Origin of the sequence: Pseudomonas sp. LABIM340 (genome assembly GCF_040017195.2) — a bacterium.
Classification (GTDB): domain Bacteria; phylum Pseudomonadota; class Gammaproteobacteria; order Pseudomonadales; family Pseudomonadaceae; genus Pseudomonas.
Map to the genome: position 1 here is coordinate 5,015,352 of NZ_CM200227.1, position 54,519 is coordinate 5,069,870.

Below are 54,519 nucleotides of genomic sequence, written 5' to 3' on the forward strand. Positions count from 1 at the left end.
GTAAAGCTCGCAGAGATCGAGACTGTCCTTGGAGCGCAGCTTGGGCAGTTCGCCCTGGGTCTTGAGCAGCGCCGGGCAGTCGGCGGCCTGCGCGGCCATCGGCAGCAGCAGGGTCAGGGCGAGCAGGGAAAGACGTGGGCGCATCGTGGGAATCCTCCGGTGATCAGGCCACGCTACCCCGCGAGCCGGGCATCAGCAACTGCCCATTCCGAGCTGCATCAGCGCCAGCCCGCCACGCTGCCAGCCCCACCAGGCGAGACCGGCCAGCGCCAGGCCGAGGCCCAGCACCAGTGCGACCACCACCGGGCGCTTCACGCGGCCCCCAGTGCCGGGCGCTCGACCGGGCGCTCGCGCACCGGCCAGTTGAGCAGGCCGGCCAGCAGGCTGAGGAGGATGGACACCTGCCAGACCAGATCGTAGTTGCCGGTGTGGTCATACACGTAGCCACCCAGCCAGCCGCCGAGGAAGGCGCCGATCTGGTGGAACAGGAAGGTGATGCCGCCGAGCATCGACAGGTTGCGCACGCCGAATAGCGTGGCGACCGTGCCGTTGGTGAGCGGCACGGTGGACAGCCACAGCAACCCCATGGCAATGCCGAAGGCGTAGGCCGTCCAGACACTCAGCGGCGCCCAGATGAAGGCGACGATCACCACCGCGCGCAGCAGGTACAGGCCGGTGAGCAGCCGGGGCTTGCTCATCCGCCCGCCGAGCCAGCCGGCGAAGTAGGTGCCGAATACGTTGAACAATCCCACCAGCGCCAGCACCGTGGTACCGACGGTGGCGGGCAGGTGGCGGTCCACCAGATAGGCCGGCAGGTGCACGCCGATGAACACCACCTGGAAGCCGCAGACGAAGAAGCCCAGGGACAGCAGCCAGAACCCGGAATGCCCGGCCGCCTCACGCAGCGCCTCGCCGAGTGTCTGCTCGTGGCCCTGCATGGGCAGCGGCTTGTCGCGCATCAGCGCCGCCAGCGGGACGATGAAGGCCACCAGCAGGCCCAGCGCCAGCAAGGCGGCGGACCAGCCCAGCCAGCCGATCAGCCCGAGGGTGCCCGGCAGCATGATGAACTGGCCGAAGGAACCGGCGGCGGCCGAGATGCCCATGGCCATGCTGCGGCGCTCCAGCGGCACCGCGCGGCCGACTGCGCCGAGGATCACCGAGAACGACGTGCCCGACAGGCCGATGCCGATCAGCAGACCCGCACTCATGGAAAGGCTGAAGGCCGAGTCGGAATAGCCCATCAGCACCAGGCCGACGGCGTAGAGGATGCCGCCCACCAGCACGGTGCGCATGGCGCCGAAGCGGTCGGCGATGGCCCCGGTGAACGGCTGGGCGATGCCCCAGATCAGGTTCTGCAGGGCGATGGCGAAGGCGAAGGTCTCGCGCCCCCAGCCGAATTCGGCGCTCATCGGTGCGAGGAACAGGCCGAAGCCATGGCGGATGCCCAGGGACAGGGCGAGGATCAGGGCGCCGGATAGCAGTATCCAGAACCCTGTGCGCGACAGCTTCGACATCAGTTGCTCCTGCACGGGTATATACCCGCTTTTGTTCGTTCTTCTAAACAGCACGCAGGCCGCCGCTAGCTCTCCAGCGCGGCCAGTTCATCCAGCAAGGCTTCCAGCTGACGGCGCTTTTCATCGCCCAGGTGCGCCGCCACATCCTGCTGCGCCGCATCCCAGGCATCGCGACCACGCACGATGCGCTCGAGCCCGGCTGGCGTCAGCGCCACGATACGGTTGCGCAGGTCCTCGCCCTCTTCCAGCTTCACCAGGCCATCGGCCTCCAGCGGCTTGAGGTTGCGCCCCAGCGTACTGCGGTCCAGGCCCATGGCATCAGCCAGCTCGGAGATGCTCGGCTGCTCCAGCCGCGACAGGTGCCGCAGCAGGGAGAATTGCGCAGTGGTCAGCCCGACGTCCTTCAGGGCATCGTCGTAGACGCGGGTCACGGCACGGGCCGAGCGGCGCAGCTTGGTGCAGAGGCATTGGGTCGTCAGCATGGATACGTGTATATACCCGCAACTCTTGCTCGGTCAATGGCCGGCGCGACCGATTGTCCCTTCTGATCGATTGCACCATCTGACCAATTGTCCCAACTGGCCTATTGTCCCAACTGCCAGTGCGAGGCGTTGTCGCAGCCAAGGGCATCCTGCGGAGCCGGCCGTATAACTGCGCCATCCAGCCCCGCGCTTTCGACGGGGCGCATCACGGTCCGAGGTCCCCGATGCCCGTCTACAAAGCCCCGCTGCGCGACACCCGCTTCCTGCTCAACGAAGTCTTCGATTTCCCCAGCCACTACCAGAACCTGGTCAACGGCGGCGAAGCCACACCGGACATGGTCGACGCCATCCTCGGCGAATGCGCCAAGCTCTGCGAGGAAGTGATCGCCCCGCTCTACCACAGCGGCGACGAGGAAGGCTGCCACCTGGAGAACGGCGAAGTACGCACGCCCGCGGGCTTCAAGGAAGCCTACGACGCCTATGTCGCTGGCGGCTGGCAGGGCCTGTCGCACCCGGTGGAGTATGGCGGCCAGGGCCTGCCGATGAGCCTGGGCGCGCTCAAGCAGGAAATGCTGGGCACCGCCAACTGGCCGTTCTCGATGTACCCTGGGCTATCGCTGGGCGCGATGAACACCGTGATGCAGCACGGCACCGAGGAACAGAAACACACCTACCTCACCCCGCTCACCGAAGGCCGCTGGGGCGGCACCATGTGCCTGACCGAGCCACAGTGCGGCACCGACCTGGGCCAGGTGAAGACCCGCGCGGAAACCAACGCCGACGGCAGCTACGCGATCACCGGCACCAAGATCTTCATCTCCTCCGGCGAGCACGACCTCACCGAGAACATCGTGCACATCGTCCTCGCGCGACTGCCCGATGCGCCCAAGGGCACACGCGGCATCTCGCTGTTCATCGTGCCGAAATTTCTACCATCCCAGAGCAGCGGCTCAGGCGGCAGCCTCGGCCCGCGCAACGGCGTGACCTGCGGCGCGCTGGAAAAGAAGATGGGCATCAAGGCCTCGGCGACCTGCGTGATGAACTTCGACGGCGCCACCGGCTACCTGATCGGCGAACCGAACAACGGGCTGGAGTGCATGTTCACCTTCATGAACAGCGCGCGCATCGGCACCGCCATCCAGGGCGTCGCCACCGCCGAACTGGCCTACCAGGGCGCACTGGCCTATGCCCGTGAGCGCCGTTCCATGCGTGCCCTCTCCGGCACCAAGGAGCCGGGCGAGATCGCCGACAGCCTGATGCACCACGGCGACGTGCGCCGCATGCTGCTGACCCAGAAGGCCGTGGCCGAGGGCGGCCGCGCGCTGATCTACCTGGCCACCCAGTACGCCGACAAGATGATCCAGGGCCTGCTGACCAACGACAACGCCGAGTATGACCGCTGGGACGACAAGCTCGGTTTCCTCACGCCGATCCTCAAGGGCTGCCTGACCGAACTGGGCCTGGAGAGCGCCAACCTCGGCATGCAGGTGTTCGGCGGCCACGGCTACATCAAGGAACACGGCATGGAGCAGATCGTCCGCGATGCGCGCATCGCCACGCTCTACGAGGGCACCACCGGCATCCAGGCGCTGGACCTGCTCGGCCGCAAGGTGCTGCTGATGACACAGGGCAAGGCCGTGCGCGACTTCACCCGGCAGGTGGCGAAGTTTGCCGTCGAACTGCTCAAGCAGGAGCCGGCCATGCGCGGCCGCGCGCTCACGCTGCTCAAGCTCTGCGCGCAGTGGAACCTGCTGACCATTCGCATCGCCCTGACCGCCCGCAAGCAGCGCGACCTGGTGAGCACCGCCAGCCACGACTACCTGATGTTCTCCGGCTACGCCGCGCTGGCGTACTCCTGGGCACTGCAGGAAGCCGCCGCGCGCAAGCGCCTGCGCCAGGGCGGCAGCGAGTCGAGTGACTTCTACAAGGCCAAGATCGCCACCAGCGACTTCTACTTCGCCCGCCTGCTGCCGCGTGCCAAGGGCCATGCGGCGGCGATGGCGAAGCCGGTGCAGTCGATCATGGGGCTGAAGACGGAGCATTTCGCCTTCGATTGACGCACGCGTTTTTTGTAGGAGCGAGCTTGCTCGCGAACAATCTCGCCGGACACGCAGGCGTTATGCGGTTCGCGAGCAATAACGATGGCGTCCCCCTCGCTCCTGCAGGATTGCTCCGGCGGCGCAGGGTATCGAGAACGTAGGATGGGTGGAGCTTGCGATACCCATGCTGTCGGTGCATGAGCATTGATGGGTATCGCTACGCTCCACACCATCCTACAAGGATGTCCAGGCCAGACTCGCGGCAAGGCGAGATCAGAGCGCCAGCGCCACCAGCACGGCGCACTCGATCATCTCCAGCATCGCCCCGGCGGTATCCCCGGTGGTACCGCCCAGGCGGGCGATGAAGCGGCTGCGCAACCAGACGAACACCACCAGCGCGACCACCAGCGCCAGCAGGCCGGTAAGCCCCGCCAGCACCATCAACGCGGCGTTGGCCGCCAGCATCCACGGCATTACGCCGCGCGGCAGGTGATCGGCCAGCGCCTGGCCCAGCCCGCCCTTGCGCGCATAGTCGGTGGTGTAGAACAGCAGCGGCAGCGCGCAGCGCCCCAGCCAGGGCGCCAGCAGCAAACCCCAGTGCTGGTGATTGCCGAGAATCGCGGTGATCGCCGCAAACTTCAGCAGCAGCAAGAGCACCAGTGCGACCACCGCCGCGGGGCCGCAGCGCGGGTCCTTCATGATCGCCAGGGTACGTTCGCGATCACCCAGGCCGCCAATCCAGGCGTCGGCCGAATCGGCCAAACCGTCCAGGTGCAGAGCGCCGCTGAAGGCCACCCATACCAGCAGGATCAGCGCCGCCTGCAACAGCAGGTGCACGCCACTGAGCAGCTCGCCCATGGCGAACAGCACGGCGCCGATCAGCAGACCCACCAGCGGGTAATACAAGGTGGCGCGGCCGAACTGTTCGGGCGTCGGCATGTGCCACAGGCGCACCGGCAGGCGAGTGAGGAACTGCAACGCCACGAGCGGCAGCAGCCAGTCGCTGAGGTGGGCGGCGTGCGCGTCTGCCCCGCTCTGCTCGGCGGGCTCGGGTGCCTCTTGCTCGCGATCCCGGTGCGGGTCGTTCATCAATTGCTTGCCTTGTGGATGCGCCAGCCGTCGCCGTCGCGGGTCACGTCCAGCACCATGCATTCGCCGTGGGCCACCACCACTTCCAGCAGGCGTCTTGCCGACAGGCCGCTGGCCAGCGCGCCGAGCAGGCGCATCACACCGCCGTGGGTGACGACCAGCACGGACGATCCGGCGTGGGCTTGGTAGAGGCCCTCCAGCGCCGCGAAGACGCGGGATTCGAAGTCGCCCATGGCCTCGCCACCGGGCGGCGGGAAGGCGTATGGATCGTTCCAGAACTGCTCCAGCGCCGCAGCATCGCTCTCCATCAGCTTAGCTGGCGAAAGGCCTTCCCACTGGCCGAAATCCAGCTCCTGCAGGCCCGGCTCGAAGCCCAGCGGCAAGCCATGGCGCGCCGCCAGCTCCTCGGCGAAAGCCGCGCAACGCTGCAAAGGCGAGCTGACCAGTGCCGACCAGCGGCACTCATCGCCCAGCGCGCCGCGCATCTGCGCCCAGCCGGTTGCGGTCAGCGCATCGTCCAGGCGGCCGCGAAAGCCTCCGCCGAGCTCGGTCTCGCCGTGACGCAACAACTCCAGACGCAGCGTCATGCGGGACGGTCCGACACCGAGGCCTCGGCAAAGGTCGCCATGCCGCTATGCAGCCGGCACGCCTGACGCAGCAGCGGCACTGCCAGCGCCGCGCCGCTGCCCTCACCCAGGCGCAGGCCGAGGTCCAGCAAGGGCTGCGCGTCGAGCGCGGCCAGCACGCGATTGTGCCCCGGCTCGGCGCCAGCGTGAGCAAACAGCAGCCAGTCCCGGCAACCGGGATTGAGGTGCGTGGCGCACAGCGCGGCGGTGGTGCAGATGAAGCCGTCCACCAGCACCGGGATGCCCTTCTGCGCACAGGCGAGATAAGCGCCCACCAGCGCTGCGATCTCGAAACCGCCGAGACGGCACAGGGCCTCGAAGGGCTCGTCGCAGTGGGCGCGGTGCAGCGCCAGCGCGCGGTCGATCACCTCGACCTTGCGCGCAACGCCCCGCGAATCCAGCCCGGTACCGGGGCCGACCAGCACCTGCGCCGGTTCGTCCAGCAGGGCGCAGGCCAGAGCCGCCGCCGAGCTGGTATTGCCGATGCCCATTTCGCCACCGATGAACAGCTCCGCACCGGCCTGCTGGGCGCGGCGCACGGACTCGCGGCCGGACTCCAGGGCGATCAGGCACTGGGCGGCGGTCATCGCCGGTTCCCTGGTGAAGTTCGCGGTGCCGGCACCGACCATCACATGCAGCACACCCGGCAGCGGCTCCAGCGGCGTGGCAGTACCGAGGTCGATCACCTCCAGGCGCGCGTCGAGGTCACGGGCCAGCACGCTGATCGCCGCACCGCCGCGCACGAAGTTGCGCAGCATCTCGACGGTCACCGCCTGCGGGTAGGCCGACACGCCTTCGGCGACCACACCGTGGTCACCGGCGAACAGGGCGATCCAGATGTGTTCCAGCGTTGGCCGCTCGCGGCCCTGCAGGCCGGCCAGGCGGATGGTTTCCTCTTCCAGCCGGCCCAGCGCGCCGCGCGGCTTGGTCAGCTGGTCCTGGCGCACGGCGGCCTTGTCCTGCGCCACGCGGTCGATCGGCTGGGTACCTTGCAGCCACCATTGCAAACTCATAACGCTTCCCCCTTCAACACCATGGGCAGGCCGGCGACGGTGAACACCACGCGCTCGCTGACCTCGGCCAGGGACTGGTGCAGCCAGCCGGCCTCGTCGACATATCGGCGGCTGAGCTCGCCCATCGGCACCACGCCCAGCCCGGTTTCGTTGCTGACCAGAATGATGCGTCCGGGCAGTTGCGGCAGCGTTTCCAGCAACGCGTCGATCTCGCCGCGCAGGCGCCAGCCGTCTTCATGGAGCAGCAGATTGGTGACCCACAGGGTCAGGCAGTCCACCAGCACGCACTGCTGCGGCGCCGCCAGGCGCTCCAGCGTGTCGGCCAGGGCCAGCGGCTCTTCCACCAGCCCCCAGTGTTCGGGGCGACGCTCGCGGTGCTGGAGAATGCGTGTGGACATCTCACCGTCGCCGGCCTGGGCCGTGGCGACGTAGGTGACCGGCAGGCCGCTTTCCGCCGCCAGGCGTTCGGCCAGGCGGCTCTTGCCCGAACGGGCGCCGCCGAGGATCAGTTCAAGCATGGGTTCTCCACTTGTAGGAGCAAGCAAGCTCGCTCCTACGAAAAGCAGGCGTAGGGCGGATAACGTCACAGGCGTTATCCGCCGAAACATTGGCAAGCAGAAACCGCGGATAACCGAGAACGCTGACCAGCCCTACAGTCCGCACAGCTGTCTCAGTTTCTCGGTATCCAGATGCGCCTCGACCTGATCGGCCAGGCGCTCGATGTCGCGTTCGCGCAGGGCGTGGTAATCGATGCTCTGCACCTCGCGCAGCCCGGCCCAGCGCAGCAGCGCCGAGCTGGATGCGCTGGTCTCGAACAGCCCGTGCAGATAAGTCCCCATCACCTGCCCGTCGGTGCTCAACGCGCCGTCACTGCGGCCATCGCTCAGGCGCACGGCCGGTTTCGTCAGCGCCGGGCCTTCGCTGACGCCGGCATGAATCTCGTAACCACTCACCGCAGCCTCTTCCAGCGCCAGCTGGCCGCGGACGTTGCGCAGTTGCTTCTCCGGCTCCAGCACAGTGCGGAAGTCCAGCAGGCCGAGGCCGTCGCTCTCCCCCGCCGAGCCCTCCAGCCCGTGCGGATCGGCCAGGCTACGGCCGAGCATCTGCAAGCCGCCGCAGATGCCCAGCAGCTTGCCGCCGTAGCGCAGGTGACGGCGGATCGCCGCTTCCCAACCCTGGGCACGGAGGAAGGCCAGGTCCGGCCGCACGCTCTTGGAGCCGGGCAGGATGATCAGGTCCGCCGGCGGGATCGGCTGGCCGGGGCCCACGAAAGTCAGCTCCACCTGCGGGTGCAGGCGCAGAGGGTCGAAGTCGGTGTGGTTGCTGATGCGCGGCAGCACCGGTACGACCACGCGCAGGCGCTCGCCGGTCTTGGCGGCTTGGCGGGTATCGATGGCGTCCTCGGCTTCCAGGTGGAAGTCCATCAGGTACGGCAGCACGCCGAGTACCGGTACGCCGGTGCGTTCTTCCAGCCAGTCGAGGCCGTTCTGCAGCAACGCGATGTCACCGCGAAAACGGTTGATGACGAAGCCTTTTACCCGCGCCCGCTCGCTCTCGGAGAGCAGCTCCAGGGTGCCGACCAGATGGGCGAACACGCCGCCGCGATCGATGTCGGCAATCAGGATCACCGGGCAGTCCACCGCCTCGGCGAAGCCCATGTTGGCGATATCGTTGGCGCGCAGGTTGATCTCCGCCGGCGACCCCGCGCCCTCCACCATCACCACCGGGTACTGCGAGCTGAGACGCTGGTGGGATTCGAGCACCGCCTGCATCGCCACGCGCTTGTAGTCGTGGTAGGCCACGGCGTTCATGCTGGTCACCGCGCGGCCCTGGATGATCACCTGGGCGCCGGTGTCGCTGTTGGGCTTGAGCAGCACCGGGTTCATGTCGGTGTGCGGCGCCAGGTGGCAGGCCTGCGCCTGAACCGCCTGGGCGCGACCGATCTCGCCGCCGTCGGCGGTCACCGCGCTGTTCAGCGCCATGTTCTGCGGTTTGAACGGCACCACGGCCACGTCCTGTCGGCGCAGCCAGCGGCACAGCGCGGTCACCAGCGTGCTCTTGCCGGCGTCCGAGGTCGTGCCCTGCACCATCAGCGTACTCAACGCAGGCTCTCCATCTGGTTGAAGGTGCGCAGGCCGTGCTCCAGGCGCTCCCAGCCCTTCTCGTCCGGCGGCAGGCCGAAGCGCAGGCTGGCGGGCGTCTCGAACAGGCGCACGAGGATGCCCTGGCGCGCCAGGTGATCGCGCAGCGCGTGGGCGCGCATGGAGACCACCCACTGGAACAAGGCCGTGCCGCCCTGCGGGGCGAAACCGTGCTCGCCGAGCAACCCGGCCAGATGCCGGCTCGCCTCATGCAGATCGCGGCGGCGCTGGATCTGCTCCTGGAACTCGCCCAGCACGGCCTGTGCGACCCAGCGTGTCGGGCCGTTCACCGACCAGGGACCGAGCAGTTTCGCCAGGCTTTCCAGCAGGCGCGGTTCGGCGAAGGCGAAGCCCAGCCGGGCCCCGGCGAGGCCGAAAAACTTGCCGAAGGAGCGCAGCACGATCAAACCCGGACGGCTTGCGCAGCTGGGCGCCAGGCTGTGCTCGGGCGTGCAGTCCATGAAGGCTTCGTCCACCACCAGCCAGCCGCCGCGTTCCTGCAGGCGCGCATGCCATTCCAGCAGCACGCCGGCCTCTATGCGCCGACCGGTAGGGTTGTTCGGGTTGACCACCACCAGCACGTCGAAGCGCTCCAGGTGATGAGGGACCTCCTGGTCGCTGACCTCGCGCAGGATGTGCCCGGCAGCGCGCCAGGACTCGGCGTGCTCGGCATAACAGGGTGAGACCACGCCGACCTTGCCCGGCCGGCGCAGTCGCGGCAGCAACTGGATCGCCGCCTGGCTGCCGGGCAGCGGCAGCAGCTTCTCGGCGCCGTAGTAGCGGCGCGCGGCCGCCTCCAGGCCGTCGCTGTCTTCGGGCAGGCGCATCCAGGCGGCTGCCGGCACGTTGGGCAAAGCCCAGGGCCAGGGCGAAATGCCGGTGGACAGGTCCAGCCATTCGGCGAGCGGAATGCCGTACTGCTGCGCCGCTTTGCGCAACCGGCCGCCATGTTCGAGCATCAGAGCACTCCCAGGATGAGGATGACCGCCAGCCACAGCAGCACGCCCTGGCGCACCAGAGCCAGCGCGCGCCAGATATCGGTGGCGGTCGGCGCCGGGCCTTCGCCCAGCCGCGGGCGTTCGTGGAGTTCGCCGTGGTAGCGGGCGCAGCCGCCGAGTGACACGCCCAGCGCGCCCGCGCCGGTCGCCATCACCGGGCCGGCGTTGGGGCTGTCCCACTGCGGTGCCTGCGTGCGCCAGCAGCGCAGGGCGAGACGGGTGTGACCGAGCAGCGCGTAAGTGAAGGCCACCAGGCGCGCCGGAAGGTAGTTGAGCACATCGTCGATCTTTGCCGCAGCCCAGCCGAAGCGTTCGAAGCGCGCGTTGCGGTAGCCCCACATGGCGTCGAGGGTGTTGCTCAGGCGATAGAGCACCACACCCGGTGCGCCGGCCACGGCAAACCAGAACAACGCGGCGTAGACCGCATCGCTGCCGTTCTCCAGCACCGATTCGGTGGCGGCGCGGGCCACGGCGGTGTCGTCCAGCTCGGCGGTTTCGCGGCTGACCATGTAACCCACGCGCAGGCGCGCTTCGTTCAGGTCTCCGGAGCGCAGCGCCAGTGCCACCGGCTCGGCATGCTCACCCAGGCTGCGCAGGCCCAGTGCGGCGTACAACGCAAGCGCCTGCACGACCCAGCCGACATAGGGCAGCAGGCTGAGCAGCAGCGCGATCAGGGTCAGCGGGATGACGGCGATGATCCAGGCGGTGACGCCGTGGCTGCGCCAGCCGAGGCCGGGGGTGTCGCTCCCGGAAACCTCGGAGTGGGGGGAAGCACCCTCTCCCCCGCCCTCTCCCTGAAGGGAGAGGGCGCTGTCCGAGCAGGCCGACACCGAAGTTTCAACTTGCACCATACGGTCCCCTCTCCCTTCAGGGAGAGGGGGCTCTTCAGCGCAATCGGCCACTCGCGAACGATTGAAGCGCCGCTCCAGCCGATCCGCCAGACGCCCGAAGGCCACCAGCGGATGCCAGCGTTTCGGCTCGCCGAACAGGGCATCCAGCACCACGCCGAGGACGCTCAGCAGGGCCAGGCTCATGGCTGTTCTCCCCAGTGGTTCTCGTACAGCAATTCGCTGAGTGCGCGCGGTTGGCGCCAGCCTTCCAGGGCCAGCATCGGCGCGGGGTAGAACTCGCTGACCGGACCGAGACAGAGCACCGCCACCGCTTCGGCTCCCGCCGGCAGGCCAAGCAGTCCACCCAGCGCGGCGGGGTCGAACAGCGATACCCAGCCCATGCCCAGGCCTTCCGCGCGCGAGGCCAGCCAGAGGTTCTGGATGGCGCAGGACAGCGAGGCCAGGTCCATGTTCGGCAAGGTGCGGCGGCCGAAGACGTGCGCCTCGCGGCCATCCATCAGCGCGGCCACCAGTACTTCGGCGCAGTCGAGCACGCCCTCGACCTTGAGCCGCATGAACTCGTCGGAGCGCTCGCCCAGCGCCTCGGCGGTGCGCACGCGCTCTTCTTCCACCAATCCGTGGATCGACTGGCGAAGCTCCCGCGAGGTGACGCGGATGAACCGCCACGGCTGCATCAGTCCGACGCTGGGCGCCTGGTGCGCCGCTTCGAGCAGGCGTGCGAGCAGTGCGGGCGCCACCTCGCCGCCGCTGAAATGACGCATGTCGCGGCGCTCGGCGATGGCGCGGTAGAGCGCGGTGCGCTCCTCAAGGCTGTAGGCGTGCTCGGTCATGGTCTCAGCAGCGCTGCTGCGGCGTCCGGGTCGGACGGCAGGTAGAAGTGGATGTAGGAGGCGGTGAGCCGGCCACGGCGGAACACCGCTTCGGCCACCGGTTTGTCGTTGGGGCAGACGCCTCGGGCCAGCGGCTCTTCGCTGCCGTCCAGCAACGAGTGGTGGAAGGTGTGCCCGCGCAGGGTGCCTTCGGGCAGCGTCACCGCCTGCAGCGCCAGCGCGGCAAGGCGCTTCTGCATGCGCGCCTCGCCCGGCAGCAGGCCAAGCAGTGGCGCGCGCTCGCCAGCCACGTCGGTCAGTGCGTCGAGCAGATAGAGCATGCCGCCACACTCGGCGAGGATCGGCTTGCCCATCTCGTGGTGCGCGTGGATGGCCTGGGCCATGGCGCGGTTCCCGGCCAGCGCCTGCAGGTGCAATTCCGGGTAGCCGCCGGGCAGATAGAGGCTGTCCACTTCCGGCAGCGCCTGGTCCCGCAGCGGCGAGAAGAACACCAGTTCGGCGCCCAGCGCGCGCAGCAGGTCGAGGTTGGCCTGATAGAGGAAGGCGAAGGCGTTGTCCCGCGCCACGCCGATGCGCACGCCATCGAGGCGGGAGAACTCGCGGCGCGGCTCGGGTGCGGCAAAGCTCACCGGCAGGGGCAGCTCGGTACTGGCGCTGGCCGCCAGGGCATCGGCGGCGGCGTCCAGGCGGGCGTCGAGGTCAGCCAGCTCGTCGGCCTGCACCAGGCCGAGGTGTCGGCTGGGCAGCTCCACTTCGGTATCGCGCGGCAGCGCGCCATACCAGCGAATCCACTCCGGCAGGCTGTCGCGCACCAGGTCGCGGTGACGCTGGCTGCCGATACGGTTGGCGAGCACGCCGGAGAACGGCAGGTCGCTCTGGTAGGTTGCCATGCCAACGGCCATGGCGCCGAAGGTCTGCGCCATGGACTGGCCGTTGATCACCGCCATCACCGGCACATTGAAGCGCCGCGCCAGGTCGGCCGCAGACGGCGAGCCGTCGAACAGACCCATCACACCTTCGATAAGGATCAGATCGGCCTCGCCGGCCGCCTCCCAGAGCAGGCGGCGACTCTCTTCCTCGCCAACCATCCACAGGTCCACCTGGTAGACCGGCGCGTCACTGGCGCGGGCAAGGATCATCGGGTCGAGGAAATCCGGGCCGCACTTGAATACCCGCACCTTGCGCCCAAGGCGCGTGTGCAGGCGCGCCAGGGCGGCGGTCACGGTGGTCTTGCCCTGCCCGGAAGCCGGGGCGGCAATCAGCAGTGCGGGGCATTGGCGCGAGGTCATACGACGCGCTCCGCCACAACGGGATGCATTAGAACTCCACCCCTTTCTGCGCCTTGATGCCGGCCTTGAAGGCATGTTTCACCAGGCCCATCTCGGTCACGGTGTCGGCGGCCTCGAGCATCGCCGGCTGCGCGCCGCGGCCGGTGGCGACCACATGCTGCATGGGTGGACGCGCGGCGATGTCGGCCAGCACGGTGTCCAGCTCCAGGTAGCCGTGCTTGAGGGCGATGTTCACCTCGTCCAGCACCACCAGGCCGACCTCGGGGTCGGCCAGCAGCTGGCGCGCCACGTCCCAGGCAAACTGCGCCTTGGCGATGTCGCGCTGGCGGTCCTGGGTTTCCCAGGTGAAGCCTTCGCCCATCACGTGGAAGCTGACCTCTTCGGGGAAGCGGCGGAAGAACGCCTCTTCGCCCGTGGTCGCGGCGCCCTTGATGAACTGCACCACGCCTACCTTCATGCCATGGCCAAGCGCGCGGGCGACCATGCCGAAGGCCGAGCTGCTCTTGCCTTTGCCGTTGCCGCTGTTGACCAGGAACACGCCGCGCTCACCCTGGGCCTGGGCGATCTTCTCGTCGACCACCGCCTTCTTGCGCTGCATGCGCGAGCGATGGCGCTCGTCCTTTTCCGGGGATTCAGTCATGGGAAATTGCTCCTGAAAGGGATTGCACAGGCGTCAGGCTGCCGGCCGGGTGGCAGCGAACGAGGAATGGAATGGGCAGAGACGAACCGCCGGCGCGCGTCGGCGCCAGACGATAGAGGCCGCCCAGCGCAAAGGCTGTCGACCTGGGGAATAGGGATTTCACCTGAAGGATTCTCCGCCGCTCTCACCCGCGCGGCACTGACCAGTCGGGGCAGGCGGAGGACGGCAACGCGCGGCGCGCAGCGCCGACGTCGGCAGCGCCTCCCGCGATGCCATGCGATGCAGCAGGCCGGTCTCCGGGCTTGCGAGTGACGCCGTGAGGCTGTCGATGAACCGCGCCTTCCCATGCCGTGGCACAGTGGCTGTCTGCGGTTCGAAGCTCGCTTACCGTTGCGGGGGCAGCGCCGGAATGGTCGATTGCGCATCGATTTCACCGGCTTCCCTGTTTCACTCGCGGCTTGCGCCGAGAGCACCTGAAGCAGGCGCGCAGCTTAGTGGCTGGCGGCCTGGGGCGTCAATTGAACAGGATGTCGCCGGGCTTGTCCCAGCACCAGGCAGCCGCTCTACAATGCGACACACCTGTCCAATCATGGCACTGTGTAACTCCGCTAGAATGCGAACCATGACGATGACCGCCCAGCCCGGCCAGCTTCAGCTCGACACCTCCGCCAGCCCACCGCTGATGTACGTCAGCGGCGACTGGACGCTCGCGCATTTCTCCGCGCTGGAGGCCCAGGTAGCCGCCCAGCGCCAAGCCGAGTCCCCCGCCGCGCTGGATTTTGCCGGCCTCGGCGCGCTGGACACCGCCGGTGCCGCGCTGCTCGCCGAGATCATCGGCGGCGCGCGCATGAGCCAGCTGGAACAGATCGCCCGCAATCTCCCCGCCGAACGCCAGGCACTGCTGCGCGCCGTTGGCAGCGCCATCACTCAGTGCCGCCTGGACGAAAAATCGCCGGAGCCGGGCAACGCGCTGGTCGATGTGCTGGAGCGCATCGGCATCGCCACCCTGACCTTCCGCGAACATCTGGTGGGCCTGCTCGGCTTCATCGGCCTGACCCTGCAGACACTGCTGCGCAATCTGTTCCGCCCGCGGCGCTGGCGGCTCACCTCGCTGGCCGCGCACATGGAAGAAACCGGGCTGGACGCCGTGCCCATCGTCGCCCTGCTGACCTTCATGGTCGGTGCGGTGGTGGCCTTCCTGGGCGCCACCGTGCTGCAGAAATTCGGCGCACAGATCTACACCGTCGACCTGGTGGGCTTCTCCTTCCTGCGCGAATTCGGCGTGCTGCTCACCGCGATCCTGCTTGCCGGCCGCACCGCCAGCGCCTTCACCGCGCAAATCGGCTCGATGAAGGCCAACCAGGAAATCGACGCCATCCAGGCCCTGGGCCTCGACCCGGTGGAACTGCTGGTGTTGCCGCGCGTCCTGGCCCTGCTGCTGACCCTGCCGATGCTGACCTTCCTGGCGATGATCTCCGGCATCTTCGGCGGCGGCGTGGTCTGTGCCCTGGCCCTGGATATCTCGCCGCGCATGTTCCTCTACATGCTGCAGAACGACATCGCTGTGCAGCACTTCCTGGTGGGCATCGTCAAAGCCCCGGTGTTCGCCTTCATCATCGCCGTGATCGGCTGCCTGGAAGGCTTCCGTGTCAGCGGCAGCGCACAGTCGGTGGGCGAGCACACGACCTCCAGCGTGGTCCAGTCGATCTTCGTGGTGATCCTGCTGGATGCGGTCTTCGCGCTGTTCTTCATGGAGATGGGCTGGTGAGCGAACCGATCATCGTCGTCCGCGACCTCGCCAACCGCTTCGGCACCCACGCCGTGCACGAGCACCTGGACCTCGACGTGATGAAGGGCGAGATCCTCGGCGTGGTCGGCGGTTCGGGCACCGGCAAGTCGGTACTGCTGCGCAGCATCATCGGCCTGCGCCAGCCCAGCGAAGGCAGCGTGCATGTGTTCGGGCAGAACCTGCCGGCGCTGTCCACGCTCGAGCGTTCGAAGCTGGAAAGGCGCTTCGGCGTGCTGTTCCAGAACGGCGCGCTGTTCTCCTCGCTGACCGTGAGCGAGAACATCTGCCTGCCGCTGATCGAGCATGCCGGGCTGTCCCGCGCCGATGCGCAGTTCATGGCCAAGGTGAAGATTTCCCTTGCCGGCCTGCCGCCGGATGCCGGCGGCAAATACCCGGCCGAGCTCTCCGGCGGCATGGTCAAGCGCGCCGCCCTGGCCCGCGCCCTGGCGCTGGACCCGGACATCCTGTTCCTCGACGAACCCACCGCCGGCCTCGACCCCATTGGCGCGGCGGCTTTCGACCAACTCATCCTGACCCTGCGCGACGCCTTCGGCCTCACGGTGTTCCTGGTCACCCACGACCTGGACACCCTCTACACCATCTGCGACCGCGTCGCCGTGCTGTCGCAGAAGCGCGTGCTGGTGGTGGGGCCGCTGGACCAGGTCGCCCGGACCGACGACGCCTGGGTGCAGGAATACTTCCACGGCCCGCGCGGCCGTGCTGCGCTGCAGGCCACCGAACACCTGCGGGAGGAAAGCTGAATGGAAACCCGTGCCCATCACGTGCTGATCGGCCTGTTCACCCTCGTCGTGTCGATCGGCGCGCTGCTCTTCGCCCTGTGGCTGGCGCAGTCGAGCAACGACCAGAAGTACAAGATCTACGACGTGATCTTCAACGAGGCGGTAACCGGCCTGTCCGAGGGCGGCACCGTGCAGTACAGCGGCATCCGCGTGGGTGACGTGGTGTCCCTGCGCCTGGACCCGAACGACCCGCGCAAGGTCCGCGCCCGCATCCGCGTCTACGACAGCACGCCGATCCGCGAGGACACGCGCGCCAAGCTGGCCCTCACCGGCGTCACCGGCCAGGCCATCATCCAGCTTTCCAGTGCCGCCCAGGACAGCCCGCCGCTGGCCAGCAAGGACGGCGAAGTGCCGGTGATCAAGACCATCCCCTCGCCCTTCGCCAAACTGCTGGCCAACGGCGAGGACATCGCAACCAACATCAACAACCTGATCAACAACGTGAACCGCATGTTCTCCCAGGAGAACGTCGATCGCATCAGCCGCACCCTGGACCACATCGACCAGGCCACCGGCGTGGTCGCCGAGCAGCGCGACGACATCCGCCAGACCTTCAAGGAACTGGCCGCCGCCAGCGAGCAGGCGCGCATCACCCTGGCCAACGCCAGCCAGTTGCTCGAACGCGCCAACCAGACCCTGGGCGGCAAAGGCCAGGACATCCTCGACGACACCCAGAAGACCCTCGCCTCCCTGCGTACCAGCAGCGAGCGCGTAGAACAACTGCTGGGCAGCAACTACGACTCGGTGAATGGCGGCCTCAATGGCCTGGGCGAAATCGGCCCGGCGATCCGCGAACTGCGCTCCACCCTGGAAGACCTGCGCGGCGTCACCCGCCGCCTGCAGGAGAACCCCACCGGCTACCTGCTCGGCCGCGAGCGCAACAAGGAGTTCCAGCCATGACCGCCCTTCCCCGCCTGCTCGGCGTCGCCGCCCTGGTCAGCCTGCTGGGCGCCTGCTCGATCCTCCCGGAAGCGGAGAGCCCGGACTTCTACCTGCTGCCAGCGGCCCAGCAGCCGGCGCGCAGCACTGCCGCAGTGAACTGGTCATTGCGCATCAGCGCCCCCAACGCCAGCCTGGCGCTGGACAGCAACCGCATCGCCGTAGTCCCGCAGGGCAACCAGCTGAGCAGCTACCAGGGCGCGCGCTGGAGCAACCGCGCACCGGGCCTGCTGCGTGACCGCCTGCTCGACGCCTTCACCGCCAACGGCAGCGTGCGCGCCCTGAGCAGCGACGAAACCAGCCTGCAGGCCGACCTCGACCTGACGGGCGAGCTGCGCGCCTTCCAGAGCGAGTACCAGAACGGCAAGCCGGTGATCCACATCCGCTATGACGCGCGTCTGGTGCGCACGCTCGGCCAGCGTATCGTCGCCTCGCGCACCTTCGAGGTCCGCCAGTCGGTGGACGGCAAGCAGGTGCCCGAAGTGGTCAGCGCCTTCGGCAAGGCAGCCGACCAGCTTTCCGCGCAGGTAGTGGAGTGGACGTTGCAGCAGGGGCAGCAGCAGAAGTTCACGCCGCCTTCCCCTTAAGAGGACTCAGCGACAGTGGTAGGGGCTTTCGCCTTCCAGCTCCTGATCCGTTTCCACGTCCTTGATGGTGACGATGGCCTTCGGATAGACCGAGCAGAGTGAGTTGCGCACCGTATAGATGCCGCTGCCATGGGCGAGGAACTTGCCCTTGCTCAGGGCCTTGCCGGACTCGTCACGGGCGCTGACTTCGTAATTGCCGGTCATGGTGATGCAGCCGGCGAGCGCCAGCAGGGAAAGGACGGGAACGAGGACTTTCATGGATTCTCCTTGGACGCGAGGCGCTCCTTCTGCCAGGGCATAGGGCGCGGGTGTCGATCCGTGACGGGTTCGCGAGTGCGGGAAGGCCAGCCAGCATGGCAAGGCCGATGCGGATACGACCGATGCCGGCCGCCGCAGTTCAGCCAGCGCCCCCGCAAGAGCGCCGGCCGACGGTGTTTCAGACGAGAGGTTGCCTCAGCGCTTGCCCATCGAGCGGCGCGAGCCACGCGGATGCGGCGGGCGGTACTCGGCCTGGTCGTGAGGCTTGCGGTGCTGGTAGGCGGTTTTCGCCTGCTGCTGCGCAGCCAGTGCGGCCTTGGCCAGCTCGGCCAGGGAGAGTTTGGGTTGTTCCTGCGCGTTGTCGGCGCTTTCGTCGCGGGGCGGCTGCTGAGAGGACGTCATGGGTAGACCGGTTCTGAAAGGTTTGAATCGGCGCACATGATAGCCGAAGTCGCCCTCTGCCGGCTGCCCGCCCGCACGAACGGCGCGGGCAGGGCCTTCAAGCGGCACGCAAAGCCATCAGCTCGGCGGGAACAGCGTGTCCGGGCGGGTTACGTACTCGGTCGCCTCGGCTTCGGTCATCACCCAGATCTGGCTGATTCGACTGTCCAGTCCCATCTTGATGCCGACGAACTTGCCGGCGATCTTCGGCAGCATGCCGTAGACCATGAAGCGGTTGTCCTCATCACGGATGCGGATGCTGACCGACAGCGGGTAGCTGATGGTCTTCTGGTACAGCCCGATGGTGATCACCTGGCGCAGCAGGCTCGGCTTCGGCCGCTTGAGGGTGATCACCGGATAAACCGCACTGTCGACGAACCCCACCATCATCCCCGAGGGAATCACCCGGTCGGCCAGCGCCGGGCTGCTCAGCCCCAGCATCAGGGCCAGTGCGCCGAGCAGCTGAAGCGTCCAGCGTTGCAGCGAAGCGCGTGAAAGTACTGCTGATGTCATCGGATTTCCCGCCCTGGTTTTCCTGTTTTCGTTATCGCCCGGTTATGGATTCCGGATCTGAGCGTGGAGCGTAGCGGTTCGCCGCGCCGCTGTCCGCACATTGATTCACAGCCTCCGGAGATTCCCCCGGCGAGCGGGCGGATCGTCGCGCGACATTCCCGTGCAGGTCGGCGTCACGCGGCCGCCAGCCACATTGCGGCCGCCCCGCGCGCGCTCTATCGTGACGCATCCCGCCGTCACTCCGAGAACCCGCCATGAGCTCCCTGCGCGAAGCCCTCGCCCGCTTTTCCCGTCTCGACCTGGCCGGTGGCCCGACACCACTGGACAAGCTGGAGCGGCTCTCCGCACAGCTGGGCCGCGAGCTGTACGTGAAGCGCGACGACACCACGCCTTTCGCCCTGGGTGGCAACAAGGTCCGTAAACTGGAATTTCTCGCCGCCGATGCCCTGAAGACCGGCGCCGACACGCTGGTCACCGCCGGGGCGATCCAGTCCAACCATGTGCGCCAGACCGCCGCCGTCGCGGCGAAGCTCGGTCTGCGCTGCGTGGCGCTGCTGGAAAACCCCATCGGCACTGATGACCGCAACTACCTGAGCAACGGCAACCGCCTGCTGCTGGACCTGTTCGGCAGCGAAGTCGAACTCGTGCCCAACCTCGACACCGCGGACGAGTTGCTGGCGCAGACCGGCGAACACTTGCGCCGCGAAGGCCGCAAGCCCTACATCGTGCCCATTGGTGGATCGAATGCGCTGGGCGCCCTGGGTTATGTGCGCGCCGGGCTGGAACTGGCGGAGCAGATTCACGGCAGTGGCCAGGAGTTTTCCGCCGTGGTGCTCGCCTCCGGCAGCGCCGGCACCCATGCGGGCCTGGCGATCGCCCTGGCCGATGCCCTGCCGGAACTGGACGTCATCGGCGTAACCGTCTCGCGGACCGACGCGGCTCAACGGCCAAAAGTCGAAGGGCTGGTCGAGCGCACGCTGGAACTGCTCGGCCACGACGCACAGGCCCTGCCGAAAGTGCAACTGTGGGACGAGTACTTCGCCCCGCGCTACGGCGAACCCAATGCTGGCACGCTGGAGGCGGTGCGACTGCTCGCGAGCCAGGAAGGCCTGCTGCTGGACCCGGTGTACACCGGCAAGGCCATGGCCGGATTGCTCGACGGCATCCGCCGCGATCGCTTCGTGAAACCCGGGCCTATCCTGTTCTTGCACACCGGTGGTTCACCGGCGCTGTTCGCCTACCATTCGGCGAATTGACCTACCTAATAATCAGAACTAGGTATGTAATTTTTTATTATTTTATTGCATAACGATTCTGCCCATATAGTCGCCACGCGTTGACTAACCTGCTTAAAACACCAAAAACGGGGACCACCATGACCTTCTCCGCACTGCGACGTCATTTCCTGCTTGCCAGCCTGACCCTCACCCTCGGCGCCAGCCTCTTCGGCCAGGCCCAGGCCGCCGACGACCTGCTCGCCCAGATCAAGTCCAAGGGTGAAGTCCGCGTCGGTCTCGAGGGCACCTACCCACCTTTCAGCTTCCAGGACGAGAACGGCAAACTCGCCGGCTTCGAAGTGGACTTCTCTCACCTGATCGCCAAGGAACTGGGCGTCACCGCCAAGCTCCAGCCGACCAAGTGGGACGGCATCCTCGCCGCGCTGGAATCCAAGCGCCTGGACCTGGTGATCAACCAGGTGACCATCTCCGAAGAGCGCAAGAAGAAGTACGACTTCTCCGACGCCTACACCGTTTCCGGCATCCAGGCGCTGGTGCGCAAGGGTGACGAAGGCAAGTACGACGCGCCGGAGAAACTGGCAGGCGTGAAAGTCGGCGTGGGACTGGGCACCAACTACGAACAGTGGCTGCGCGAACACGTCCCGCAAGCTGACGTGCGTACCTACGAAGACGATCCGACCAAGTTCCAGGACCTGCGCAGCGGTCGCATCGACGTGATCCTGGTAGACCGTCTGGCCGCCTTCGACATGGTCAACAAGACCAAGGGCGCCATGGCACTGACCGGCGCTCCCTTCGCCCGCCAGGAAGCCGGTATCGCCGTGCGCAAGGGCAACCCGGAGCTGCTCGCGGCACTGAACAAGGCCATCGAGAAATTCAGGGCCGACGGCACGCTGAAAAAACTCTCGGAGAAGTGGTTCCAGGCTGACGTCACCCAATGATCGAAGAAAGCCTGCAGCTTGCGCTGGATTCCGCGCCCTTCCTGCTGAAGGGCGCGGTCTTCACGGTAGTCCTCAGCGTAGGCGGCATGTTCTTCGGACTGCTGCTCGGATTCGTTCTGGCGCTGATGCGCCTGTACGGTTTCACTCCCGTGCGCTGGATCGCGCGTATCTACGTGTCGTTCTTCCGCGGCACTCCGTTGCTGGTCCAGCTCTTCATGATCTATTACGGCCTGCCCCAGGCCGGTATCGAACTCGACCCGCTGCCGGCGGCGCTGATCGGCTTCTCGCTGAACATGGCCGCCTATGTCTGCGAAATCCTCCGCGCCGCCATCGGCTCCATCGACAAGGGCCAGTGGGAAGCCGCCGCCAGCATCGGCATGACCCGCGCCGAAACCCTGCGCCGGGTGATCCTGCCGCAGGCCGCGCGCACCGCCCTCCCGCCGCTGGGCAACAGCTTCATTTCGCTGGTCAAGGACACCGCCCTGGCCGCCACCATCCAGGTCCCGGAACTGTTCCGCCAGGCCCAGTTGATCACCGCGCGCACCTTCGAGGTCTTCACCATGTACCTCGCCGCCGCGCTCATCTACTGGATCCTCGCGAGCATCCTGTCGCACCTGCAGAACCGCCTGGAAGACCGGGTCAACCGCCATGACCAGGAGCACGACGCATGATCGAAGTCCGCCAGCTGACCAAGCAGTTCCGCGGCCAGGAGGTGCTCAAGGGCATCGACCTGACCGTCGAGGCCGGCGAAGTGGTCGCGATCATCGGCCCCAGCGGCTCGGGCAAGACCACCCTGCTGCGCTGCCTGAACCTGCTGGAAACGCCCAACGGCGGGACTATTCAGGTCGGCGACATCCTCATCGACGCCTCCCGGCCGCTCAGCAGCCAGCAGGGGTTGATCCGCAAGCTGCGCCAGCACGTCGGCTTCGTCTTCCAGAACTTCAACCTGTTCCCCCACCGCACCGCGCTGGAGAACGTGGTGGAAGGCCCGATCATCGTGAAGAAGGAACCCCGCGCCCAGGCCATCGAGCGCGCCCGCCAGTTACTGGCCAAAGTCGGTCTGGCCGGCAAGGAGGACTCGTACCCCAAGCGTCTCTCCGGTGGCCAGCAGCAACGTGTTGCCATCGCCCGCGCGCTGGCCATGCAACCGGACGTGATCCTCTTCGACGAGCCCACCTCGGCACTGGACCCGGAACTGGTCGGTGAGGTCCTGGCGACCATCCGCGGCCTGGCCCAGGAAAAGCGCACCATGGTCATCGTCACCCACGAGATGAGCTTCGCCCGCGACGTCGCGAACCGGGCGATCTTCATCGACAAGGGCGTGATCATCGAACAGGGCGACGCCAAGGCGCTGTTCGCTCACCCGAAAGAAGAGCGCACCCGCCAGTTCCTCAGCAAATTCCTCGACCAGGGCGAAAAAAGCGCAGCCGAATAGAATCGAATTAATCGATTAATATCTGCCGATATTTGCGCTTTTTTATCGATCACGTGCGAGAGAAAATAGTCCCATGAACCGCGCGGACTGGCCCACCGGCCAGCCGCGCCCCACGAGGACTAAGTCATGATCGAACGCAGACCCTTCCAGCAACTCGGCGGCGCCAACCACGGCTGGCTCAACGCCAAGCACCACTTCTCCTTCGCCGAGTACTACGACGCCGAGCGTATGGACTGGGGCAACCTCCGCGTCTGGAACGATGACGAAATCGCCGCCGGTACCGGCTTCCCGCCGCACCCGCACCGCGAGATGGAAATCATCACCTACGTCCGCCAGGGTGCGATCACCCACCAGGACAGCCTGGGCAACAAGGGCCGTACCGAAGCAGGCGACGTGCAGGTGATGAGCGCAGGCTCGGGCATCGTGCACTCCGAGTACAATCTGGAGAAGGATGTCACCAAGATCTTCCAGATCTGGATCATCCCCTCGGTACGCGGCGGCACGCCGTCCTGGGGCGCCAAGCCCTTCCCGAAGGGCGACCGCGCCGGGCGCTTCGTGACCCTGGCCAGCGGCTATGAGAACGACACCGACGCCCTGCGCATCCGCGCCGAAGGCCGCATGGTGGCCGCCACCCTGAAGGCCGGCCAGACCGCCGAGTACGAACTGGGCAATGGTCGCCGCGCCTACCTGGTACCGGCAACCGGCAAGGTCGAGGTCAATGGCGTCGAACTGCTGGCCCGCGACGGTGCCGCCATCGCCGACGAGGTTGTGGTGAAGGTCACTGCGCTGGAAGACAGCGAAGTGATCCTGGTCGACGTTGCCTGATTCAGGCACTTGAAACGAAAAAGGCACGCCAACTGGCGTGCCTTTTTCTGCCTGGGATTCAGCGCTTGCGGCAGAGGCTCATGCCATCGCCAATCGGTACCAGCGAGTAATCCACGCGCTCATCCGTCTTCAACGCCAGGTTGAGCTGCTGGATCGCCCGCGTGTCCGCGCTTTCCGGATTCGCCTCCAGCACCCGCCCGCTCCACAGCACATTGTCGAAAACTACCAGGCCGCCTTCGCGCAGCAGGGTCAGGGCGTGCTCCAGGTAGGCCGGATAGTTGGCCTTGTCGGCATCGATGAATACCAGGTCAAAGCTGCCCTGCTGGTCACCGCCTACCAGAGCCTCCAGCGTGGCCAGCGCCGGCCCGAGGCGCAGTTCGATGCGCGTATCCACGCCGGCGTCATGCCAGCAGCCTCGGGCGATGTCGTTGTACTCACCAGGCAGATCGCAGCAAAGGATATGGCCGCCCTCTGACAAAGCCTCGGCCATGCACAGGGCGCTATAGCCAGTAAAGGTGCCGATCTCGAGAATGCGTTTTGCGCCGGTCAGCCTGACCAGCAGGGCAAGGAATTGCCCTTGTTCCGGGGCGACCTGCCAGCGGGACATCGGCAGCCTGGCAGTCTCGGCGCGCAGCCGTGCCTTGACCGGCGAATCGCGCAGGGAGACGTCGAGAAGGTACTGGTAGAGAGAGTCGTCCAGGTTCAGCGTGCGGGTGGTCATGGGCCCTCCTGAGGATCAGGGATGGAGGGCGAGACTCTGTACGGCGAGGACGCGCTTGGCTTCCAGGAAGGCTTTCTGCCAATAAGCGCTGTCGAGGCTGTCCAGGCGAACGGTCCCGCCCGTTCTGGGCGCATGAACGAAGCGCCCTTCCCCGACATAGATACCCGCATGACTAACGCCACGTCCACCGCTGGTGGCGAAGAACACCAGGTCGCCGCTCTGCAGGGACTCGCGGCCGACGGTGGGTGCGCGCAGGGTGATCATCTCGCGGGTGGAGCGCGGCAGCATCAGGCCGGTGGCATCGCGGTAGACGTAGCCGATCAGGCCGCTGCAATCGAATCCGCCGTCGGGCGTGTTGCCGCCCCAGCGATAGGGAGTACCGACCAAGCCAATGGCACGGATCAGGACATCGTCAGCAGCCTGGGTGTTGTAGACGGGAGCAGCAGGCACGTTCACCACGGGAGGTGGCGACGGCGGAGTGCGACTGGCGCAGGCGGCCAGCGAGGCGAGAGCAGCGAGGAGAATGATGCGCTGAGTAACGAGCATGTGATGGCATCCCGTCAAGGAGTGCCATCACTTTGTACCAACAGTGACTTGAGCGCAATACTTAAAGTAAAACTTTAAGTTTAGCGAGTCACCGTCTTCGGCTCGTAGCCGGGCTCGAGTACGCGCTTGGCTTCCATGTAGCTCAGGCGCCAGTAGCTCTCGTCCAGGCTGTCCACCCGCACACCACCGCCACGGCGGCTGGCGGAGTGGATGAACTGTCCGTCACCGATGTAGATGCCGGCATGGCTGACCCGACCGCGACCACGGTTGTTGAAGAAGATCAGGTCGCCCGGCTGCAGGTCTTCTTTCGAGACCAGCGGGACGTCCATGTTGATCATCTCACGCGTGGAGCGCGGCAGGCTGATGCCTGCTTCTTCGCGGAACAGATAGCCCACGAAGCCGCTGCAGTCGAAGCCGGTCCGCTCCGATTTCCCACCAAAGCGGTACGGAGTACCGATCAGCGAGAACGCGCGGTCCAGAATGTCGGATACATGGGCAGTCGAACTGCCGTTATCGTTTTTGGCCCCCTCGTCCTGCGACTCATTCATCAGCGCTATGTTGTGCTGATTGACCTGGAACGCTGCTCGAGTGGCAGGCACTGAAGCGACCTGGTTCGGCTGCGATTCCGGCGAATGGCTGGCGCAAGCTGCCAGCAGCAGAACGAAACTCATGGGCACGAGGGGTGCTAAGCGTTTAAGCATGGGCACGACCGTGTCTCATTAGCTCCATTTATTAGCGGGCTAATTTGCCCGCTCAATGGGGGCAATGCAAGTTTTTTATCGAGGAATGTGACTTAGCAGGCGCGGCATAATGTCTAAGGCTCGACCAACCATTCTTTCTTCGACCACTGAACTGAGGTCGGTCAGCCCCGGATTTACCTCGGCGGTGAAGCCCCCCGCGTCCCGCGTGCGCAGCACCGGCTCGATGATATAGGGGAAGCTCGCAGTAGTCCCTACCAGCAGAACGGCATCGAAGCCCTTGCGCAATTGCGCATAGAGCGTGTCGATCGCCTCCTCCGGCAGCATCTCTTCGAACAGCACCACCGGCGGGCGCAATACGCCTGCGCAGCGCGCGCATTTCGGCGGCAGCGGGCCATCGAGATGCTCGGCCAGTTCGGTGCTTTCCAGCCCGCACGACTGGCAGTACAGCGGCGCCAGCTCGCCATGGATCTCGATCAGCCGCTCCGACGGCGAGCCAGCGCGACGGTGGAAGCCATCGATGTTCTGCGTCAGCACCCAGCATTCCGGCTTGAGCCGTTGCAGTTCCGCGATGGCGTCGTGGCCGGCGTTGGGCTGTGCATTCAGGCAGGCCTTGCCCAGTTCGGCCAGGTATTTCCAGCACAGCGCCGGGTCCTTCTGCAGCATCGGACCGGAGATCGCCACTTCGATGGGTATCCCTTCCGCCGTGCGGCCGTTGTAAAGACCGCCCAAGCCACGATAGGTCGGCATGCCCGAATCGGCGGAGAGCCCGGCACCGGTGATCACCAGGATGCGTTCGGCGCGAGCCAGTGCCGCGCCAGTGCGTTCGATGACCGAGTCCATGCGCCCTCCTCTGCGGCCGGGCCGCGCGTCAGTGGTTGACCGTGTACGACAGCATCATCGAGATATGGCACAGCGGCCGGCCACTTTGTTCCTGCCAGGTGTTGAACGCAGTTTGAACCAGCGCCAGGTCCTTCAGGCTGGTCGGCGTCTTGTCGACGATTTCCTGGGCCTTGAGAGCGGCGACCACATCATCGCTGAGAACGAAGGTGTCCTTGCCGGCCATGCGCAGGAATCTCGGCGCAGACATGCCACCCAGCTGATTGCCCCGCTTAGCCAGCAGCTTCCACAGGCCAACGATATCGCTGGAGGGCCAGTCGGCCAGCAGTTTGCCGAAGCTGCCGTATTCGCGGGCGATATCGAGGACGAACTGGGCGTTGCGCGGCACGCTCTTGAGCTTGCCCAGGTGGCGGATCAGCCGGGTGTCCTGCATCAGGTTTTCCAGGCGCTCGCCGCCCATCAGCACGACCTTCTCCGGGTCGAAGCCGAAGAAGACTTCCTCAAAGGCCGGCCACTTGGCGTCCACCAGGCTGTGCTTGAGGCCCGCACGGAAGATGCGCAGGCTGATCAGCGACAGGTAGCGATCATCACTGACCGCCGCCAGCTCGGCCGGGGACTTGGCCTGTGGCAGGCGGGCTTCCAGCGCCTCGACCGAGCCGAAGCGGTTCAGACAGTATTCGTACAGCCACGGGTAATCGCGCATCGGGCGTCCTTGCGAGGTCTTACAGGTTCATCACGTCGAGGAAGCGCGGTGTGGCAGTCTCGTCGATGCGCAGGCTGTTGAAGTCGAACAGGTTGCGGTCGGCCAGTTGCGACGGCACCACGTTCTGCAGGGCGCGGAACATGATCTCGGTGCGGCCCGGGGACTTGCGCTCCCAGTCCAGCAGCATTTCCTTGACCACCTGGCGCTGCAGGTTTTCCTGCGAGCCGCACAGGTTGCACGGGATGATCGGGAATTCCTTGAGCACCGAGTAGGCCTCGATGTCCTTCTCGTTGCAGTACGCCAGCGGGCGGATCACCACGTTGCGGCCGTCATCGGACAGCAGCTTGGGCGGCATCGCCTTGAGGGTGCCGCCGTAGAACATATTAAGGAAGAAGGTTTCCAGGATGTCGTCCCGGTGGTGCCCCAGAGCCATCTTGGTCGCGCCGATCTCGTCGGCGTAGGTATAGAGGGTGCCACGGCGCAGGCGCGAGCACAGCGAGCAGGTGGTCTTGCCCTCCGGGATCTTCTCCTTCACCACCGAGTAGGTGTCCTTCTCGATGATGTGGTACTGCACGCCGATGGACTCCAGGTACGCCGGCAGTATGTGCTCGGGGAAGCCCGGCTGCTTCTGGTCCATGTTCACCGCGACGATCTCGAACTGGATCGGCGCCACCTTCTGCAGGTACAGCAGGATGTCCAGCAGGGTGTAGCTGTCCTTGCCGCCGGACAGGCAGACCATCACCTTGTCGCCGTCCTCGATCATGTTGAAGTCGGTGACCGCTTCGCCAACCTGGCGGCGCAGGCGTTTCTGCAGTTTGTTCTGGTTGACCGAAAGGGTGCTGGCCATGGTGCTCTGGAATCCGAAGGGCAAGACGAAAAGCCGGTCATTTTACGCGCAAAGCGACGCGTACCCCAGCCCCTCTATCGGCCTACTGCTAATCTGACAGCATGACGCCCGATCTCGAACCTTCCCTAGACCTGACGGACCAGCTCCTGCAGTTGCTGCGGGAAGCACCTGAAGGAATTTCCGAATTCCAGCTGATCCAGCAGTTGAAGGCTCGGCATTCCACCCATGTGCCCAACCTGCCGCTGACCGATAAGCTGGTGCTGTTCCGCACCCACTTTCTGGTGTTCAACGCGCTGTATCGCCTGCGCGACCGACTCTGGGAGGAGAACGCGGCGCACCTGGAGATCGGTCCGCTGCAGATTCGGCTCTCTCCTTATATGAGCGGCGTGCAGGCACTCGGCGAGCAGGATGCGCTGTGCGCCTACTACCTCGATGAGAAACACCTGAAGGAAACCACAGAGCACGATGTGGAGAAGTTGCTGAAAAGCTTCTGGACGCGCATGCAGGGCAATGAGGAAAAGGCCGCTGCGCTGGCCCTGTTCGAGCTGGAAGACGGCCCGGTGGACTACGCGCTGATCAAGCTGCGCTACCGCCAGCTGGTCAGCCAGCACCACCCCGATCGGGGCGGGAGCACCACCCGCCTGCAGTCGATCAACAAGGCCATGGAAATTCTGGAGCGCTACTACAGCCGCCCCTAACCTGCCTCACTAGCGGCCTCCTGTAGCGGTTCGCTCTCCCGCCAAGCACATTGGGATCGCGCCCCGAAACCTGGGTCGACCTTAGTCAATGATCTCCTTGGGAAAGCGTTCCAGCATATCGCGACAATGCTCCACTGCCCGCTTCTGCCGCGAAACAATGTGGCGTATGCGGTTCAGGCGACGCAATTGCCGTGCGCTCAATTTCCCCGTAGACGAAATGGTGGCTTGCATATGCCGCATCTCCAGCAGCCACAGGTGGCAACGGAACTCCTGGAAAAACCAGAGTGGTTTTGGAATCCCCAGCGAACTTAACGCCGGCCCAACGATGCTCAAGGGCAAGATAAATAGAAATATCGTGAACATTCCGTTGGCCAACTGGAAAGGTAGATATTTGTACAGGAATGGCAGCCCATTCTTGTAATAGGCTTCCGCCACCTCGTGTAGCGGAACCTGAGTGCCCTTCACAGAAGGGAATGACTCCCCCGTCGCAGCCGACGCCGCACCACCATGGACCTGTTTCATGGCCAGCAGAATATGATGCAGGATGCCAGGATCCATGCCTTTCTTGACGACCACGGTTACCGCCTCGGCCGGCACTTCAATATCATTTCTGGGAATCCCGGCATGAAGATCAAAATAGCCTCTGGGAATTTTAACGACCTTCATGGTTCGCCTCTCTGCAAGTTGCTGCGCAATGGCCTCACCATATTTCAGATCCAGCAACTCTATGCCGGGCGAATGGGCCAACTCCCTGACAAGCGGCTGATCCAGAGGCTGTAGCAAAACGCCAGCATCCACCTGCCCGTCCAGCAAAGCCTGGGACGTTGCCTTCAAGTTGTAGGGAAGCAACTGCACGTTCCGCTCATCCAGGCCATGAATGGCAAGCAGGTTTTCCGCCATCTGGCGCGTCCCACTTCCTGGAGGACTCGCTGCAATGCGCTTACCTTTCAGATCGCCGGGGCTATGGATGTTCCCGAGCTCCTTGCGGTAGAACACGAAAACTGGCTCGTAGATAATGACTCCCAATGCCCGGGTGTTCGGATAATTCAGCGCATCGACTTCCTGTGCGATGAATCCGAGGTCCACATTTCAGCGCTCGTCGTTCACAAGATCGATCAGCGACAAAGTGTTCTGTTCGGATCTTATCTTGACTTTGAATCCCTTGGACTCCAGGTAGGTCCGATAGGCTTCGGCCGTGCTATAAAAGAAGCCTTCCACCGGTCCGGCAGCAATGACGATGGTGGTATTGGGATAACTTAGAAAGGTGTATAGCGCGCCCCCCAGTGTGATCATAAGAACTCCGGGAATACCCAGAATGAAACACAGGAACTTCGTGAAATGGATGCGCTGGCGCGGTAGATTCATGTGGATATGCCCGATAGAACTTATGCAAACCACAGACAACGCGACGAGCCTACCGATAATGCAGTAGTGCACGCCCACATATGAATGGGGTATATGCCGGTCAATGTATGGAAGGCCGGCATGCTAGCGAGCATGCACAACGATAGATAACCAGACATTTCCGGATCACCGGGTACAAGCTCTTATCGCGCAATACGCCTCCACCTTGCGAGCCAGGTGAAAAATGCAGCGCGCGGCAGCAAAGGCCGACAATCGACCAGCAGAGGGGCAGCCCGCTCGAAGCAGTCAATCGGGCCCATGGAAATGCTGGAGCGCTATTACAGCCGCCCGTGAAACTTCCATTTGCTCTAACCCCACGGACGACGTGGCCTGCAGCCATTCCTATACTGCGACTTAAGGTCGCATAGGTCGGCCGGGCACCGGATGACGCTGGCTACGCGTATTCGGCGCCTCGCTGGGGGGCGACCTTCTATAAGAAGAGGAGAATGCTGACATGATCCATCATGTGTGGGGGCTCTTCACCCATCCCGATCAGGAATGGCAGGACATCCGTGGCGAAGAAGAATCCATCAGCCACATGTACCTGACCCACGTCCTGATCCTCGCTGCCATCCCGGTCATTTCCGCCTACATCGGCACCACGCAGGTCGGCTGGGTTCTAGGCAATGCGGGACCGGTCAAGCTGACGGCTGCCAGTGCGATCCAGCTGACCATCATGACCTACATCGCCATGCTCGCCGGCGTCGCCATCATGGGCGCTTTCATTCACTGGATGGCACGTACCTACGACGCATCGCCATCGCTGACCCAATGCATAGTATTCGCCGCGTACACCGCTACCCCGCTGTTCATCGGCGGCCTGGCGGCGCTCTATCCGCACCTGTGGCTGGGCATGATCATCGGCACCGCCGCGATCTGCTACACCGTCTACCTGCTCTACGTCGGCATCCCGACCTTCATGAACATTCACAAGGATGAAGGGTTCCTGTTCTCCAGCTCGGTGCTGGCGGTGGGACTGGTGGTGCTGGTGGCGATGATGGCCCTGTCGGTCATCCTCTGGGGCAGCGGCGTTGGCCCGGAATACACCTGATAGCACGACATGAACGAAAACCGGGCCCCAGCGGCCCGGTTTTCTTTTGCGTGCTTGCCTGAAACTCGCCCGGCTTGCCTGAACCTGCACCCCGGACGAGTGGCCGCGAGAAATCCTCCACCCGCGCCCCGACTGCGGCATAATCTGCCCCCGTCGGAGAACCACTGTATGTCTGAACAGCTCAACGCTCGCGTCGAAGCCTGCTACCAGCAGGCCGAAGCCTTCTTCCAGCGGCGCTTTCCCCGCCCGGAAGTCAGCTTCCGGCTACGCGGCCAGAAGGCCGGCGTCGCCCACCTGGATGAAAACCTGCTGCGCTTCAACCCGCAGTTGTACCGGGAAAACCACGAACATTTCCTGCAGCAGACCGTGGCCCATGAAGTGGCCCACCTGATCGCCCACCAGATGTTCGGCCCGCGCATTCGCCCGCATGGCGAGGAGTGGCAGCTGATCATGCGCGGCATCTACGGCCTGCCGCCCGATCGCTGCCATACCTACGAGATCAAGCGCCGCCGCTCCACCCGCTACCTGTATCGCTGCCATTGCGGCGAGGGCAATGAATTCCCCTTCTCCGCCCAGCGCCACAACCTGGTCGCCCAGGGCCGCCGCTACTACTGCCGGCGTTGCCGCGCGACGCTGATCTTCACCGGCGAAACCCGCCGCGAGTGATGCGACTCAGGCGATAACCTTCGCCGCCTTGAGTGCTGCGACCTGCTCGTCGGTGTAACCCAGTTCCGCCATCACATCTGCCGTGTGCGCCCCCAAGGCAGCGCCGATATGGCGCGGCTCGGGCAGGCCGGAGGAGAAACGGATCGGGCACGCCACCTGCCGCTGTTCGCCGCCCTTGCCGTTGGGCACCCGGGTGACCACGCCGCGCTCGATCAATTGCGGATGCTCCACCGCCTCGGCCAGCGACAGCATCGGCTCGACGCAGGCGTCCAGTGCGGCGAAGCGCTCCTGCCACTGGGCGAAATCCTGCTTCTCGAACTCGATGGCGATCTCGCGCTTGAGTGCCTGCTGCTCTTCCGGCTTGAGCGAAAGCCCGCGCGCAGCCAGCTCCGGGCGGCCGATGGCGGCACAGAACTGCTGCATGAACTGCGGCTCCAGACTGCCCACCGAGAACCAGCGGCCATCGCGGGTGCGGTAATAGTCGTAGAAGCTGCCACCGTTGAGTGCGAGGCCTTCCATCTCCGGCTCCACGCCCGCCGCGAGATAGCCCGCGCCAGCCATGCCATGCAGGCTGAAGGCGCAGTCGGTCATGCTCACATCGACCTGCTGCCCCTCCCCCGTCTGCTGCCGGTGGATGACCGCCGCGAGCAAGCCCATCACGCCGTGCAGCGACCCGCCGCCGATGTCCGCCAGTTGCACGCCCAGCGGCAGCGGGCCGCTCTCGCGGCGGCCGGTGTAGCTGGCAACGCCGGCCAGGGCCAGGTAGTTGATGTCATGCCCGGCGCGGTCGCGCAGCGGCCCGGTCTGGCCGTAGCCGGTGATCGACACGTAGATCAGCTTCGGGTTGATCGCCTTGAGCGCCTCGTAGCCCACGCCCAGCTTGTCCATCACGCCGGGGCGGAACTGCTCCAGCACGATGTCGTATTCCTGCACCAGTTGCTTCACCACCTCCACCGCCTCGGCCTGCTTCAGGTCCAGCGCGATGCAGCGCTTGTTGCGGTTGAGGTAGGCGTGACTGGCGGAGGTGCCATCCACATGGGGCGGCAGCACACGCACCAGGTCCATGCGCGTGGGGGATTCCACGCGCAGCACCTGGGCGCCCATGTCGGCCAGCAGCAGCGAGGCAAACGGCCCCGGCAGCAGGGTGGAAAAATCGAGGATCTTCAGTGAGGCGAGCGGGCCGTTCATGGACACTCCTGTTTCGCTCAATCGATGCGTGGGCGCCGCGCCTCAGAGCTTCATGCCGCGGCTGATGATCTCTTTCATGATCTCCGAAGTACCGGCGAAGATGCGCTGGATCCGTGCGTTCGCGTACATCTTGCAGATCGGATACTCCCACATGTAACCCCAGCCGCCGTGCAGTTGCACGCCTTCGTCGACCACCTTGCACAGCAGCTCGGTGGTGAACAGCTTGGCCTCGGCAGCCACTTCGGGGGTGAGTTTCTTCTGGTTGTGGTCCATCACGCAGCGGTCGGTGAAGACCTGCGCCACGTCGATCTGCGTGCGCATCTCGGCGAGCTTGAAGCGGGTGTTCTGGAAGTGCGCCACCGGGCGGTCGAAGGCCTTGCGCTCCTTCACGTAGTCGACAGTCGCGTTCAGCGCCGCCTCCGCGCCGGCCACCGCGCCGCAGGCGTTGGTCAGGCGCTCCTGGGCCAGCATGCTCATCAGGTAGAAGAAGCCGCCCTTGGCATCCCCCAGCAGGTTTTCCTTCGGCACTTTCACGTTGTTGAAGAACAGCTCGGCGGTGTCCTGGCTCTTCATGCCCAGCTTCTTCAGGTTGCGCCCGCGCTCGAAGCCTTCCATGCCACGCTCGACCACGAACAGGCCCATGGCGTGCTTGTTCGCCGGGTCGGTCTTGGCCGCGACTATCACCAGGTCCGCCAGCAGGCCGTTGGAGATGAACACCTTGGAACCGTTGAGGACGAAGTGGTCGCCCTTGTCCACCGCCGTGGTGCGCATGCCGGCTAGGTCAGAACCGGCCGACGGCTCCGTCATCGCCACCGCCAGGATGCTTTCGCCACGGATAATCCCCGGCAGCCAGCGAGCCTTCTGCTCGGCGTTGCCGTACTCGGCGATGTACGGTCCGCACAGCGCCGAGTGCAGCGGGATCATGAAGCCCGGCTCGTTGATGGCGGCCAGTTCCTCACACATGATCTGTTCGTAGCGAAAATCCTTCAGAGCGGTTCCGCCGTACTCCTCTTCCGCCCAGGGCAGCAGGAAGCCCATCTCCCCCGCCTTGCGCCAGACACTGCGGTCCACCACACCGGCTTCCTCCCATTCCTCCTGGTGAGGCACCACTTCCTTGTTGAGGAAGGATCGGAACGCATCGCGGAACAGGTTGTGCTCGGTCTCGAAGTGATTGCGCAGCATGGTCGACTCCCGGTGGGTTGAGTGCCCGCAGGGTAGGTGCTGGCCGCGCGCGGCCTCAATGACGCGAGCGCTCAGGGTCGATTGACGCAATCGCCCAGCAGATGCGAGTGTGAAACTTCCCAAAGCTGCACCGGAGAGCGCCCGCATGCAGATTCGCCCTTTCCAGGCGCAGGACATCCCGCCGTACGAAAGCTGGTTCGACGATCCGCTGCTCTATGCGCAACTGGGCCCGATGGATCGCTATTGGCTGGAACAGGTGCTGAAGGACGCGGACAAGGCCCAGTACAGCATTCTGCGTGGCGGCCTGCTGGTCGCGGTGGTGGGGGTTTGCCTGCCCACCCCGGCGCATCCGTACTATTTCGTCACCGATCTTGCCGTGCGCCCTGAGTTGCGCGGTTCGGGCATCGGGCGCGCGGTGATGACGCTGGTGATGAGCCGAGCGGAACTGCAGAGCAGCCCCTTGTGGCGGGCCAGCGTGAGGCCGGACAACCCGGCAGCGCTGGCTTTCCTGATCAAGCTGGGCTGGACGCGACTGGAAATGGGCAATCCGTTCGATGAGCTGCTGGAATTCGAGTTTCGCCGGCAGCCGGCACGCCCCGGTTTCCGCTAAGGCACAAAGCGCAGGAGCGAGCTTGCTCGCGAACGAAGTTTCAAGCTGCTCCGGCGTGCAGCAGGTTCGCGAGCAATAACGATGGTGTCCCTCTCGCTCCTGCAGAACGGCTTTCCGACTCCCATAAAAAAACCCCGCCGAAGCGGGGTTCACACAAAGGAGTCAAACGGTAGAGCTGTAGTTCTTAGAACACGTACTGCAGACGGGTTACGACACCGTTGCCGTCGTCGTCGCCGTTGGCGTTGCGGATGCCGTCGGTGCTGACGTGAACGTAGTCCAGGGAGACCTTCACGGCTTCGTTGGCGTACCAGTTCACACCGATGGTGTTGGTGCTGGCCTTGGTGTCGCCCACGTCGCGGGTGGCGGTAGCCACGACCACGTTCGGGTCATCAACCTTGATGTGGTCGTAACGGTAGAAGACTTCCCAGGCACCGATTTCCTTGTTGGACGGCTTGATGGTGTCGAACTTGGCGCCATCGAGCTTGTACACGCGGGATTCACCGGTGATGGTGTAGGCCAGCTGGCCGTAGTAGCCGTCAGCCTTGATGTCTTCGTAAGCGTCGGCATCAGCCTTCAGCTTGCGCTTCAGGTATTCAGCCTGAGCGGAGAACGGGCCGATGGCGTAGGCGAATTCAGCACCCCAGGTGGAGTCGTCCTTGTAGGAACCGGCCGGGCTCAGGGTGGCGCCGCCGAAGGTAGCGCGGTTGCCGTTGTCGCCAGCGTCGTTACCGCCGTTGGTGGCAATACCACGCATGCCCAGACGCGGACGGATGCGGGAGTCGAAGGCGGTGTCATCCAGGTCACGGTAGGCGTAGTCCACGCCAACGTGCAGGACGTTGCCGTCAGTGTTCAGCGGCGCGAACACGCCACGGAAGTTGAACTGCTTGACGCTGTCGCCGTCGGTGTCGTCGGCGTCCTTGGCGTAAACGCCAGCGTCCAGGTAAGCCATGTTGGCGACGACGCCGCCAACCTGGGCGCCCATGCCGTCCTGGTGGGTGTTGATCCAGTCAGCCAGTTCGTAGGCAGTGGTACGCTCGGTGGCGGTGACCCACTTGGAGCTGGTGGCTTTTTCCAGACCGAAGTCCGGGTCGAAGCGGCCGAACTTCAGGGTAACCGGGCTGAAGCCGGTGTAGCTGAAGGAAGCCTCGTCGAAGTAACCGTTGTCAGCGTTACCGGAGTTGTGGGACATGTCGTAGTTGATCTGGTATTTCCAGTCTTTGTAGACAGTGCCGCCCAGTTCCAGGTAGGCGCGGCGGAAGTAGGCGCCGTCACCGTTGTTGCCGTTCTTGGTGTAGAAACCATCGAAGCGGCTGTAATCCGCTTGCAGACGGCCACCGAGCTTGAAGCTGAATTCCTTGTCGGTGGTGCCGACTTCAAGACCACCTTTGGTCTTGATTACGATATCGGCGCCATCGGTGGTGACTGTGCCTGCGAAAGCCTGGGCGGAAACGGCCAGTGCCAGGGCAGTGGCGGCGTAACCGGCGAAGTGCTTACGGATCATCGAAGATTCCCCTTAATGGTATTTGCGTTGAACACGCCGAGTGCCTGGCTGCTGCGCGCCCCCCAAGGACTCGCACAGGCCGTTCTGGCGGCCCCCGTTTGTGTTGCTGGGAATCTTGGCGAGGGGTTATTTCAGATCGGTTGCTCGTAGATAAAACTTTTATTACAAAGGAACTTTTGATTTCCTTATGGCATAAAGGTCCTAGGCCATGTCCCACTAGGCCTTCAGGCATTTCTGAAGTCCGCTTTGCCGGTATGCTGTCGCCTTCCCTGGAAGACCTTCCCCGCTCAGGCTTTCCCATGCACGAACTGCAACCCCTGATCCAGCAGCACGGCCTCACCCTGCTGTTCTTCAACGTCCTGCTCGAGCAGTTGGGCCTGCCGATCCCGGCCTACCCGGCGCTGATCGTCGCCGGCGCCCTGGCGCTGCAAGGCAGCGGCGTACCGCTGGGCCAGGCACTGGCAGTGGCCGTGTGCGCCTGCCTGATCGCCGACCTGATCTGGTTCTGCGCCGGGCGGCGCTATGGCGGCTTCATGCTGCGCAGCGTCTGCAAGGTCTCGCTGTCGCCGGACAGCTGCATTCGCCAGAGCCAGAGCCTTTACCTGCGCGTTGGTCCACGCGCACTGCTGATCTCGCGCTTCCTCCCCGGCGCCAGCGCGCTGACCACCACCATGGCCGGCATGACGCGCACGCCGCTGCCGCGCTTCCTCGCCTACGACTGCGCCGGAGCGGCGCTCTGGGCCGGCTCCGCGCTGCTGCTCGGGAGCATCTTCAGCAGCGCGGTGGACCGCATCCTCGACTGGCTCACCGAGTACGCCAGCGTTGGTGTCACAGCACTGCTGGGCGCCTTTGCGCTGTTCATCGCCTGCAAGCTCTGGCAGCGCTTCAGCCTGCTCAAGCGCACCGCGCGGATTCCGCGCATCAGCGTCGACGAACTGCGGGCGCGCCTGGACGCTGGCGAGCCGCCGCTGATTCTCGATGTGCGTGCACAGTTCGATGACGAGGCGATTCCCGGCTCCATCGCCTTCAGCCTGGACGGCGCGCTGGACGAGCTGCGTGGCAGCCTGGAGGACAAGGACGTGGTGATCTACTGCGCCTGCCCCCACGAGCTTTCCGCGGCGATGCTGGCGGAGCGGCTGCAGGCCTTCGGACACCCGCGCACCTGGGCGCTATCGGGTGGGCTGGATGCGTGGCGGGCGCAAAGTCTGGGCTGAGGATTTTTCTGTGAGAGCGCCCTGCGGGCGCGATCGCGGGCATGGCCCGCTCCTACAGGGATCGGCATCACACGGACGTATTCAGCAAGCGCTTTGTAGGATGGCGTGGAGCGAAGCGATACCCATCAATCAACAAGCACGGCCGCAGGAACGTCGGTACAGGCTCAGCGCCGCGCGTTGTCGCGGCGCAGTTCGGCGAGGTGGTCGGCCAGGCGTTCCGAGTCAGGACGCGGCGGCTCCGGCAACAGGCGCAGAGTGGCCTGGGCCAGGCGCATCTGCCGAAGGTAGCGCCGGCAGTTGCGGCACAGCAGCAGGTGCCGGCGCAGTGCGAGCTTCTCGCGCCAGCCCAGCTGTTCGTCCAGCAGGTCGCTGGAGCGCGTCACCAGTTCCTTGCAGGTCAGCATTCCCCGGTCTCCTCGAAGTGCTCCACGGTGGCGAACACCTTCAGTCGCGCACGGTGCAGCAGCACCCGGACATTGGAGAGCGAAACCTCCAGCAGATTACAGATCTCTTCCAACTCCAGCCCCTGGCGCTCGCGCAGCAGCAACACGCTGCGTTGCAGTTCGGAGAGGCTCAGCAGGGTCTTCTCCAGGCACTGACGCAGTTCATCCTCGGCCAGCAGGGCTTCGGGCGAGTCCTCGTGCCAGGCCAGCGGCGCCGGGCTCCAGTGGCCGTCGGCGGCGAAACGAGTTTCGTCGAGGCTGCCATGGGGCGCAGGCAGGTCGTCCAGCGAAACGTCGCGGCGGACCTTGCGCAGGCGGGATTTGGCGGTATTGGCGGTGATGGTCAGCAGCCAGGTCTTGAGGCTGGAGCGCCCCTGGAAGCCGTCCAGGTTACGCACGGCGGCGAGCCAGGCATCCTGCACCACTTCATCGGCATGGGCTGCGCCGACGATGGCAATGGCCACGGCGCGCATCGCGCCCTGGTAGGTGGCTACCAGGGTACGGAAGGCCTGCTGGTCACCGGCCAGCAGGCGCGACAACAGCTCGCTGTCGTCGGCGGGCACGATCAGCGCTTGCGCAGGATCACGCTGCCGATGGAGTAGCCGGCGCCAAAGGAGCTCAGCACGCCGATGGAGCCGGCGGGCAGGTCGTCCTGGTACTTGTGGAAGGCGATGACCGAACCGGCGGAGCTGGTGTTGGCGTAGGTATCGAGGATCACCGGCGCTTCGTGGGCCTCGGCATCGCGGCCGATCAGCTTGCGGGTGATCAGCAGGTTCATGTTCAGGTTGGCCTGGTGCAGCCAGTAGCGCTTCACGTCGCTGACCGGGATGTCGTTCTGCGCCAGGTGCTCGCCGATCAGCTCGGCCACCATCGGGCAGACGTCCTTGAACACTTTGCGGCCTTCCTGCACGAACAGCTTGTCGCGGCTGCCGATGCCCTCTTCCGCCGCGCGGTTGAGGAAGCCGAAGTTGTTGCGGATGTTGTTGGAGAACTGGGTCAGCAGCTTGGTGCTGACCACGTCGAACTGGTGCTCGCTGGTGGCCTGGTCGGCACGCTCGATGACCACGGCGGTGGCCGCGTCACCGAAGATGAAGTGGCTGTCGCGGTCGCGGAAGTTCAGGTGGCCGGTGCAGATTTCCGGGTTGACCATGAGGATCGCGCGGGCCTGGCCCAGTTGCACGCTGTTCACCGCGGCCTGGATACCGAAGGTGGCCGAGGAGCAGGCGACGTTCATGTCGTAACCGAAGCCCTGGATGCCGAGGGCAGCCTGCACTTCGATGGCCACAGCCGGGTAGGCGCGCTGCAGGTTGGAACAGGCGACGATCACGCCGTCGATGTCTTCGGGGGTGCGGCCGGCACGCTGCAGGGCCTGCTTGGCAGCGGCAGTCGCCATCTCGCAGAGGATGCCCCAGTCTTCGTTGGAGCGCTCCGGAATGCGAGGCGCCATGCGCTGCGGATCGAGGATGCCTTCCTTGTTCACCACGAAGCGGCTCTTGATACCAGAAGCCTTTTCGATGAACGCCGAGCTGGACTCGGACAGTGCCTCGACCTCGCCCCTGGCGATGGCTTCGGCATTCTGCTCGTTGTGACTGCGGACGTAGCTGTTGAAGGATTCCACCAGTTCATCGTTGGAGATGCTGAACGGCGGGGTATACAGGCCGGTTCCGCTGATCACGACTTTATGCACGGTCAATCCTCTTCTCAATCTGCGCCGCCGGGCCGGGCGGCAAGGTTAGGCATCAAGGTGCCCGCCCATTGGCCGGCACTGGATATTCGTCGCTCCGCGTCCTGGCGCGAAGGCTTAGGGATGGCGATCCCCGCAACAGGGCAGTGTGCCACTCCCACCGACGGTGGGCACCTTTGCCCGCCCGGCGGTTTGCGGTTTCACCCCAGGTGCAACCGCTGATCGCTGATTATGCTGCAATTTTCGCCGAAAAGTCGCCGTGCGAGGGCGGCATTTGCGCAAGATCATGGACATAAATCACGCCACGCCTGCCCTGGAGCAACGGATTGAAATTTTCCACCGGCACCATAGGCACAGTGTTGGCGCGCCCAGGCGCACCAGTCCTTATCCTTCAGTGCATTCCCGACTTTGCCAAGGAGACTTCAGGATGAGTGCCGCGAACCGTCCGGAAATGGACGAACAGACCCTGGAATTCGCCAATCAGGTGATCGATCTTGCCCGCCAGGGCGATACCCCGCGCCTGACGGAACTGCTGCAGCAGGGCCTGCCGGCCAACCTGCGCAATCACAAGGGCGACAGCCTGCTGATGCTGGCCAGCTATTACGGCCACCACGACACCGTTGGCGTGCTGCTCGACCACGGCGCCGACCCGGACCTGCGCAACAACGCCGGGCAGACGCCGCTGGCCGGGGCCGCCTTCAAGGGCGATTTGGAGATGGTTCGCCTGCTGCTCAGCCGGGGCGCACAGGTCGAAGGGGCCTCGCCCGACGGCAAGACCGCGCTGATGATGGCAGCCATGTTCAATCGCCCAGAGATCGTCCGCTGCCTGCTGGAGCACGGCGCCGACCGCGAGGCCCGTGACGCCAGCGGCCTGACGGCGCTGGCCGCGGCGAAGATGATGGGCGCGGCCGACACCCTGGCGCTGCTCGAAGCCGCCTGAGTCAGTCGATGCGCACGTGCTCGGCGAGGAAGTCGAGCACCGCGCGCACCCGCGCCGGCAGGTGACCCGGCTTGCCCAGGTAGAGCGCGTGCATCGGTTTGCGGTCGCCAGGATTGAAGTCCTCCAGCACCGCCACCAGCCGTCCGGCAGCGATATCCTCGCGCACCTGGAATTCCGCCAGACGCGCCAGCCCCAGCCCGGCCAGCGCCAGGTGGCGCACGCTGTCGCCGTCGCTGGCCAGCAGGTTGCCGCTGGGCTCGGGGGCATCCGCCGGCTTGTCCAGGAATGGCCAGTCCGGCTCGACGCGCCGGTAGCTGAAACCCACGCAGTTGTGCTCGCCCAGCTCGCGCGGATGCTGCGGCGCACCATGCCGCGCCAGATACTCGGGCGCGGCGACTATCTTGTGCCCGGACTCTCCCAGCGAGCGCGCCACCAGCCGCGAGTCCCGCAGAGGGCCGCTGCGCACGGCGACGTCGGCGCGCACTTCCAGCAGATCCACCACTTCATCGGTCAGCTGCAGGTCGAGACTGACGCCTGGGTAGCGCTCGAAGAACAGCGGCAGCGCCGGGATGAGGAACTGCCGGCCCACCGGCAGGTTGCAACTGATGCGCACCCTGCCCTGCGGCTCGGCACTGGCCGAAGCCTCGCGCTCGGCTTCGTCCAGATCGGCGAGGATGCGCAGACTGCGTTCGTAGAAGGCCGCCCCCTCGGCCGTGAGTTGCTGGCGTCGGGTGGAACGGTTGAACAGCCGCGCGCCGAGGCGATCCTCCAGGCGCGCCACCAGCTTGCTCACTGCCGAGGGCGTCATTCCGCATTGCTGCGCGGCGGCGGTAAAACCGCCGGTTTCCACCACGCGGATGAACACTTCCATTTCGCCGAAGCGGTTGACGTCAGGGCGGGCCATGTTGAATTCAATTCACAGGTGATTTGCTTAAAGGCAGTCTATATCAGCAATCTACACAGCGATAACGTGGCGCCCATTCTACGAATCATCCGGGAGAGCCCACGTGCCCATTGCCTTGTATGCCTTGACCGCCGGTGCCTTTGGCATCGGCGTTACCGAATTCGTGATCATGGGATTGCTGCTGGAGGTCGGCCATGACTTCGGCGTGTCCATCTCCGCCGCCGGCCTGCTGATTTCCGGCTACGCGCTGGGCGTAGTGCTCGGCGCCCCGCTGCTCACCGCCCTTACCGCACGCTGGCCGCAACGCCGCACCCTGCTCGGGCTGATGGTGATCTTCACCCTCGGCAACCTCGCCTGTTCCCTGGCGCCGGATTACGCCACACTGATGGCGGCGCGGGTGCTGACCTCCTTCGCCCATGGCACCTTTTTCGGAGTCGGTTCGGTGGTCGCCACCAGCCTGGTGCCAGCCGAACGCCGCGCCTCGGCCATCGCGCTGATGTTCACCGGTCTCACCGTCGCCACCATCCTCGGCGTGCCGCTGGGCACCTGGCTCGGTCAGCTCTATGGCTGGCGTGCGGCCTTCTGGGTGGTGACCGGCATTGGCGTGCTGGCCCTGGCGATCCTGGCGATCTACCTGCCGCGCCACAGCGCACCGCCGGCCGCCGGCAACCTGCGCGATGACTTCCGCGTGCTGAAGCGCCCGGCCGTGCTGCTCGGCCTGCTGACCACCGTGCTCGGCTTCGGCGGCGTGTTCACCGTGTTCAGCTATGTGTCGCCGCTGCTGACCCGCCTCGCCGGTTTCTCCGAAAGTGCGGTGTCGCCGGTGCTGCTGGTATTCGGCGGCGGGCTGGTGCTGGGCAACCTGCTGGGCGGCAAGCTCGCCGACCGCAAACTGGTGCCCGCCCTGCTCGGCAGCCTGGTCGCGCTGGCGGTGGTCATGGGCCTGATGAGCTTCGCTCTGGAGAACCGGATTGCCGTGGTCATCTTCATCGCCCTGCTCGGCGCCGCCGGTTTCGCCACCGTGCCGCCGCTGCAGATGTGGGTGCTGGAGAAGGCCCACGGCGCCGGCCAGAGTGTCGCGGCCAGTTTCAATATCGCTGCGTTCAACCTGGGTAACGCCCTGGGTGCCTGGCTCGGCGGCATGACCATCGACCACGGCCCGGGCCTCGCCGCGCTGCCCTGGGTCGGCGCCACGCTGCCCGTGGCGGCCATCGCCACGGCGTTACTGTGCCTGCGCCTGGAGCGTCAGCCGGCGATGCCGGCAGCGACCGTCCAGCAGGCCCGGTGAACGATCGGCGAAACCCTACTGTCGAGGAAAGGGGCGCGCAAAGTCGCGCCCCTTTCTTTTATCCACCGACGGAGGACTCGCCCACCCATGCTGGTTTCGCTTCAGGCACTGCGGGCACTGGCCGCCTGGCTGGTGGTGTTCCATCACTTCATGCAGGTGTTCTTCGACTTCCGCGCCGACAGCCTCGGCGGCAAGCTCCTCTCCACCCGTGGCCAGGTCGGGGTGGACATCTTCTTCGTCCTCAGCGGCTTCGTGATCCACCTCTCCAGCGCCGGTCGGCCGATGTCACCGGTGACCTTCCTGGTCCAGCGCCTGGCCCGCGTCGCACCGGCCTACTGGCTGTACACGGCGATCACCGCGCTGATCATCTACGCCTTCGCCGACGTGATGCCGATCTACGGCGTCGGCGGCAAGTCGCTGCTGCTCTCGCTGCTGTTCATCCCCAGCGAAAACCCCGGCGGCTTCGGCCTCTACCCGGTGCTGCCGGTGGGCTGGACGCTGAACTTCGAGATGCTTTTCTACGGCCTGTTCGCCCTCTCCTTCCTGGTCGCCGAACGCTGGCGTCCCTGGCTGGTGACCGCGCTGGTGCTGCTGGTGGCGCAGGTGCTGGCGCGCGAACCCTGGCTCAGCAACTTCTACCGCAATCCGATCATCTTCGAGTTCCTTCTCGGCCTGGGGCTCGCGGCGCTGTACCGGCGCGGCTGGCTGAATCTCCCCCGGCCGCTGGCCCTGCTGACGGCCGCCATGGCAGTGGCCACCATCGCTCTGTTCCCCGCCGACCATCCCTGGCGCCTGCTGACCTGGGGCCTGCCCGCCGCCGCACTGCTCGCCGCTTGCGTGGCGCTGGAGCCACTGTTCGAGCGCAGCAGAGTGCTGCACGCGCTGGGCGACTGGTCCTATTCAGTGTACCTGCTGCATGTGATCGTGCTCTGGCTGGCCGCCTACTGGCTGCATGAGCGACTGGGCCTGACGCCCTATCAGACGCTGAGCGTCAGCGTGCCGGCGATCCTGCTGCTGTCCTGGCTGAGCTACGAATGGGTGGAAAGGAAGATGGCCCGCCAGGTGCGCACAGCCTATGCGCGGATTGCCGAGCCGCTGGCAGCGAAGCGCACTCAGGCCGGGTCGCTGTAGACCAGCCGATTGCGCCCCTCGGCCTTGCCGCGATAGAGGCGGCGGTCGGTACAGCGGTAGAGCTCATCGGCATCCAGGCCATCGCCCGGCCACTCGGCGAGGCCGAAGGTGGCGGAAATCTCGATGCGCTCCCCGTGGTACATCAGCGGCGCCTCGTCGATGTCGCGGCGCAGGGATTCCACCAGCGGCTTGGCGTCGAAGCGGTCGGTGAAGGGCAGCAGCAGGCCGAACTCCTCGCCGCCCAGCCGGCCGATCAGGTCGGTGGCGCGCAGGCGGTGGCGCAGGCGATTGCACAGGTGCTGCAGCGCCTTGTCGCCGGCATCGTGGCCCCACTGGTCGTTGATGTTCTTGAAGTGATCGACATCCAGCACCACCAGCACCAGCCGCGTCTCGTAGCGGGCCGCCTCCTGGATGCAACGCCGCAGCGCACGCTGGAAGCTCTCGCGGCTGGCCACGCCGGTCAGCGCATCGGTCAGCGCCAGGTGCCGCAGTTGCTTGTAGGCGGCAGCGCGGCGCTCTTCATAGACATGCATGAAGGCGATCACCAGCACGCCGCAGAAGATGCCGTTGCCGATATCGATCAACCCCGGCGCATCCAGGCGCAGGCGGTTGGCGTGCAGGTACATCAGCGTGGCGATCAGCATGAACGGTACGGCGAGCAGGAAGCCACGCCACTTGCCCAGCAGCAGGTAGGCCATCACCGGCATCAGGTAGACCCAGACGAAGGCCGACGCCGAGGCGTTGGGCATGACGATGATGTAGAGGATGAAACAGAAGGTCGGCAGCAGGTAGGCGATGATCCACGGCACCAGCCGGCGCACGCGCTGCAGCCGGTGCGCCGCCCACAGCAGCAGTCCGCAGGTGACCAGTTCGGCGCCCGCCAGCCAGAGATTGCCGGCGAGGTACTGCAGGATCGAAAACAGCCCCAGGGTCGCCCCGGTGCAACCGAAGATCAGCCGCATCAGCAGGCGATGGTCTGCCTCTTCCAGCCCGGTAGGTCCGGCACTGGAGTCGAACAGATGGTCGGGATCGCTGTTGCGGTGCATCAGCCCTGCTCCTTGGCTCGACCGCCCGGCGGATCGGCCTGAATGGCGGCACTCGGGCACTCCAGCCCGAATCACATGTGCTGAAGACTACTCCAATTTCCCACAGCGCGTAGCCCAGCCGACGGAAACCGGCTGGATGGGCTAGCCTAGGCTGCATTGTCCATGGAGGAAGTCTATGCGTTCGATCCTTGCCGTCCTGTCCCTGCTCGCGCTTTCCGGCTGTGCTTCGTACCAGAGCGATGAAGTCCAACCCGTCCCCACCGACCGCCTGCTGGCCTACCAGCAACCGGGCAAGGACAGCGTCCAGGTCGACGTCACCCGCGACGTGGGCTACATCGGCGGCGGCTGCTTCGTCGCCCTCACCATCGACCATGAGATAGCCGCGCGCATCGGCAAGGGCGAGTCGGCCAGTTTCCACGTGCCGGTAGGCAAGCACGTGGTCGGCATCATCGGCGACAAGGACGGCGACGGCCTGTGCAGCAAGGCCATGCTGCGCCGCGAATTGCTGGTACCGCTCGAGCCGGGCGGCAACAACGCGTTCCGCATCGTCAGCGACAACCGCACCGGTTTCGACATCAAGCCGGCGGTCGAGTAACCGCCGGCACAGGTGCGCCTCAGCCGTTCAGGCGGGCAACGAGGCGCGCCTGCAGCTTCTCCAGCTCCCCCGTATCGGCCTTGTTCGCCGCGTGGATGCCCAGGCCCTCGCCGGCATAGCGCGGGACGATGTGCACGTGGATGTGGAACACCGTCTGCCCGGCCGGCGCGCCGTTGAACTGGGCGACCTGCACGCCATCGGGATTCAGCTCTTCGACGATCACCCCGGTCAGGCGCTGCACCACACGCATCACCTTGGCCAGTGCATCGGGGTCGACTTCAAGGATGTTTCGCGCCGGAGAATTCTTCGGAATCACCAGGGCGTGGCCGTAGGACTGCGGGAACAGATCGAGGAAGGCAAGCACGTCGTCGTCCTCGTACAGCTTGTAGCAGGGAGCCTCGCCGCGAATGATCTGGGCGAAGATGTTCTGCGGATCGTAAGTGCCTTGCAGGCTCATGCTGGGTTCCTTGTCTGTTGACCGCGTCGGGGGCCGGTTGCTTGTCTATGGGCCCGCACCATACCGGTTTGTCGCGCACGGGTCATGACCGTGGCCGCGTGGAGGGCTATCCTGTGGGCCGACTCAAGATCCCGCTCACCTGACCGGAGTATGCATGTCAGACCTTTCCGCGTTCCCCATCACCTGCAAATGGCCCGCCGAACACCCTGACCGCCTGCAGCTGTACTCGCTGCCCACGCCCAACGGCGTGAAGGTGTCGATCATGCTGGAAGAGCTCGGCCTGCCCTACGAGCCGCATCTGGTCAGCTTCGAGCGCAACGACCAGCTGTCCCCGGAATTCCTCTCGCTGAACCCGAACAACAAGATCCCGGCGATCCTCGATCCCAACGGCCCGGACGGCAAACCGCTGGCGCTGTTCGAGTCCGGCGCGATCCTGGTCTACCTCGCCGACAAGACCGACTCGCTGATCGCCCCCGGCGCCAGCGGCCGCTACGAAACCCTGCAGTGGCTGATGTTCCAGATGGGCGGCATCGGCCCGATGTTCGGCCAGATCGGCTTCTTCAACAAATTCGCCGGCAAGGACTACGAGGACAAGCGCCCGCTGCAGCGCTACGTCGACGAGTCCAAGCGCCTGCTGAGCGTGCTCGACCGCCACCTCGAAGGCCGCGACTGGATCATGGGCGAGCGCTACACCATCGCCGACATCGCCACCTTCCCGTGGATTCGCAACCTGGTCGGTTTCTATGAAGCGGGTGACCTGGTGGGCTTCGACAACTTCCAGAACGTGAAGCGTGTGCTGGAGAAATTCCTCGCACGGCCGGCGGTGCAGCGCGGGCTGAACATCCCCAAGCGCGACTGACCTCGGAATATTTCCTGTAGGAGCGGGCCATGCGCGCGAATCGCGGGCATGGCCCGCTCCTACAGGCGAATCCGCAGGTCAGGCCTCGACCTGGCTCCACTGCTTCGACAGGCGCTTGTCCGACACCGGCACCTTCGTTCCCAGTTGCTGGGCGAACAGCGAGACGCGGTACTCCTCCAGCATCCAGCGATACATCACCAGTTCCGGATCGCGCTTGCCTTCCTGGGCGTGCTTGGCCAGGCGCGCCGAATACTGCTCCCAGTAACCGGCCATCTCGCCGCTCCACACACGGTCGCGCTGGACCTGCCCGGCGACCTTGTCCAGACGCTGCTCGACCGCCTTCAGGTAGCGCGGGTATTCCTTCAGCCATTCCACCGGCGTGTCGCGGACGAATCCGGGGTAGACCAGCTTGGCCAACTGGCCCTTCACGTCGTTCAGCGGCACCGTCATGGCGAGGTCGACCTTGCCCTTGAAGCGCTTCTGCAGGCCGTGCCAGAGCTTGAGGATTTCCAGGGTCAGGCGGGCGATGCGCTCGGCGTGTTCGGTCCAGGCGCCACGCTTCTTCTCGGCCAGCGACGCGAGCCCGGCGCCATCGCGCGGCAGGTTGCTTTCGCCGTCCAGAATGGCGCTGTCCAGGCTGGCCAGCAGGATGTCCTCCACCAGCGACTCGACCCGGCCCAGTTCGCGGTAGAGCAGGCCCATGTCGGTCTGCCCCGGCAGCTTGCTGCGCAGGAACTTGGCCGGCTCCGCGAGCTGTTGCAGCAGCAGGCGCTGCAGGGCGCGGCGGTGCTGGTAGTCGGCCTCGGCCTGGGTCGGGAAACGGTTTTCCTTCACCACGCCGGCCTCTTCCACCAGCGCCGGGTAGACCGTCATCGACAGCCCGGCGACCTTCTGCTGGAGCTTCTCCGCGACTTCGCCAAAGCCCTTGGCTTCCACCGGTTTCTGCGGCTTGTCCGCCTGCGGGATCGCCAGTGCGGCCTGGCTGGCCTCGGCGAAGCGCGCGGTGAGTTCAACGAGGTCACGGCCTTCGCCGAGGAACTTGCCACGGGCGTCGACCACTTCAATGTTCATCCGCAGGTGGCTTTCCACCTGGGTCTCGGCCTCCGCCCAGGCTTCTTCCGGTACGCGGCTGCCGGTCATGCGCTGCAGTTCGCGGCCCAGGGACTCGGACAATCCGCCCTCGGCGAAGACCATCTTGCCCAGCGCGGCGCGGACGAAGTCCGGCACCGGCACGAAGTTCTTGCGGATGGCCTTGGGCAGGCTGCGCACCAGCTCAATGCACTTGGCCTCCAGCAGCCCCGGCACCAGCCACTCCAGGCGTTCGGCGGGCAGTTGCGGCAACAGCGGCGCCGGTACGCGCACGGTCACGCCGTCACGCACGTGGCCGGGCTCGAAGTGGTAGGTGAGCGGCAGCTGCAGGTCGCCCAGGCGCAGGCGGTCCGGGTAGAGGCCGGCGGTGACTTCGCTGGCGTCGCGGGCGAGGACGTCTTCCTCGCGCATGATCAGCAGGTCCGGCTGCTGCCTGTGCTCACGCTCGTACCACTTCTCGAAGCTGGCGGACTGGTAGATGTCTGCCGGCAGGCGCTCGTCGTAATAGGCGAACAGGGTTTCCTCGTCGGCCAGGATGTCGCGCCGGCGCGCCTTGGCTTCCAGCTCGTCGAGCTTTTCCAGCAACTGGCGGTTGGCCGACAGGCACTTGGCGCGGCTGTTGATCTCGCCGCGCACCAGCGCCTCGCGGATGAACATCTCGCGGGACACCGGGGCATCGATCGGGCCGTAGTTCACCGGGCGGCGGCCGATGATGATCAGGCCGTAGAGGGTGACCTGCTCGTAGGCCACCACCTGGCCACGGCGTTTTTCCCAGTGCGGCTCCAGGTAGTTCTTCTTCACCAGGTGCCCGGCCAGCGGCTCCAGCCAGTCCGGCTCGATCTTCGCGACCATGCGGGCGAACAGCTTGGTGGTTTCCACCAACTCGGCGGCCATGATCCATTGCGGCTTCTTGCGGCCGATCACGCTGGAGGGGTGAATCCAGAAACGCCGCTGGCGCGCGCCGAGGTAGTCGCCCTCCTCCGCCTTCTGGCCGATCTGGCTGAGCAGGCCGGAGAGGATCGCCTTGTGCACGGCGGCGTAGTCGATGTCGCGGGCCTTTGGCTCGTCCGCCTTGGCGACCGGCTGGCGGCCACGGTTGTCGTGCTGCCGGGGCTGTTCGCGCGCGGGGTCGTTCTTGCGCTGGGCGCCGTCAGACTTGGAGCCGAAGGGCAGCTGCAGCTCACGGCAGATCAGCGTCAGCTGGCGGTGCGCATCGCGCCATTCGCGCAGACGCAGGTAATTCAGGAAGTTCTTCCGGCACCAGTTGCGCAGCGGGTTGGAGCCCAGCGCCTGGCGCTGCTCCTCGAAGCCGCGCCAGAGGTTGATCAGCGCGGCGAAGTCCGAGTCCGGGTCCTTCCACTGTGCGTGGGCCTGGTCGGCGGCCTGCTGGCGGTCCATCGGCCGCTCGCGCGGGTCCTGCACGGATAGCGCGCTGGCCACGGTGAGCACTTCGGGGAGGCTGCCCAGTTGCGCCGCTTCCAGCAGCATGCGGCCCAGCCGTGGGTCGACCGGCAGGCGCGCCAGTTGGCGGCCCAGCGGCGTCAGCTGGCCCTCGCGGTTCACCGCCGAGAGTTCCTGCAGCAGAGTGAAGCCGTCATTGATCGCCTTGCCATCCGGCGGCTCGATGAAGGGGAAGGCCTCGATGTCGCCCAGGCGCAGATGGAGCATCTGCAGGATCACCGCCGCGAGGTTGGTGCGCAGGATTTCCGGATCGGTGAAGGCCGGGCGGCCATTGAAGTCTTCTTCGCTGTACAGGCGCACGCAGATGCCCGGCTCGACCCGGCCGCAACGGCCCTTGCGCTGGTTGGCGCTGGCTTGCGAGACGGCTTCGATGGGCAGGCGCTGGACCTTGGCGCGGTAGCTGTAGCGGCTGATCCGCGCGGTGCCGCTGTCGATCACATAGCGGATGCCCGGCACCGTCAGCGAGGTTTCCGCGACGTTGGTGGCGAGCACGATCTTGCGCCCCGGCATGGGCGCGAAGATCTTCTGCTGTTCGGCCGGCGTCAGCCGTGCATAGAGCGGCAGCACCTCGGTGTGGCGCAGGTTGGCCTTGCGCAGCATCTCGGCGGCGTCGCGAATCTCACGCTCGCCGGGGAGGAACACCAGCACGTCGCCGGGACGCTTGCCGACTTCACGCTCGTGGGCGGCGATCTCGTCCAGCGCGCGGAGGATGCCCTGGTCCACGGAGAGGTCGTCGAACAGCGCTTCGCCGTCCTCATCCACTTCCGCTGCCAGCGGGCGGTACCAGGTGTCCACCGGGTAGGTGCGCCCCGAGACCTCGACGATGGGCGCATCGCCAAAGTGTTTGGAGAAGCGCTCCAGGTCGATGGTCGCCGAAGTGATGATCAGCTTCAGGTCCGGCCGGCGGTGCAGCAGGGTTTTCAGGAAGCCGAGCAGGAAGTCGATGTTCAGGCTGCGTTCGTGGGCTTCGTCGACGATGATCGTGTCGTAGCGCTCGAGGTAACGGTCATGCTGGGTCTCGGCCAGCAGGATGCCGTCGGTCATCAGCTTGATCAGCGTGCTGTCGTCGCTCTGGTCTTCGAAACGCACCTGGTAACCGACCAGCGAACCCAGCGGCGTGCCGATCTCCTCGGCAACGCGAGTGGCCACGCTGCGCGCGGCCAGCCGGCGCGGCTGGGTGTGGCCGATCAGGCCGTGGGTGCCGCGGCCCAGCTCCAGGCAGATCTTCGGCAGCTGGGTGGTCTTGCCCGAGCCGGTCTCGCCGGCGATCACCACCACCTGGCTCTTTTCCAGCGCGGCCTTGATCTCGTCGCGCTTGGCGGCGATGGGCAGGCTGTCGTCGTAGCGGATCTTCGGGATGCTCGCACGACGCGCCTCGGCCTTGGCGCAGGAGGCCTGGAAGCGCTCGGCCCACTGGGCGAGCTTGGCTTCGTCGGGGTGCTTGCGCAGTTCGTGGAGCTGCCGGCGCAGGCGATGGCGGTCGCGGATCATCGCGTGATCCATGCGCTGCAGGAGCTGTTCGGGGGTCGGCGTACTGTCTGTGGTCATCGGCTTCGCGGGGTTCAGGCGGGAACGGCGCGAGCAGGTGCGGAGCCGGTCCCTGGAATGGGCTGTCTTGGCGACAATGGGTGAATTGTCGCAAAAGACCGGCACGGGCCGCCAATCCGATTGCTTGGCGGCCCGGATTGACGGGGCATTGCGCCCCGCCGGATCAGATGCGGAACTGGCCGACCAGCTGGCGCAGGCGCTCTCCGAGGCCATTGAGTTCGGTCGCGGTGCGCGCGCCCTTGGCCGCGTCGTCCGCCACGCTGTCCACGCCCCCGGCAATCTGGTGCACGCTGCGGTTGATCTCCTCGGCCACCGCGGTCTGCTCCTCGGCGGCGCTGGCGATCTGCGCGTTCATCGAGTTGATGGTGCCGATCAGCTGGGCGATGGCATCCAGCGACTGGCCGGCCTGGTTGGCCTGGCCGCGGGTACGCTCGGCCATGTCGCTGGCGCGTTGCATGGCGCTCACCGAGCCTTCCGTGGTGCCGCGCAGGCGGTCGATCATCTGCTGGATTTCCCCGGTGCTCTGCTGGGTGCGGCTGGCCAGGGCGCGGACTTCGTCGGCGACCACGGCGAAACCACGCCCGGCCTCGCCGGCGCGGGCCGCTTCGATGGCGGCGTTGAGCGCCAGCAGGTTGGTCTGCTCGGCAATGGAGCGGATCACTTCCAGCACGCCGACGATGCCCTGCACGTCCTGGCGCAGGGTGTCGAGGGAGTCGCTGCTGCTGCGCACCTCACCCGCCAGGTCGTTGATTTGCGCGACGCACAGGTCCACTTCTCGCTTGGCCGCCTGGCCTTCGCGGTCGGTCTGCTGGGCAGCATCAGCCGCCTGTTGCGCGCTGCGCGCCACTTCCTGGGCGGCGGCGGTCATCTCGTTGATGGCGGTGGCAACCTGGTCGGTCTCGTGGCGCTGGCCGTCCATTGCACGCTCGGAGCGCTGCGCCTGCTGGGCCACGTCGCCCACCAGCCCCGACAACTGCTGGGTGGTACCGGCGACCTGCTGGACCAGCACATGGATCTTCTCGACGAAGCGGTTGAACGAGCCGGCCAGCTCACCCAGTTCGTCGTGGCGACCGAGGTTCAGGCGGTGGGTCAGGTTGCCGTCACCGGCGGCCATGTCGTCGAGGTTGTCGCGCACCTGCACGATGGGCTGGACGATGGTGCGGCTGAACAGCCCGGCGAGCACGCCGATCACCACCAGCAGCGCCAGCGCTGCGCCGCCCATGAGCAGCAGCAGGTTGTCGATCTTGGCGTCGAAGGCGGCGCCAGCCTCCTTCACCTCACGCTCGACGTCGTCGAGGTTCAGCGAGGTGCCGAATACCAGGTTCCATTTGGGCAGGAAGTGGGCGTAGCCGATCTTCGGCACGATGGCGTTGCCGCCCGGCAGGGTAAAGCTGTAGCGCACATAGTGCTGGCCACTCTGGCCCGCTGCCACCAGCTCGCGGATGGCGTAGACGCCATTGGGATCGCGATAGGTGCTGAAGTCTTCACCCAGGCGCTCGTCGCTGGTGCCCTGGAAGACGCGCACGGAGCGGGTGTCGTAACCCCAGAAGTAGCCGCCCTTGCCGTATTCGAGGCGCTTGAGGATCGCTATGCCCTGTTCACGTGCCTGGGCATCGCCCTGGGCTGCGGCCTGGTAGACCGGACCGACGGCGGCGAGGGCCACGTCGACGAAGTTCTTCAGTTGGGCTTCGCGGTCCTGGGTGAGGTTCTCGCGGATCTGCGCTTCCTGCTGGGTCGCCAGCTGCTTCAGGGCAACGGTGGAAATGGCGCAGAGCAGCAGGGTCAGGAGGAGGATTGGCACGATGGCCAGGAGCAGGACCTTGGCGCGCAAACGGAGGGCAGTGTTCAAGGCGTTCACCTCAGGCGGATAAGGGACATGGCTTCCTTGCCCCATCAAAAAACCCGCCTTGCGGCGGGTTTCTTGTATATCGGCTTAAGCCCTGATCTTCTTGAGCTCTTCGTCGCGCAATTCGCGGCGCAGGATCTTGCCGACGTTGGTGGTCGGCAGGCTGTCGCGGAACTCCACGGACTTGGGACGCTTGTAGCCGGTGAGGTTGTCGTGCATGTGCTGCATGACTTGCTCCTTGGTCAGGGTGACGCCCGGCTTGGACACCACGAAGACCTTGATCGCCTCGCCGGACTTCTCGTCCGGGATGCCGATGGCGGCGCACTGCAGCACGCCCGGCAGGGTGGCGAGCACGTCTTCCAGCTCGTTGGGGTACACGTTGAAGCCCGACACCAGGATCATGTCCTTCTTGCGGTCGACGATACGCATGTAGCCGTCTTCCTGGATGATCGCGATGTCGCCGGTACGCAGCCAGCCGTCCTTGTCGAGAATCTCGTCGGTGGCTTCCTGGCGCTGCCAGTAGCCCTTCATCACCTGCGGGCCCTTGACGCACAACTCGCCGCGCTCGCCCAGCGGCAGGTCCTGGCCGTCATCGCTGATGACCTTGCACTGGGTCGACGGAACCGGGATGCCGATGGTGCCGATCTGGATGTTCTGGAACGGGTTCACCGACACCACCGGGCTGGTCTCGGTCATGCCGTAACCTTCGCAGATGGCGCAGCCGGTGACGTCCTTCCAGCGCTCGGCAGCAGCCTGTTGCAGGGCCATGCCACCGGAGAGGGTCAGCTTCAGTGCGGAGAAGTCCAGCTTGCGGAAGCCTTCGTTGTTGCACAGGCCGACGAACAGGGTGTTCAGGCCGACGAAGCCGGTGAACTTCCACTGCGAGAGCTCCTTGACCATGCTGGCCAGGTCGCGCGGGTTGGTCACCAGGATGTTGTGGTTGCCGGTGAGCATCATCGCCATGCAATGGAAGGTGAAGGCGTAGATGTGGTACAGCGGCAGCGGGGTGATGAGGATCTCGCAACCTTCATTGAGATTGGCGCCCATCAGTGCCTTGCACTGCAGCATGTTGGCGACCAGGTTGCGGTGGGTCAGCATCGCGCCCTTGGCCACGCCGGTGGTGCCACCGGTGTACTGCAGCACGGCGACGTCGTCGTTGTGCGGCGAGACTTCCTTCACCGCCTTGCCACGGCCCTTGGCCAGGACGTCGGTGAGCTTCTGCGCGTTGGGGATGTTGTAGGCCGGCACCATCTTCTTGATGTTGCGGACCACGAAATTGACGATGAAGCGCTTGAGCGGCGGCAGCATGTCACCCACTTCGGTGACGATGACGTTGCGGATGCCGGTCCTGGGCAGCACTTCCTCGGCCAGGTGCGCCATGTTCGCCAGGCACACCAGCGCCTTGGCGCCGGAGTCGTTGAACTGGTGCTCCATTTCCCGCGCGGTGTACAGCGGGTTGGTGTTGACCACGACCAGGCCAGCGCGCATGGCGCCGAAGACCACGACCGGGTACTGGAGCACGTTGGGCAGTTGCACGGCGATGCGGTCGCCGGGCTTGAGATCGGTGTTCTGTTGCAGGTAGGCGGCGAAGTCCCCGGAGAGCTTGTACATCTCGCCGTAGGTCAGGGTCTTGCCCAGGTTGCTGAAGGCAGGCTTGTCTGCAAAACGTTGGCAGGATTCTTTGAGTACCGCGAGGATGTTCGGGTACTGGTCAGCGTTGATCTCGGCAGCGATCCCCACTGGGTATTTGTCCTTCCAGAAATTGTCGGTCATGGAAGCCCACTCCTAAGCAACAGCTCATCTTTACCGCGTTCGCGGTTCTTTGTTGTGTTTATGTCGCTTTCCCCTGCTCGGGGAGCGAAAAGCGGGCCGAGATTATCAGCTTTGAGAAACAGCGACCAGCACCAAACACAGCCTTGTCAGTAAGAAAAATGACCAGAGACAGGCTTTCTGGTCACCAACGCTCCGCTCGTCGGAAAAGCCCGTGCCAGAAGGCTCGCAGCCTTGTTGGATTGTCCGACAAAGTGGATTTCAGGGAAATGAAACCGGAAAAAAGAACGGGAAATGCTCGTCAGGCCGGCCGC

57 protein-coding genes and 1 riboswitch (1 of these 58 cut by a window edge) are annotated in these 54,519 nt (G+C 65.5%); of the genes, 20 read left to right on the forward strand and 37 right to left on the reverse strand.

What is annotated here, in order from left to right; translation table 11 throughout:
- The 4 genes from ABKS89_RS23050 to ABKS89_RS23065 all read right to left on the reverse strand — a co-directional run.
- Nucleotides 1-144 carry the start of a glutathione peroxidase gene (locus ABKS89_RS23050; RefSeq protein WP_348587189.1) on the reverse strand. Its footprint begins 414 nt before the window's first position, so the window shows 144 of its 558 coding nt (coding positions 1-144); the start codon lies at nucleotides 142-144; the stop codon falls past the left edge of the window.
- Nucleotides 145-192: 48 nt separating this feature from the next.
- A complete protein-coding gene (locus ABKS89_RS23055; protein ID WP_277873432.1) occupies nucleotides 193-315 on the reverse strand; it encodes a hypothetical protein in 123 nt (40 codons plus the stop codon).
- The gene (locus tag ABKS89_RS23060) at nucleotides 312-1,505 is read right to left on the reverse strand and encodes an MFS transporter (RefSeq protein WP_348587620.1); all 1,194 of its coding nucleotides are present in this window, start codon (nucleotides 1,503-1,505) and stop codon (nucleotides 312-314) included. The genes ABKS89_RS23055 and ABKS89_RS23060 overlap by 4 nt, the downstream gene beginning before the upstream one ends.
- Nucleotides 1,506-1,579: 74 nt before the next feature.
- Nucleotides 1,580-1,996, reverse strand: a complete 417-nt coding sequence (locus tag ABKS89_RS23065) for a MarR family winged helix-turn-helix transcriptional regulator (RefSeq protein ID WP_348587191.1) — start codon at nucleotides 1,994-1,996, stop codon at nucleotides 1,580-1,582.
- A 224-nt stretch (nucleotides 1,997-2,220) separates the two neighbouring features.
- Here ABKS89_RS23065 and ABKS89_RS23070 point away from each other — a divergent pair, with 224 nt between their 5' ends.
- Nucleotides 2,221-4,053: an acyl-CoA dehydrogenase C-terminal domain-containing protein gene (locus tag ABKS89_RS23070; RefSeq protein ID WP_348587193.1), complete on the forward strand. Its 1,833-nt coding sequence runs from the start codon at nucleotides 2,221-2,223 to the stop codon at nucleotides 4,051-4,053.
- 255 nt (nucleotides 4,054-4,308) lie between these two features.
- On the opposite strand, the gene ABKS89_RS23075 is transcribed toward ABKS89_RS23070, so the two are convergent.
- The 10 genes from ABKS89_RS23075 to cobO form a co-directional block, all read right to left on the reverse strand.
- Nucleotides 4,309-5,031 (reverse strand): adenosylcobinamide-GDP ribazoletransferase, encoded by a 723-nt coding sequence (locus ABKS89_RS23075; RefSeq protein WP_348587622.1) that lies wholly within the window; start codon nucleotides 5,029-5,031, stop codon nucleotides 4,309-4,311.
- Nucleotides 5,032-5,123: 92 nt separating this feature from the next.
- Nucleotides 5,124-5,711 (reverse strand): histidine phosphatase family protein, encoded by a 588-nt coding sequence (locus ABKS89_RS23080; protein WP_348587195.1) that lies wholly within the window; start codon nucleotides 5,709-5,711, stop codon nucleotides 5,124-5,126.
- A complete protein-coding gene (gene cobT / locus ABKS89_RS23085; RefSeq protein WP_348587197.1) occupies nucleotides 5,708-6,763 on the reverse strand; it encodes a nicotinate-nucleotide--dimethylbenzimidazole phosphoribosyltransferase in 1,056 nt (351 codons plus the stop codon). The genes ABKS89_RS23080 and cobT overlap by 4 nt, the downstream gene beginning before the upstream one ends.
- On the reverse strand, nucleotides 6,760-7,281 hold the full coding sequence (gene cobU / locus ABKS89_RS23090; protein ID WP_348587198.1) for a bifunctional adenosylcobinamide kinase/adenosylcobinamide-phosphate guanylyltransferase: 522 nt from the start codon (nucleotides 7,279-7,281) through the stop codon (nucleotides 6,760-6,762). Before cobU ends, cobT begins: the two co-directional genes overlap by 4 nt.
- A gap of 132 nt (nucleotides 7,282-7,413) precedes the next feature.
- On the reverse strand, nucleotides 7,414-8,853 hold the full coding sequence (locus tag ABKS89_RS23095; protein ID WP_348587624.1) for a cobyric acid synthase: 1,440 nt from the start codon (nucleotides 8,851-8,853) through the stop codon (nucleotides 7,414-7,416).
- 8 nt (nucleotides 8,854-8,861) lie between these two features.
- Nucleotides 8,862-9,863 carry a threonine-phosphate decarboxylase CobD gene (gene cobD / locus ABKS89_RS23100; protein ID WP_348587199.1) on the reverse strand — a complete coding sequence of 334 codons (1,002 nt, stop codon included), beginning with the start codon at nucleotides 9,861-9,863 and terminating at the stop codon, nucleotides 8,862-8,864.
- Entirely contained in the window at nucleotides 9,863-10,936 is a 1,074-nt protein-coding gene (cbiB, locus tag ABKS89_RS23105) for an adenosylcobinamide-phosphate synthase CbiB (RefSeq protein WP_348587201.1), read from the reverse strand. The genes cobD and cbiB overlap by 1 nt, the downstream gene beginning before the upstream one ends.
- On the reverse strand, nucleotides 10,933-11,583 hold the full coding sequence (gene bluB, locus ABKS89_RS23110; protein WP_138215322.1) for a 5,6-dimethylbenzimidazole synthase: 651 nt from the start codon (nucleotides 11,581-11,583) through the stop codon (nucleotides 10,933-10,935). The genes cbiB and bluB overlap by 4 nt, the downstream gene beginning before the upstream one ends.
- Nucleotides 11,580-12,872: a cobyrinic acid a,c-diamide synthase CobB gene (locus ABKS89_RS23115; RefSeq protein WP_348587202.1), complete on the reverse strand. Its 1,293-nt coding sequence runs from the start codon at nucleotides 12,870-12,872 to the stop codon at nucleotides 11,580-11,582. Before ABKS89_RS23115 ends, bluB begins: the two co-directional genes overlap by 4 nt.
- Nucleotides 12,873-12,900: 28 nt before the next feature.
- Nucleotides 12,901-13,512, reverse strand: coding sequence for a cob(I)yrinic acid a,c-diamide adenosyltransferase (gene cobO / locus ABKS89_RS23120; RefSeq protein ID WP_301533711.1), 612 nt, complete (start codon nucleotides 13,510-13,512; stop codon nucleotides 12,901-12,903).
- A gap of 270 nt (nucleotides 13,513-13,782) precedes the next feature.
- A riboswitch (cobalamin riboswitch) is annotated at nucleotides 13,783-14,004 on the reverse strand.
- 130 nt (nucleotides 14,005-14,134) lie between these two features.
- Here cobO and ABKS89_RS23125 point away from each other — a divergent pair.
- From ABKS89_RS23125 to ABKS89_RS23140, 4 genes are read left to right on the forward strand one after another with little or no spacing between them, the layout of a single operon-like run.
- A complete protein-coding gene (locus ABKS89_RS23125; protein WP_348587203.1) occupies nucleotides 14,135-15,280 on the forward strand; it encodes an ABC transporter permease in 1,146 nt (381 codons plus the stop codon).
- Nucleotides 15,277-16,062: an ABC transporter ATP-binding protein gene (locus tag ABKS89_RS23130; RefSeq protein ID WP_138215326.1), complete on the forward strand. Its 786-nt coding sequence runs from the start codon at nucleotides 15,277-15,279 to the stop codon at nucleotides 16,060-16,062. The genes ABKS89_RS23125 and ABKS89_RS23130 overlap by 4 nt, the downstream gene beginning before the upstream one ends.
- Nucleotides 16,063-17,001, forward strand: coding sequence for an MlaD family protein (locus ABKS89_RS23135; protein ID WP_081520119.1), 939 nt, complete (start codon nucleotides 16,063-16,065; stop codon nucleotides 16,999-17,001).
- Nucleotides 16,998-17,627 carry an ABC-type transport auxiliary lipoprotein family protein gene (locus tag ABKS89_RS23140; RefSeq protein ID WP_348587204.1) on the forward strand — a complete coding sequence of 210 codons (630 nt, stop codon included), beginning with the start codon at nucleotides 16,998-17,000 and terminating at the stop codon, nucleotides 17,625-17,627. The genes ABKS89_RS23135 and ABKS89_RS23140 overlap by 4 nt, the downstream gene beginning before the upstream one ends.
- 6 nt (nucleotides 17,628-17,633) lie before the next feature.
- On the opposite strand, the gene ABKS89_RS23145 is transcribed toward ABKS89_RS23140, so the two are convergent.
- The 3 genes from ABKS89_RS23145 to ABKS89_RS23155 form a co-directional block, all read right to left on the reverse strand.
- Nucleotides 17,634-17,885: a hypothetical protein gene (locus tag ABKS89_RS23145; RefSeq protein ID WP_348587205.1), complete on the reverse strand. Its 252-nt coding sequence runs from the start codon at nucleotides 17,883-17,885 to the stop codon at nucleotides 17,634-17,636.
- A 195-nt stretch (nucleotides 17,886-18,080) separates the two neighbouring features.
- Nucleotides 18,081-18,287 (reverse strand): hypothetical protein, encoded by a 207-nt coding sequence (locus ABKS89_RS23150; RefSeq protein ID WP_045210393.1) that lies wholly within the window; start codon nucleotides 18,285-18,287, stop codon nucleotides 18,081-18,083.
- A 117-nt stretch (nucleotides 18,288-18,404) separates the two neighbouring features.
- Nucleotides 18,405-18,839: a hypothetical protein gene (locus ABKS89_RS23155; protein WP_242015385.1), complete on the reverse strand. Its 435-nt coding sequence runs from the start codon at nucleotides 18,837-18,839 to the stop codon at nucleotides 18,405-18,407.
- 254 nt (nucleotides 18,840-19,093) lie between these two features.
- Between ABKS89_RS23155 and ABKS89_RS23160 the strand changes: the two genes are divergently transcribed.
- From ABKS89_RS23160 to ABKS89_RS23180, 5 genes are all read left to right on the forward strand, one after another.
- A complete protein-coding gene (locus ABKS89_RS23160; RefSeq protein ID WP_348587206.1) occupies nucleotides 19,094-20,095 on the forward strand; it encodes a D-cysteine desulfhydrase in 1,002 nt (333 codons plus the stop codon).
- 119 nt (nucleotides 20,096-20,214) lie between these two features.
- On the forward strand, nucleotides 20,215-21,015 hold the full coding sequence (gene tcyJ, locus ABKS89_RS23165) for a cystine ABC transporter substrate-binding protein (protein ID WP_348587208.1): 801 nt from the start codon (nucleotides 20,215-20,217) through the stop codon (nucleotides 21,013-21,015).
- Nucleotides 21,015-21,686 carry a cystine ABC transporter permease gene (gene tcyL, locus ABKS89_RS23170; RefSeq protein WP_171049556.1) on the forward strand — a complete coding sequence of 224 codons (672 nt, stop codon included), beginning with the start codon at nucleotides 21,015-21,017 and terminating at the stop codon, nucleotides 21,684-21,686. Before tcyJ ends, tcyL begins: the two co-directional genes overlap by 1 nt.
- Nucleotides 21,683-22,450 carry an L-cystine ABC transporter ATP-binding protein TcyN gene (tcyN, locus tag ABKS89_RS23175; protein ID WP_348587209.1) on the forward strand — a complete coding sequence of 256 codons (768 nt, stop codon included), beginning with the start codon at nucleotides 21,683-21,685 and terminating at the stop codon, nucleotides 22,448-22,450. The genes tcyL and tcyN overlap by 4 nt, the downstream gene beginning before the upstream one ends.
- 126 nt (nucleotides 22,451-22,576) lie before the next feature.
- Nucleotides 22,577-23,275: a pirin family protein gene (locus ABKS89_RS23180; protein WP_138215333.1), complete on the forward strand. Its 699-nt coding sequence runs from the start codon at nucleotides 22,577-22,579 to the stop codon at nucleotides 23,273-23,275.
- A 58-nt stretch (nucleotides 23,276-23,333) separates the two neighbouring features.
- Here ABKS89_RS23180 and ABKS89_RS23185 read toward each other — a convergent pair whose 3' ends face one another.
- From ABKS89_RS23185 to ttcA, 6 genes are all read right to left on the reverse strand, one after another.
- Nucleotides 23,334-23,996 (reverse strand): O-methyltransferase, encoded by a 663-nt coding sequence (locus ABKS89_RS23185; protein WP_348587211.1) that lies wholly within the window; start codon nucleotides 23,994-23,996, stop codon nucleotides 23,334-23,336.
- Nucleotides 23,997-24,011: 15 nt separating this feature from the next.
- Nucleotides 24,012-24,542: a C40 family peptidase gene (locus ABKS89_RS23190; protein WP_138215335.1), complete on the reverse strand. Its 531-nt coding sequence runs from the start codon at nucleotides 24,540-24,542 to the stop codon at nucleotides 24,012-24,014.
- An 80-nt stretch (nucleotides 24,543-24,622) separates the two neighbouring features.
- Complete coding sequence (locus ABKS89_RS23195; protein ID WP_138215336.1) at nucleotides 24,623-25,249, reverse strand: C40 family peptidase; 627 nt, start codon at nucleotides 25,247-25,249, stop codon at nucleotides 24,623-24,625.
- A 69-nt stretch (nucleotides 25,250-25,318) separates the two neighbouring features.
- Nucleotides 25,319-26,083: an NAD-dependent deacylase gene (locus ABKS89_RS23200; protein WP_138215337.1), complete on the reverse strand. Its 765-nt coding sequence runs from the start codon at nucleotides 26,081-26,083 to the stop codon at nucleotides 25,319-25,321.
- Nucleotides 26,084-26,111: 28 nt separating this feature from the next.
- On the reverse strand, nucleotides 26,112-26,783 hold the full coding sequence (locus ABKS89_RS23205; protein ID WP_138215338.1) for a DNA-3-methyladenine glycosylase I: 672 nt from the start codon (nucleotides 26,781-26,783) through the stop codon (nucleotides 26,112-26,114).
- Between the two features lie 19 nt (nucleotides 26,784-26,802).
- A complete protein-coding gene (gene ttcA, locus ABKS89_RS23210; RefSeq protein WP_348587213.1) occupies nucleotides 26,803-27,630 on the reverse strand; it encodes a tRNA 2-thiocytidine(32) synthetase TtcA in 828 nt (275 codons plus the stop codon).
- A gap of 101 nt (nucleotides 27,631-27,731) precedes the next feature.
- On the opposite strand from ttcA, the gene ABKS89_RS23215 reads away from it, so the two are divergent.
- Nucleotides 27,732-28,328, forward strand: a complete 597-nt coding sequence (locus ABKS89_RS23215) for a DNA-J related domain-containing protein (protein WP_348587215.1) — start codon at nucleotides 27,732-27,734, stop codon at nucleotides 28,326-28,328.
- A gap of 81 nt (nucleotides 28,329-28,409) precedes the next feature.
- Here ABKS89_RS23215 and ABKS89_RS23220 read toward each other — a convergent pair whose 3' ends face one another.
- A complete protein-coding gene (locus ABKS89_RS23220) occupies nucleotides 28,410-29,414 on the reverse strand; it encodes a TAXI family TRAP transporter solute-binding subunit (protein ID WP_348587217.1) in 1,005 nt (334 codons plus the stop codon).
- A 3-nt stretch (nucleotides 29,415-29,417) separates the two neighbouring features.
- Nucleotides 29,418-29,693, reverse strand: coding sequence for a hypothetical protein (locus tag ABKS89_RS23225; RefSeq protein ID WP_348587219.1), 276 nt, complete (start codon nucleotides 29,691-29,693; stop codon nucleotides 29,418-29,420).
- A gap of 493 nt (nucleotides 29,694-30,186) precedes the next feature.
- Between ABKS89_RS23225 and ABKS89_RS23230 the strand changes: the two genes are divergently transcribed.
- Both ABKS89_RS23230 and ABKS89_RS23235 read left to right on the forward strand, forming a co-directional pair.
- Nucleotides 30,187-30,783: a Yip1 family protein gene (locus ABKS89_RS23230; RefSeq protein WP_138215354.1), complete on the forward strand. Its 597-nt coding sequence runs from the start codon at nucleotides 30,187-30,189 to the stop codon at nucleotides 30,781-30,783.
- Nucleotides 30,784-30,951: 168 nt separating this feature from the next.
- Complete coding sequence (locus ABKS89_RS23235; protein WP_348587221.1) at nucleotides 30,952-31,449, forward strand: SprT family zinc-dependent metalloprotease; 498 nt, start codon at nucleotides 30,952-30,954, stop codon at nucleotides 31,447-31,449.
- Nucleotides 31,450-31,455: 6 nt separating this feature from the next.
- Here ABKS89_RS23235 and ABKS89_RS23240 read toward each other — a convergent pair whose 3' ends face one another.
- Both ABKS89_RS23240 and ABKS89_RS23245 read right to left on the reverse strand, forming a co-directional pair.
- Nucleotides 31,456-32,637, reverse strand: a complete 1,182-nt coding sequence (locus tag ABKS89_RS23240) for a CaiB/BaiF CoA transferase family protein (protein ID WP_348587222.1) — start codon at nucleotides 32,635-32,637, stop codon at nucleotides 31,456-31,458.
- 42 nt (nucleotides 32,638-32,679) lie between these two features.
- Nucleotides 32,680-33,819 (reverse strand): acyl-CoA dehydrogenase family protein, encoded by a 1,140-nt coding sequence (locus ABKS89_RS23245; protein WP_348587224.1) that lies wholly within the window; start codon nucleotides 33,817-33,819, stop codon nucleotides 32,680-32,682.
- A gap of 145 nt (nucleotides 33,820-33,964) precedes the next feature.
- Between ABKS89_RS23245 and ABKS89_RS23250 the strand changes: the two genes are divergently transcribed.
- Nucleotides 33,965-34,429 carry a GNAT family N-acetyltransferase gene (locus ABKS89_RS23250; RefSeq protein ID WP_138215358.1) on the forward strand — a complete coding sequence of 155 codons (465 nt, stop codon included), beginning with the start codon at nucleotides 33,965-33,967 and terminating at the stop codon, nucleotides 34,427-34,429.
- A 184-nt stretch (nucleotides 34,430-34,613) separates the two neighbouring features.
- Here ABKS89_RS23250 and ABKS89_RS23255 read toward each other — a convergent pair whose 3' ends face one another.
- Nucleotides 34,614-35,930, reverse strand: coding sequence for an OprO/OprP family phosphate-selective porin (locus ABKS89_RS23255; RefSeq protein ID WP_138215359.1), 1,317 nt, complete (start codon nucleotides 35,928-35,930; stop codon nucleotides 34,614-34,616).
- A 299-nt stretch (nucleotides 35,931-36,229) separates the two neighbouring features.
- On the opposite strand from ABKS89_RS23255, the gene ABKS89_RS23260 reads away from it, so the two are divergent.
- A complete protein-coding gene (locus tag ABKS89_RS23260; RefSeq protein ID WP_138215360.1) occupies nucleotides 36,230-37,144 on the forward strand; it encodes a DedA family protein/thiosulfate sulfurtransferase GlpE in 915 nt (304 codons plus the stop codon).
- A 164-nt stretch (nucleotides 37,145-37,308) separates the two neighbouring features.
- Here the strand turns inward: ABKS89_RS23260 and ABKS89_RS23265 are convergent, their stop codons facing one another.
- The 3 genes from ABKS89_RS23265 to ABKS89_RS23275 are packed head-to-tail and all read right to left on the reverse strand — an operon-like array spanning nucleotide 37,309 to nucleotide 39,274.
- Nucleotides 37,309-37,548 carry an anti-sigma factor family protein gene (locus ABKS89_RS23265; RefSeq protein WP_348587225.1) on the reverse strand — a complete coding sequence of 80 codons (240 nt, stop codon included), beginning with the start codon at nucleotides 37,546-37,548 and terminating at the stop codon, nucleotides 37,309-37,311.
- Nucleotides 37,542-38,150, reverse strand: coding sequence for an RNA polymerase sigma factor (locus tag ABKS89_RS23270; RefSeq protein ID WP_138215362.1), 609 nt, complete (start codon nucleotides 38,148-38,150; stop codon nucleotides 37,542-37,544). Before ABKS89_RS23270 ends, ABKS89_RS23265 begins: the two co-directional genes overlap by 7 nt.
- 2 nt (nucleotides 38,151-38,152) lie before the next feature.
- A complete protein-coding gene (locus ABKS89_RS23275; RefSeq protein ID WP_138215363.1) occupies nucleotides 38,153-39,274 on the reverse strand; it encodes a beta-ketoacyl-ACP synthase III in 1,122 nt (373 codons plus the stop codon).
- 424 nt (nucleotides 39,275-39,698) lie between these two features.
- Between ABKS89_RS23275 and ABKS89_RS23280 the strand changes: the two genes are divergently transcribed.
- Entirely contained in the window at nucleotides 39,699-40,211 is a 513-nt protein-coding gene (locus ABKS89_RS23280) for an ankyrin repeat domain-containing protein (protein ID WP_081515843.1), read from the forward strand.
- Between the two features lies 1 nt (nucleotide 40,212).
- Here ABKS89_RS23280 and ABKS89_RS23285 read toward each other — a convergent pair whose 3' ends face one another.
- Nucleotides 40,213-41,115 carry a LysR family transcriptional regulator gene (locus ABKS89_RS23285; protein ID WP_348587227.1) on the reverse strand — a complete coding sequence of 301 codons (903 nt, stop codon included), beginning with the start codon at nucleotides 41,113-41,115 and terminating at the stop codon, nucleotides 40,213-40,215.
- Nucleotides 41,116-41,218: 103 nt separating this feature from the next.
- Between ABKS89_RS23285 and ABKS89_RS23290 the strand changes: the two genes are divergently transcribed.
- Complete coding sequence (locus ABKS89_RS23290) at nucleotides 41,219-42,403, forward strand: MFS transporter (protein WP_348587229.1); 1,185 nt, start codon at nucleotides 41,219-41,221, stop codon at nucleotides 42,401-42,403.
- Between the two features lie 87 nt (nucleotides 42,404-42,490).
- On the forward strand, nucleotides 42,491-43,534 hold the full coding sequence (locus tag ABKS89_RS23295; RefSeq protein ID WP_138215367.1) for an acyltransferase family protein: 1,044 nt from the start codon (nucleotides 42,491-42,493) through the stop codon (nucleotides 43,532-43,534).
- Here the strand turns inward: ABKS89_RS23295 and ABKS89_RS23300 are convergent.
- On the reverse strand, nucleotides 43,516-44,580 hold the full coding sequence (locus tag ABKS89_RS23300; protein WP_138215368.1) for a GGDEF domain-containing protein: 1,065 nt from the start codon (nucleotides 44,578-44,580) through the stop codon (nucleotides 43,516-43,518). The genes ABKS89_RS23295 and ABKS89_RS23300 overlap by 19 nt on opposite strands.
- Nucleotides 44,581-44,755: 175 nt before the next feature.
- Here ABKS89_RS23300 and ABKS89_RS23305 point away from each other — a divergent pair, with 175 nt between their 5' ends.
- Entirely contained in the window at nucleotides 44,756-45,175 is a 420-nt protein-coding gene (locus tag ABKS89_RS23305) for a 3-isopropylmalate dehydratase (protein WP_138215369.1), read from the forward strand.
- 19 nt (nucleotides 45,176-45,194) lie between these two features.
- Here ABKS89_RS23305 and ABKS89_RS23310 read toward each other — a convergent pair whose 3' ends face one another.
- Nucleotides 45,195-45,632, reverse strand: coding sequence for an HIT family protein (locus tag ABKS89_RS23310; RefSeq protein WP_348587231.1), 438 nt, complete (start codon nucleotides 45,630-45,632; stop codon nucleotides 45,195-45,197).
- Nucleotides 45,633-45,786: 154 nt separating this feature from the next.
- Between ABKS89_RS23310 and ABKS89_RS23315 the strand changes: the two genes are divergently transcribed.
- The gene (locus tag ABKS89_RS23315; RefSeq protein WP_348587233.1) at nucleotides 45,787-46,491 is read left to right on the forward strand and encodes a glutathione S-transferase N-terminal domain-containing protein; all 705 of its coding nucleotides are present in this window, start codon (nucleotides 45,787-45,789) and stop codon (nucleotides 46,489-46,491) included.
- Between the two features lie 78 nt (nucleotides 46,492-46,569).
- Here the strand turns inward: ABKS89_RS23315 and hrpA are convergent, their stop codons facing one another.
- The 3 genes from hrpA to fadD1 all read right to left on the reverse strand — a co-directional run bounded on the left by hrpA (nucleotide 46,570) and on the right by fadD1 (nucleotide 54,208).
- Entirely contained in the window at nucleotides 46,570-50,589 is a 4,020-nt protein-coding gene (hrpA, locus tag ABKS89_RS23320) for an ATP-dependent RNA helicase HrpA (protein WP_348587235.1), read from the reverse strand.
- Nucleotides 50,590-50,752: 163 nt separating this feature from the next.
- Nucleotides 50,753-52,483, reverse strand: a complete 1,731-nt coding sequence (gene ctpM, locus ABKS89_RS23325) for a methyl-accepting chemotaxis protein CtpM (protein WP_518300962.1) — start codon at nucleotides 52,481-52,483, stop codon at nucleotides 50,753-50,755.
- A 39-nt stretch (nucleotides 52,484-52,522) separates the two neighbouring features.
- Entirely contained in the window at nucleotides 52,523-54,208 is a 1,686-nt protein-coding gene (fadD1, locus tag ABKS89_RS23330) for a long-chain-fatty-acid--CoA ligase FadD1 (protein WP_348587237.1), read from the reverse strand.
- Nucleotides 54,209-54,519: the final 311 nt, after the last annotated feature.

Coding starts and splice junctions, on each gene's coding strand:
- ABKS89_RS23065 (WP_348587191.1), bottom strand. CDS start 1,996: ATGCTGACGACCCAATGCCTCTGCACCAAGCTGCGCCGCTCGGCCCGT.
- ABKS89_RS23070 (WP_348587193.1), top strand. CDS start 2,221: ATGCCCGTCTACAAAGCCCCGCTGCGCGACACCCGCTTCCTGCTCAAC.
- ABKS89_RS23080 (WP_348587195.1), bottom strand. CDS start 5,711: ATGACGCTGCGTCTGGAGTTGTTGCGTCACGGCGAGACCGAGCTCGGC.
- cobT (WP_348587197.1), bottom strand. CDS start 6,763: ATGAGTTTGCAATGGTGGCTGCAAGGTACCCAGCCGATCGACCGCGTG.
- cobU (WP_348587198.1), bottom strand. CDS start 7,281: ATGCTTGAACTGATCCTCGGCGGCGCCCGTTCGGGCAAGAGCCGCCTG.
- ABKS89_RS23095 (WP_348587624.1), bottom strand. CDS start 8,853: ATGGTGCAGGGCACGACCTCGGACGCCGGCAAGAGCACGCTGGTGACC.
- cobD (WP_348587199.1), bottom strand. CDS start 9,863: ATGCTCGAACATGGCGGCCGGTTGCGCAAAGCGGCGCAGCAGTACGGC.
- cbiB (WP_348587201.1), bottom strand. CDS start 10,936: ATGAGCCTGGCCCTGCTGAGCGTCCTCGGCGTGGTGCTGGATGCCCTG.
- bluB (WP_138215322.1), bottom strand. CDS start 11,583: ATGACCGAGCACGCCTACAGCCTTGAGGAGCGCACCGCGCTCTACCGC.
- ABKS89_RS23115 (WP_348587202.1), bottom strand. CDS start 12,872: ATGACCTCGCGCCAATGCCCCGCACTGCTGATTGCCGCCCCGGCTTCC.
- cobO (WP_301533711.1), bottom strand. CDS start 13,512: ATGACTGAATCCCCGGAAAAGGACGAGCGCCATCGCTCGCGCATGCAG.
- ABKS89_RS23125 (WP_348587203.1), top strand. CDS start 14,135: ATGACGATGACCGCCCAGCCCGGCCAGCTTCAGCTCGACACCTCCGCC.
- ABKS89_RS23135 (WP_081520119.1), top strand. CDS start 16,063: ATGGAAACCCGTGCCCATCACGTGCTGATCGGCCTGTTCACCCTCGTC.
- ABKS89_RS23140 (WP_348587204.1), top strand. CDS start 16,998: ATGACCGCCCTTCCCCGCCTGCTCGGCGTCGCCGCCCTGGTCAGCCTG.
- ABKS89_RS23145 (WP_348587205.1), bottom strand. CDS start 17,885: ATGAAAGTCCTCGTTCCCGTCCTTTCCCTGCTGGCGCTCGCCGGCTGC.
- ABKS89_RS23150 (WP_045210393.1), bottom strand. CDS start 18,287: ATGACGTCCTCTCAGCAGCCGCCCCGCGACGAAAGCGCCGACAACGCG.
- ABKS89_RS23155 (WP_242015385.1), bottom strand. CDS start 18,839: ATGACATCAGCAGTACTTTCACGCGCTTCGCTGCAACGCTGGACGCTT.
- ABKS89_RS23160 (WP_348587206.1), top strand. CDS start 19,094: ATGAGCTCCCTGCGCGAAGCCCTCGCCCGCTTTTCCCGTCTCGACCTG.
- tcyJ (WP_348587208.1), top strand. CDS start 20,215: ATGACCTTCTCCGCACTGCGACGTCATTTCCTGCTTGCCAGCCTGACC.
- tcyN (WP_348587209.1), top strand. CDS start 21,683: ATGATCGAAGTCCGCCAGCTGACCAAGCAGTTCCGCGGCCAGGAGGTG.
- ABKS89_RS23180 (WP_138215333.1), top strand. CDS start 22,577: ATGATCGAACGCAGACCCTTCCAGCAACTCGGCGGCGCCAACCACGGC.
- ABKS89_RS23185 (WP_348587211.1), bottom strand. CDS start 23,996: ATGACCACCCGCACGCTGAACCTGGACGACTCTCTCTACCAGTACCTT.
- ABKS89_RS23190 (WP_138215335.1), bottom strand. CDS start 24,542: ATGCTCGTTACTCAGCGCATCATTCTCCTCGCTGCTCTCGCCTCGCTG.
- ABKS89_RS23200 (WP_138215337.1), bottom strand. CDS start 26,083: ATGGACTCGGTCATCGAACGCACTGGCGCGGCACTGGCTCGCGCCGAA.
- ABKS89_RS23205 (WP_138215338.1), bottom strand. CDS start 26,783: ATGCGCGATTACCCGTGGCTGTACGAATACTGTCTGAACCGCTTCGGC.
- ttcA (WP_348587213.1), bottom strand. CDS start 27,630: ATGGCCAGCACCCTTTCGGTCAACCAGAACAAACTGCAGAAACGCCTG.
- ABKS89_RS23215 (WP_348587215.1), top strand. CDS start 27,732: ATGACGCCCGATCTCGAACCTTCCCTAGACCTGACGGACCAGCTCCTG.
- ABKS89_RS23225 (WP_348587219.1), bottom strand. CDS start 29,693: ATGAATCTACCGCGCCAGCGCATCCATTTCACGAAGTTCCTGTGTTTC.
- ABKS89_RS23230 (WP_138215354.1), top strand. CDS start 30,187: ATGATCCATCATGTGTGGGGGCTCTTCACCCATCCCGATCAGGAATGG.
- ABKS89_RS23235 (WP_348587221.1), top strand. CDS start 30,952: ATGTCTGAACAGCTCAACGCTCGCGTCGAAGCCTGCTACCAGCAGGCC.
- ABKS89_RS23240 (WP_348587222.1), bottom strand. CDS start 32,637: ATGAACGGCCCGCTCGCCTCACTGAAGATCCTCGATTTTTCCACCCTG.
- ABKS89_RS23245 (WP_348587224.1), bottom strand. CDS start 33,819: ATGCTGCGCAATCACTTCGAGACCGAGCACAACCTGTTCCGCGATGCG.
- ABKS89_RS23250 (WP_138215358.1), top strand. CDS start 33,965: ATGCAGATTCGCCCTTTCCAGGCGCAGGACATCCCGCCGTACGAAAGC.
- ABKS89_RS23255 (WP_138215359.1), bottom strand. CDS start 35,930: ATGATCCGTAAGCACTTCGCCGGTTACGCCGCCACTGCCCTGGCACTG.
- ABKS89_RS23260 (WP_138215360.1), top strand. CDS start 36,230: ATGCACGAACTGCAACCCCTGATCCAGCAGCACGGCCTCACCCTGCTG.
- ABKS89_RS23265 (WP_348587225.1), bottom strand. CDS start 37,548: ATGCTGACCTGCAAGGAACTGGTGACGCGCTCCAGCGACCTGCTGGAC.
- ABKS89_RS23280 (WP_081515843.1), top strand. CDS start 39,699: ATGAGTGCCGCGAACCGTCCGGAAATGGACGAACAGACCCTGGAATTC.
- ABKS89_RS23285 (WP_348587227.1), bottom strand. CDS start 41,115: ATGGCCCGCCCTGACGTCAACCGCTTCGGCGAAATGGAAGTGTTCATC.
- ABKS89_RS23295 (WP_138215367.1), top strand. CDS start 42,491: ATGCTGGTTTCGCTTCAGGCACTGCGGGCACTGGCCGCCTGGCTGGTG.
- ABKS89_RS23300 (WP_138215368.1), bottom strand. CDS start 44,580: ATGCACCGCAACAGCGATCCCGACCATCTGTTCGACTCCAGTGCCGGA.
- ABKS89_RS23305 (WP_138215369.1), top strand. CDS start 44,756: ATGCGTTCGATCCTTGCCGTCCTGTCCCTGCTCGCGCTTTCCGGCTGT.
- ABKS89_RS23310 (WP_348587231.1), bottom strand. CDS start 45,632: ATGAGCCTGCAAGGCACTTACGATCCGCAGAACATCTTCGCCCAGATC.
- ABKS89_RS23315 (WP_348587233.1), top strand. CDS start 45,787: ATGTCAGACCTTTCCGCGTTCCCCATCACCTGCAAATGGCCCGCCGAA.
- hrpA (WP_348587235.1), bottom strand. CDS start 50,589: ATGACCACAGACAGTACGCCGACCCCCGAACAGCTCCTGCAGCGCATG.
- ctpM (WP_518300962.1), bottom strand. CDS start 52,483: ATGGGGCAAGGAAGCCATGTCCCTTATCCGCCTGAGGTGAACGCCTTG.
- fadD1 (WP_348587237.1), bottom strand. CDS start 54,208: ATGACCGACAATTTCTGGAAGGACAAATACCCAGTGGGGATCGCTGCC.